The 54,903-nt window shown below is 70.4% G+C and carries 62 protein-coding genes, 1 tRNA gene and 2 pseudogenes (1 of these 65 only partly in view); 30 read left to right on the forward strand and 35 right to left on the reverse strand.

Features of this window, described 5'->3' with window-relative positions; translation table 11 throughout:
* Positions 1-114: 114 nt before the first annotated feature.
* The 5 genes from AB0F91_RS25200 to AB0F91_RS25220 form a co-directional block, all read right to left on the reverse strand.
* Positions 115-1,896, reverse strand: a complete 1,782-nt coding sequence (locus AB0F91_RS25200; RefSeq protein WP_360601082.1) for a GAF domain-containing protein — start codon at positions 1,894-1,896, stop codon at positions 115-117.
* Complete coding sequence (locus AB0F91_RS25205) at positions 1,893-3,215, reverse strand: MFS transporter (protein ID WP_360601084.1); 1,323 nt, start codon at positions 3,213-3,215, stop codon at positions 1,893-1,895. Before AB0F91_RS25205 ends, AB0F91_RS25200 begins: the two co-directional genes overlap by 4 nt.
* Before the next feature lie 32 nt (positions 3,216-3,247).
* Positions 3,248-4,021 (reverse strand): 3-hydroxybutyrate dehydrogenase, encoded by a 774-nt coding sequence (locus tag AB0F91_RS25210; RefSeq protein ID WP_360601086.1) that lies wholly within the window; start codon positions 4,019-4,021, stop codon positions 3,248-3,250.
* Between the two features lie 88 nt (positions 4,022-4,109).
* On the reverse strand, positions 4,110-4,832 hold the full coding sequence (locus AB0F91_RS25215; protein ID WP_360601088.1) for an oxidoreductase: 723 nt from the start codon (positions 4,830-4,832) through the stop codon (positions 4,110-4,112).
* Positions 4,829-5,335 (reverse strand): phosphoribosyltransferase, encoded by a 507-nt coding sequence (locus AB0F91_RS25220; protein WP_360601090.1) that lies wholly within the window; start codon positions 5,333-5,335, stop codon positions 4,829-4,831. The genes AB0F91_RS25215 and AB0F91_RS25220 overlap by 4 nt, the downstream gene beginning before the upstream one ends.
* 114 nt (positions 5,336-5,449) lie before the next feature.
* Here AB0F91_RS25220 and AB0F91_RS25225 point away from each other — a divergent pair, with 114 nt between their 5' ends.
* The 3 genes from AB0F91_RS25225 (at position 5,450) to AB0F91_RS25235 (ending at position 8,760) form a co-directional block, all read left to right on the forward strand.
* On the forward strand, positions 5,450-6,031 hold the full coding sequence (locus AB0F91_RS25225) for a GNAT family protein (protein WP_360601093.1): 582 nt from the start codon (positions 5,450-5,452) through the stop codon (positions 6,029-6,031).
* A 94-nt stretch (positions 6,032-6,125) separates the two neighbouring features.
* Positions 6,126-8,105, forward strand: a complete 1,980-nt coding sequence (gene acs, locus AB0F91_RS25230; RefSeq protein ID WP_360601095.1) for an acetate--CoA ligase — start codon at positions 6,126-6,128, stop codon at positions 8,103-8,105.
* A gap of 151 nt (positions 8,106-8,256) precedes the next feature.
* Positions 8,257-8,760, forward strand: a complete 504-nt coding sequence (locus AB0F91_RS25235; protein WP_360601097.1) for a DUF6319 family protein — start codon at positions 8,257-8,259, stop codon at positions 8,758-8,760.
* 45 nt (positions 8,761-8,805) lie between these two features.
* On the opposite strand, the gene AB0F91_RS25240 is transcribed toward AB0F91_RS25235, so the two are convergent.
* Complete coding sequence (locus AB0F91_RS25240) at positions 8,806-9,102, reverse strand: cupin domain-containing protein (protein WP_360601401.1); 297 nt, start codon at positions 9,100-9,102, stop codon at positions 8,806-8,808.
* 121 nt (positions 9,103-9,223) lie between these two features.
* On the opposite strand from AB0F91_RS25240, the gene AB0F91_RS25245 reads away from it, so the two are divergent.
* On the forward strand, positions 9,224-9,454 hold the full coding sequence (locus AB0F91_RS25245; protein ID WP_360601099.1) for a DUF2848 family protein: 231 nt from the start codon (positions 9,224-9,226) through the stop codon (positions 9,452-9,454).
* A 122-nt stretch (positions 9,455-9,576) separates the two neighbouring features.
* Complete coding sequence (locus AB0F91_RS25250) at positions 9,577-10,302, forward strand: VIT family protein (protein WP_360601101.1); 726 nt, start codon at positions 9,577-9,579, stop codon at positions 10,300-10,302.
* 3 nt (positions 10,303-10,305) lie between these two features.
* On the opposite strand, the gene AB0F91_RS25255 is transcribed toward AB0F91_RS25250, so the two are convergent.
* The gene (locus AB0F91_RS25255) at positions 10,306-11,763 is read right to left on the reverse strand and encodes a peptide MFS transporter (RefSeq protein WP_360601103.1); all 1,458 of its coding nucleotides are present in this window, start codon (positions 11,761-11,763) and stop codon (positions 10,306-10,308) included.
* 210 nt (positions 11,764-11,973) lie between these two features.
* On the opposite strand from AB0F91_RS25255, the gene nhaA reads away from it, so the two are divergent.
* Genes nhaA through AB0F91_RS25270 form a run of 3 tightly spaced genes read left to right on the forward strand, consistent with a single transcriptional unit; the run spans position 11,974 to position 14,691 of the window.
* The gene (gene nhaA, locus AB0F91_RS25260; protein WP_360601105.1) at positions 11,974-13,218 is read left to right on the forward strand and encodes a Na+/H+ antiporter NhaA; all 1,245 of its coding nucleotides are present in this window, start codon (positions 11,974-11,976) and stop codon (positions 13,216-13,218) included.
* 4 nt (positions 13,219-13,222) lie between these two features.
* A complete protein-coding gene (locus AB0F91_RS25265) occupies positions 13,223-13,723 on the forward strand; it encodes a phage holin family protein (RefSeq protein WP_360601106.1) in 501 nt (166 codons plus the stop codon).
* A gap of 47 nt (positions 13,724-13,770) precedes the next feature.
* Positions 13,771-14,691 carry an alpha/beta hydrolase gene (locus tag AB0F91_RS25270; RefSeq protein WP_360601108.1) on the forward strand — a complete coding sequence of 307 codons (921 nt, stop codon included), beginning with the start codon at positions 13,771-13,773 and terminating at the stop codon, positions 14,689-14,691.
* A 1-nt stretch (position 14,692) separates the two neighbouring features.
* On the opposite strand, the gene AB0F91_RS25275 is transcribed toward AB0F91_RS25270, so the two are convergent.
* Genes AB0F91_RS25275 through nth form a run of 4 tightly spaced genes read right to left on the reverse strand, consistent with a single transcriptional unit; the run spans position 14,693 to position 17,862 of the window.
* Entirely contained in the window at positions 14,693-15,877 is a 1,185-nt protein-coding gene (locus AB0F91_RS25275) for a MarP family serine protease (protein WP_360601110.1), read from the reverse strand.
* A gap of 4 nt (positions 15,878-15,881) precedes the next feature.
* The gene (locus AB0F91_RS25280; RefSeq protein WP_360601112.1) at positions 15,882-16,586 is read right to left on the reverse strand and encodes a CoA pyrophosphatase; all 705 of its coding nucleotides are present in this window, start codon (positions 16,584-16,586) and stop codon (positions 15,882-15,884) included.
* Positions 16,583-17,182: a TlpA disulfide reductase family protein gene (locus tag AB0F91_RS25285; RefSeq protein WP_360601114.1), complete on the reverse strand. Its 600-nt coding sequence runs from the start codon at positions 17,180-17,182 to the stop codon at positions 16,583-16,585. Before AB0F91_RS25285 ends, AB0F91_RS25280 begins: the two co-directional genes overlap by 4 nt.
* Positions 17,179-17,862: an endonuclease III gene (nth, locus tag AB0F91_RS25290; RefSeq protein ID WP_360601116.1), complete on the reverse strand. Its 684-nt coding sequence runs from the start codon at positions 17,860-17,862 to the stop codon at positions 17,179-17,181. The genes AB0F91_RS25285 and nth overlap by 4 nt, the downstream gene beginning before the upstream one ends.
* A gap of 226 nt (positions 17,863-18,088) precedes the next feature.
* On the opposite strand from nth, the gene AB0F91_RS25295 reads away from it, so the two are divergent.
* The 4 genes from AB0F91_RS25295 to AB0F91_RS25310 all read left to right on the forward strand — a co-directional run bounded on the left by AB0F91_RS25295 (position 18,089) and on the right by AB0F91_RS25310 (position 22,160).
* A complete protein-coding gene (locus AB0F91_RS25295) occupies positions 18,089-18,340 on the forward strand; it encodes a hypothetical protein (protein WP_204092841.1) in 252 nt (83 codons plus the stop codon).
* 159 nt (positions 18,341-18,499) lie between these two features.
* Positions 18,500-19,174, forward strand: a complete 675-nt coding sequence (locus tag AB0F91_RS25300; protein WP_204092840.1) for a Crp/Fnr family transcriptional regulator — start codon at positions 18,500-18,502, stop codon at positions 19,172-19,174.
* 591 nt (positions 19,175-19,765) lie between these two features.
* Positions 19,766-21,028 (forward strand): MFS transporter, encoded by a 1,263-nt coding sequence (locus tag AB0F91_RS25305; protein WP_360601117.1) that lies wholly within the window; start codon positions 19,766-19,768, stop codon positions 21,026-21,028.
* A gap of 64 nt (positions 21,029-21,092) precedes the next feature.
* Entirely contained in the window at positions 21,093-22,160 is a 1,068-nt protein-coding gene (locus AB0F91_RS25310; RefSeq protein WP_360601119.1) for a DNA polymerase III subunit beta, read from the forward strand.
* A gap of 211 nt (positions 22,161-22,371) precedes the next feature.
* Here the strand turns inward: AB0F91_RS25310 and AB0F91_RS25315 are convergent, their stop codons facing one another.
* Both AB0F91_RS25315 and AB0F91_RS25320 read right to left on the reverse strand, forming a co-directional pair.
* Positions 22,372-22,617 (reverse strand): Lrp/AsnC ligand binding domain-containing protein, encoded by a 246-nt coding sequence (locus tag AB0F91_RS25315; protein ID WP_360601121.1) that lies wholly within the window; start codon positions 22,615-22,617, stop codon positions 22,372-22,374.
* Complete coding sequence (locus AB0F91_RS25320) at positions 22,515-23,342, reverse strand: AsnC family transcriptional regulator (protein ID WP_360601123.1); 828 nt, start codon at positions 23,340-23,342, stop codon at positions 22,515-22,517. Before AB0F91_RS25320 ends, AB0F91_RS25315 begins: the two co-directional genes overlap by 103 nt.
* A 99-nt stretch (positions 23,343-23,441) precedes the next feature.
* Here AB0F91_RS25320 and AB0F91_RS25325 point away from each other — a divergent pair.
* The 4 genes and pseudogenes from AB0F91_RS25325 to AB0F91_RS25340 all read left to right on the forward strand — a co-directional run.
* Positions 23,442-23,756, forward strand: a pseudogene (locus AB0F91_RS25325) (VOC family protein); the annotation flags it as partial.
* Positions 23,757-23,776: 20 nt separating this feature from the next.
* Positions 23,777-24,058, forward strand: a complete 282-nt coding sequence (locus AB0F91_RS25330; RefSeq protein WP_360601413.1) for a hypothetical protein — start codon at positions 23,777-23,779, stop codon at positions 24,056-24,058.
* Between the two features lie 237 nt (positions 24,059-24,295).
* Complete coding sequence (locus AB0F91_RS25335) at positions 24,296-25,249, forward strand: carboxylesterase family protein (protein WP_360601125.1); 954 nt, start codon at positions 24,296-24,298, stop codon at positions 25,247-25,249.
* A 14-nt stretch (positions 25,250-25,263) separates the two neighbouring features.
* Positions 25,264-25,497: a hypothetical protein gene (locus tag AB0F91_RS25340; protein WP_360601127.1), complete on the forward strand. Its 234-nt coding sequence runs from the start codon at positions 25,264-25,266 to the stop codon at positions 25,495-25,497.
* Between the two features lie 60 nt (positions 25,498-25,557).
* On the opposite strand, the gene AB0F91_RS25345 is transcribed toward AB0F91_RS25340, so the two are convergent.
* The 7 genes from AB0F91_RS25345 to AB0F91_RS25375 form a co-directional block, all read right to left on the reverse strand.
* Positions 25,558-25,812, reverse strand: coding sequence for a glutaredoxin domain-containing protein (locus AB0F91_RS25345; RefSeq protein ID WP_220244876.1), 255 nt, complete (start codon positions 25,810-25,812; stop codon positions 25,558-25,560).
* Positions 25,809-26,582 carry an MBL fold metallo-hydrolase gene (locus AB0F91_RS25350; RefSeq protein WP_360601129.1) on the reverse strand — a complete coding sequence of 258 codons (774 nt, stop codon included), beginning with the start codon at positions 26,580-26,582 and terminating at the stop codon, positions 25,809-25,811. The genes AB0F91_RS25345 and AB0F91_RS25350 overlap by 4 nt, the downstream gene beginning before the upstream one ends.
* Before the next feature lie 3 nt (positions 26,583-26,585).
* Complete coding sequence (locus AB0F91_RS25355; RefSeq protein WP_360601131.1) at positions 26,586-27,410, reverse strand: NUDIX hydrolase; 825 nt, start codon at positions 27,408-27,410, stop codon at positions 26,586-26,588.
* Between the two features lie 114 nt (positions 27,411-27,524).
* Positions 27,525-28,664: a hypothetical protein gene (locus tag AB0F91_RS25360; protein ID WP_360601133.1), complete on the reverse strand. Its 1,140-nt coding sequence runs from the start codon at positions 28,662-28,664 to the stop codon at positions 27,525-27,527.
* Positions 28,665-28,701: 37 nt separating this feature from the next.
* On the reverse strand, positions 28,702-29,331 hold the full coding sequence (locus AB0F91_RS25365) for a hypothetical protein (protein WP_220244880.1): 630 nt from the start codon (positions 29,329-29,331) through the stop codon (positions 28,702-28,704).
* Positions 29,331-29,786, reverse strand: coding sequence for a RidA family protein (locus AB0F91_RS25370; RefSeq protein ID WP_360601135.1), 456 nt, complete (start codon positions 29,784-29,786; stop codon positions 29,331-29,333). The genes AB0F91_RS25365 and AB0F91_RS25370 overlap by 1 nt, the downstream gene beginning before the upstream one ends.
* Before the next feature lie 11 nt (positions 29,787-29,797).
* Complete coding sequence (locus AB0F91_RS25375; RefSeq protein ID WP_006238837.1) at positions 29,798-29,959, reverse strand: DUF4177 domain-containing protein; 162 nt, start codon at positions 29,957-29,959, stop codon at positions 29,798-29,800.
* A 162-nt stretch (positions 29,960-30,121) separates the two neighbouring features.
* On the opposite strand from AB0F91_RS25375, the gene AB0F91_RS25380 reads away from it, so the two are divergent.
* From AB0F91_RS25380 to AB0F91_RS25390, 3 genes are read left to right on the forward strand one after another with little or no spacing between them, the layout of a single operon-like run.
* A complete protein-coding gene (locus tag AB0F91_RS25380) occupies positions 30,122-30,370 on the forward strand; it encodes a hypothetical protein (protein WP_360601137.1) in 249 nt (82 codons plus the stop codon).
* Between the two features lie 22 nt (positions 30,371-30,392).
* A complete protein-coding gene (locus AB0F91_RS25385) occupies positions 30,393-31,397 on the forward strand; it encodes an ArsA-related P-loop ATPase (protein WP_360601139.1) in 1,005 nt (334 codons plus the stop codon).
* On the forward strand, positions 31,397-32,521 hold the full coding sequence (locus tag AB0F91_RS25390) for an ArsA family ATPase (protein ID WP_360601141.1): 1,125 nt from the start codon (positions 31,397-31,399) through the stop codon (positions 32,519-32,521). Before AB0F91_RS25385 ends, AB0F91_RS25390 begins: the two co-directional genes overlap by 1 nt.
* A gap of 37 nt (positions 32,522-32,558) precedes the next feature.
* Here AB0F91_RS25390 and AB0F91_RS25395 read toward each other — a convergent pair whose 3' ends face one another.
* On the reverse strand, positions 32,559-32,855 hold the full coding sequence (locus tag AB0F91_RS25395; protein ID WP_360601143.1) for a WhiB family transcriptional regulator: 297 nt from the start codon (positions 32,853-32,855) through the stop codon (positions 32,559-32,561).
* A 342-nt stretch (positions 32,856-33,197) separates the two neighbouring features.
* Between AB0F91_RS25395 and AB0F91_RS25400 the strand changes: the two genes are divergently transcribed.
* Entirely contained in the window at positions 33,198-35,345 is a 2,148-nt protein-coding gene (locus AB0F91_RS25400; RefSeq protein WP_360601145.1) for a transglycosylase domain-containing protein, read from the forward strand.
* 183 nt (positions 35,346-35,528) lie between these two features.
* The gene (locus AB0F91_RS25405) at positions 35,529-35,804 is read left to right on the forward strand and encodes a hypothetical protein (protein WP_360601147.1); all 276 of its coding nucleotides are present in this window, start codon (positions 35,529-35,531) and stop codon (positions 35,802-35,804) included.
* A 120-nt stretch (positions 35,805-35,924) separates the two neighbouring features.
* On the opposite strand, the gene AB0F91_RS25410 is transcribed toward AB0F91_RS25405, so the two are convergent.
* Both AB0F91_RS25410 and AB0F91_RS25415 read right to left on the reverse strand, forming a co-directional pair.
* Positions 35,925-36,098 (reverse strand): hypothetical protein, encoded by a 174-nt coding sequence (locus AB0F91_RS25410; RefSeq protein ID WP_360601149.1) that lies wholly within the window; start codon positions 36,096-36,098, stop codon positions 35,925-35,927.
* Between the two features lie 44 nt (positions 36,099-36,142).
* Complete coding sequence (locus AB0F91_RS25415; RefSeq protein WP_360601151.1) at positions 36,143-36,445, reverse strand: protein kinase; 303 nt, start codon at positions 36,443-36,445, stop codon at positions 36,143-36,145.
* A 154-nt stretch (positions 36,446-36,599) separates the two neighbouring features.
* On the opposite strand from AB0F91_RS25415, the gene AB0F91_RS25420 reads away from it, so the two are divergent.
* From AB0F91_RS25420 to AB0F91_RS25430, 3 genes are all read left to right on the forward strand, one after another.
* Positions 36,600-37,109, forward strand: a complete 510-nt coding sequence (locus tag AB0F91_RS25420) for a hypothetical protein (protein WP_360601153.1) — start codon at positions 36,600-36,602, stop codon at positions 37,107-37,109.
* A complete protein-coding gene (locus AB0F91_RS25425; RefSeq protein WP_360601155.1) occupies positions 37,106-38,074 on the forward strand; it encodes a metallophosphoesterase in 969 nt (322 codons plus the stop codon). The genes AB0F91_RS25420 and AB0F91_RS25425 overlap by 4 nt, the downstream gene beginning before the upstream one ends.
* Positions 38,075-38,103: 29 nt before the next feature.
* Positions 38,104-38,177, forward strand: a tRNA-Pro gene (locus AB0F91_RS25430).
* A 130-nt stretch (positions 38,178-38,307) separates the two neighbouring features.
* Here AB0F91_RS25430 and AB0F91_RS25435 read toward each other — a convergent pair.
* Positions 38,308-38,994, reverse strand: a complete 687-nt coding sequence (locus AB0F91_RS25435; protein WP_360601157.1) for a methyltransferase domain-containing protein — start codon at positions 38,992-38,994, stop codon at positions 38,308-38,310.
* 40 nt (positions 38,995-39,034) lie between these two features.
* Here AB0F91_RS25435 and AB0F91_RS25440 point away from each other — a divergent pair, with 40 nt between their 5' ends.
* Positions 39,035-40,876, forward strand: a complete 1,842-nt coding sequence (locus tag AB0F91_RS25440; protein ID WP_360601159.1) for a prolyl oligopeptidase family serine peptidase — start codon at positions 39,035-39,037, stop codon at positions 40,874-40,876.
* 83 nt (positions 40,877-40,959) lie between these two features.
* Positions 40,960-41,424, forward strand: a complete 465-nt coding sequence (locus AB0F91_RS25445; protein ID WP_360601161.1) for a hypothetical protein — start codon at positions 40,960-40,962, stop codon at positions 41,422-41,424.
* A gap of 15 nt (positions 41,425-41,439) precedes the next feature.
* On the opposite strand, the gene AB0F91_RS25450 is transcribed toward AB0F91_RS25445, so the two are convergent.
* Positions 41,440-42,066, reverse strand: coding sequence for a TIGR03085 family metal-binding protein (locus AB0F91_RS25450; protein WP_360601163.1), 627 nt, complete (start codon positions 42,064-42,066; stop codon positions 41,440-41,442).
* A 72-nt stretch (positions 42,067-42,138) separates the two neighbouring features.
* Between AB0F91_RS25450 and AB0F91_RS25455 the strand changes: the two are divergent.
* Positions 42,139-43,207 (forward strand): annotated as a pseudogene (locus AB0F91_RS25455) (NADH:flavin oxidoreductase/NADH oxidase).
* 47 nt (positions 43,208-43,254) lie between these two features.
* Here the strand turns inward: AB0F91_RS25455 and AB0F91_RS25460 are convergent.
* The 6 genes from AB0F91_RS25460 to AB0F91_RS25485 all read right to left on the reverse strand — a co-directional run bounded on the left by AB0F91_RS25460 (position 43,255) and on the right by AB0F91_RS25485 (position 48,658).
* Entirely contained in the window at positions 43,255-43,782 is a 528-nt protein-coding gene (locus tag AB0F91_RS25460) for a hypothetical protein (RefSeq protein WP_360601165.1), read from the reverse strand.
* 199 nt (positions 43,783-43,981) lie between these two features.
* The gene (locus tag AB0F91_RS25465; RefSeq protein WP_360601167.1) at positions 43,982-45,373 is read right to left on the reverse strand and encodes a glutamate decarboxylase; all 1,392 of its coding nucleotides are present in this window, start codon (positions 45,371-45,373) and stop codon (positions 43,982-43,984) included.
* A gap of 62 nt (positions 45,374-45,435) precedes the next feature.
* Positions 45,436-46,917 (reverse strand): hypothetical protein, encoded by a 1,482-nt coding sequence (locus tag AB0F91_RS25470; protein ID WP_360601169.1) that lies wholly within the window; start codon positions 46,915-46,917, stop codon positions 45,436-45,438.
* A 118-nt stretch (positions 46,918-47,035) separates the two neighbouring features.
* On the reverse strand, positions 47,036-47,512 hold the full coding sequence (locus AB0F91_RS25475) for a DNA starvation/stationary phase protection protein (protein ID WP_360601171.1): 477 nt from the start codon (positions 47,510-47,512) through the stop codon (positions 47,036-47,038).
* Positions 47,513-47,561: 49 nt separating this feature from the next.
* Positions 47,562-47,984: an organic hydroperoxide resistance protein gene (locus tag AB0F91_RS25480; RefSeq protein ID WP_360601172.1), complete on the reverse strand. Its 423-nt coding sequence runs from the start codon at positions 47,982-47,984 to the stop codon at positions 47,562-47,564.
* Positions 47,985-48,115: 131 nt separating this feature from the next.
* Positions 48,116-48,658 carry an NAD(P)H-dependent oxidoreductase gene (locus AB0F91_RS25485; protein ID WP_360601403.1) on the reverse strand — a complete coding sequence of 181 codons (543 nt, stop codon included), beginning with the start codon at positions 48,656-48,658 and terminating at the stop codon, positions 48,116-48,118.
* A 139-nt stretch (positions 48,659-48,797) separates the two neighbouring features.
* Between AB0F91_RS25485 and AB0F91_RS25490 the strand changes: the two genes are divergently transcribed.
* The gene (locus AB0F91_RS25490; RefSeq protein WP_360601174.1) at positions 48,798-49,859 is read left to right on the forward strand and encodes an alpha/beta hydrolase; all 1,062 of its coding nucleotides are present in this window, start codon (positions 48,798-48,800) and stop codon (positions 49,857-49,859) included.
* 121 nt (positions 49,860-49,980) lie between these two features.
* On the opposite strand, the gene AB0F91_RS25495 is transcribed toward AB0F91_RS25490, so the two are convergent.
* On the reverse strand, positions 49,981-50,505 hold the full coding sequence (locus AB0F91_RS25495) for a hypothetical protein (RefSeq protein WP_360601176.1): 525 nt from the start codon (positions 50,503-50,505) through the stop codon (positions 49,981-49,983).
* 490 nt (positions 50,506-50,995) lie between these two features.
* On the reverse strand, positions 50,996-51,589 hold the full coding sequence (locus AB0F91_RS25500) for a TetR family transcriptional regulator (protein WP_360601178.1): 594 nt from the start codon (positions 51,587-51,589) through the stop codon (positions 50,996-50,998).
* A gap of 154 nt (positions 51,590-51,743) precedes the next feature.
* On the opposite strand from AB0F91_RS25500, the gene AB0F91_RS25505 reads away from it, so the two are divergent.
* On the forward strand, positions 51,744-52,901 hold the full coding sequence (locus AB0F91_RS25505) for an MFS transporter (RefSeq protein ID WP_360601405.1): 1,158 nt from the start codon (positions 51,744-51,746) through the stop codon (positions 52,899-52,901).
* 1 nt (position 52,902) lies between these two features.
* Here AB0F91_RS25505 and AB0F91_RS25510 read toward each other — a convergent pair whose 3' ends face one another.
* Together AB0F91_RS25510 and AB0F91_RS25515 are read right to left on the reverse strand one after the other, a co-directional pair.
* Positions 52,903-53,280, reverse strand: coding sequence for a hypothetical protein (locus AB0F91_RS25510; RefSeq protein ID WP_360601180.1), 378 nt, complete (start codon positions 53,278-53,280; stop codon positions 52,903-52,905).
* A 50-nt stretch (positions 53,281-53,330) separates the two neighbouring features.
* The gene (locus AB0F91_RS25515) at positions 53,331-54,521 is read right to left on the reverse strand and encodes an RtcB family protein (RefSeq protein ID WP_360601182.1); all 1,191 of its coding nucleotides are present in this window, start codon (positions 54,519-54,521) and stop codon (positions 53,331-53,333) included.
* A gap of 231 nt (positions 54,522-54,752) precedes the next feature.
* On the opposite strand from AB0F91_RS25515, the gene AB0F91_RS25520 reads away from it, so the two are divergent.
* On the forward strand, positions 54,753-54,903 hold the 5' portion of the coding sequence (locus AB0F91_RS25520) for a M48 family metallopeptidase (RefSeq protein ID WP_360601184.1). 467 nt of this gene lie beyond the right edge of the window; 151 of the gene's 618 nt are visible here — the first part of the coding sequence; the start codon lies at positions 54,753-54,755; its stop codon lies beyond the right edge, outside the window.

The following is a 54,903-nucleotide window of genomic DNA, read 5'->3' on the forward strand; positions in this document are numbered from 1 at the left end:
GGGTTCGCGATCGTCGGGCTGTTCATCTTCACCTGGGTGGTCGCGCTCGCCGTGTGGCGGTTCGGGCGCATCGAGGAGAAGTGGTCGGCGCGGCTGACCACCGCGGACTGACGCTCAGCTCAGCCGGTGGACGCGCAGCGCGAGCTGGATCTCCAACGCGCGTTCCGGCTCACGCCAGTCGTCGCCCAGTAACGCGGAGACGCGGTCCAGGCGCTGCACCACCGTGTTCACGTGGACGTGCAGCTCGTCCTTGGCGCGCGCCAGGTTCCCGCCGGCCGCGAAGTACGCGCGCAGCGTGCCGACGAGGTCGGTGCCGCGGCGGGAGTCGTAGTCCAGGACCGGGCCGAGCGTGGCCGTGACGTAGGCGGGCAGGTCGGCGTGGCGGCCGAGCAGCACGCCGAGGAAGCCCAGCTCGGTCATCGCCGCACCGTCACCTTCGCGGCCCAACGCGAGCAGCGTGCTCACGCAGCGAACGGCCTCGGCGTACGCGTGGGCAAGCGCGGCGGGGCCCTTCGCGGGACCAGCGGCACCGACCGTCACCGGACAGTCCACAACGGACTGAAGCTCGCGAGCCACCTTGGCCGGCGCGACGCCCTCCGGCGCGAGGGCGACCACCTGCTCCGCGTGCACACCCACCAGGTCGCCGTACCGCACGCACGCCGACGCGAGACCACGGCGGGAGATCCCGGGCGCGTGGGCGACGAGCACCACGTGCGGCGCCGACAAATCGACACCCAGCCGCCGCGCGCGGGCCGTCAGCGACGCCGGGTTGCGCGCGGGCGCCGTGAGCAGGTCTGTGAGCAACTCGCCGCGCACCTCGTCCTCGGCCTGCGCGACGGACCGACGCAGCATGAGTAGCAACGCCGTCACCACGGCCGCGCGCTCGAACAACCGCCGGTCCGCTCCCGCCAGCTCCGGCCGGCCCGCCAGCGTCAGGCTGCCCAGCAGCTCCTGACCGGCCCGCACCGCGCACACCCACGTGTCCGGTGTGGACTCCGCGCGCCCGCTGCCGCGAGAGGAAGCCACCGCCGACGCGTCGAACGACAGCACGGAACCGGCCAGCAAGTCACCGGAAGCGTCGTGGACGGCGATTTCGCCACGCAGCACGCCCGCCACCTCCGCAGCGACCTCCGGTAGGTCACCGCCGCGGAGCACGAGGTCCATCAGGCGGTCGTGAGCCTCGTCGGCGCGGCGCATGGTCGCGTTCACGGCGTTGAGCTCGGCGGCCGAGCGGCGAGTCTCGTCGAGCAGGTGCGCGCTGTCCAAGGCGATCGCCGCGTGGTTGGCCAGCGACGACAGCAGCGCGACCTCCGCCGTCGAGAACTCGCGCGGCGCGCGGTCCGACGCGTAGAGCACGCCCAGCACCTTGCCGCCGATGGCCAGTGGCACACCGAGGATCGCCGTGAGGCCCTCCTCCAGCACGCCGGTGTCGATGGGCGAGGTGTGGCGGAAGCGAGCGTCGGCGAAGTAGTCCGCCGTCGCGTACGGCCGAGCGGTCTGGGCCACGAGTCCGCCGAGCCCCTCGCCCATCCCGAGCACGATCTGCTGGAACAACGCGGAAACCGAGCCGTCCGTGACGCGGATGTAGGTCTTGCCCGCGGCCTCGTCGTTCAGGCTCAGGTACGACACGTCGACGCCGAGGAGCGTCCGCGCCCGCCGCACGATCGAGCGCAGCACCGCCTCCGGGTCACGCAGCCGCGCGAGGTCGCTCGCGGTGTCGAACAACGCCGTGAGCTCGGTTTCCCGCCGCTGGTGCTCGGTGAGCGTCTCGCGCACGCGCAGCGCGAGCTCCGTCGCATCAGCGCCGGACTCGCGGGCGGCGTGCGCCAGCTGCTCACTGCTCGCCCCGGCGGCGAGCAGCTCGAGCAACCGGCGGTAGGGATCCACACAGGTCATGCTGTCACTGAAGGCCTCGCGGCGGCAGTCTCGGACTCGTGCAGCGACTCGCCACGCGTTTCCCGCGCGCCGAGCAGGGCCAGCACCGACAGCACGCACATCGCGGCGACGTAGACCGAAACCGGCACCGTCGAGTGGTACGCCTGGAACAGCGCGACGGCGATGATCGGCGCGATCGCGCCCGCCGCGATCGACGACAGCTGCCCGCCCACCGAAAGGCCCGTGTAGCGCACGCGCGTGGGGAACTGCTCGGCGAAGAACGCGGCCTGCGGCCCGTACATCGCGCCGTGCACCACGAGCCCGATCGTCGCCGCGCCGATCACCGCGCCCGTCGAGCGCAGGTCCAGCAGCCAGAAGAAGCCGAACGCCCACGCGGCCATGCCGACCACGCCGACCAAGTACACCGGCTTGCGCCCGACCTTGTCGGAGAGCAAGCCCCACAAGGGAATCGTCACGAAGTGCACGGCCGAGGCGACCAGCACGGCCGTGAGCCCCGTCGCCTTCGGGAGGCCGAGCCCGGTCGTCACGTAGACCAGGATGAACGCCGTGATCACGTAGTACGACACGTTCTCCGCCAGCCGCGCCCCGAAGGTCACGACCAGCCCGCGCAGGTGTCCGCGGAAGACGTCCACGATCGGCGTGGGTTCCTCCTGACCCGCCGCGGCCTTCGCGGCCAGGAACACCGGCGACTCCGCGACCGCCAGCCGCACCCACAGCCCGATCGCCACGAGCACGCCCGACAGCAGGAACGGGATACGCCAGCCCCAGGAGTTGAACGTCGCGTCGGACTGCACCGTCGCGAGAATCGCCAGCACCGCCGTGGCCAGCAGATTCCCGGCCGGCACGCCGGTCTGCGGCCACGAAGCCCAGAATCCGCGCCGCCGGTCGTCACCGTGTTCGGACACGAGCAGCACCGCGCCGCCCCACTCGCCGCCGAGCGCGAAGCCCTGCACGAGCCGCAGCAGCGTCAACAGGATCGGGGCGAGGACCCCGACCGCCCCGTACGTGGGCAGCACGCCCATGAGGAACGTCGAACCACCCATCATCACCAGGCTCACCACGAGCAGGCGCTTGCGCCCGATGCGGTCGCCGAAGTGGCCGAACACCAGCCCGCCGATGGGCCGCGCCAGGAAACCGACCGCGTAGGTCAGCAGCGCGAGCAGCGTGCCGGTGAGCGGGTCGGCGTTCGGGAAGAACAGCTTGTTGAACACGAGCGCGGCGGCCGAGGTGTAGAGGAAGAAGTCGTACCACTCCACGGTGGTGCCGATCAGGCTCGCGCCGACCACGCGCAGCAGACCGGCCCGGGTTGGTGTTGTCACTGCAGACTCCACTTCGTTGTGGGGACGGGGTTTCAGGCGGCCGACCAGCCGCCGTCGAGGGGCAGCGACGCGCCCGTGACGTGCCCGGCGTGCTCGCCGCAGAGCCACACCACGAGGTCGGCGACGTCCGCCGGTTCGATGAGCCGTTTGATGGCCGCGCGCCGCAGCAGCACCTGCTCCACGACCTCGTCGGCGTCGAGGCCGTGTTCGGCGGCCTGCGCGTCGATCTGACCCGTGACGAGCGGCGTGCGCACGTAGCCGGGGTTGACGCAGTTGGACGTCACGCCGTGTTCCGCGCCTTCGAGAGCGGCCACTTTGGACAGTCCCTCGAGCGCGTGCTTCGCCGTGACATACGCGGCTTTGAACGGGCTGGCGCGCAGGCCGTGGACACTGGAGACGTTGACGATCCGGCCCCAGCCACGCGCGTACATCGCCGGCAGCGACCGGCGGATCAGCAGGAACGGCGCCGTCACCATCAGCGCCTGGATCCGCGCGAACTGTTCGGGCGGGAACTCGGGCAGCGCGGCCACGTGCTGGAACCCGGCGTTGTTCACGAGCACGTCGAGCTCGTCGGGCAACGCGTCGATCACCGCGGGTTCGGTCAGGTCACCGACGTGCGCCCACCCGCCGATCTCGGCCGCGGCCGCTTCGGCACCGCGCGCGTCGAGGTCGGCGACGTGCACCTTCGCGCCGGCCGCGGCCAATGCCCGGACACACGCGAGCCCGATTCCGCTCGCGCCACCGGTCACGAGAGCGACGCGGCCATCAAGGTCACCCGGCGAGCTGTGACGTACCCCACTGGTCATGGGCTACGAGGTTAGGACTCACCCACCTCGCCGACCATGTGTCCGCCCACCACAGCCTGGCAAGAGCAAGTGTGGCCGGACCACACCCCTAACCTGCGGCGGACGAAATGCCGCGCGCCTCCCGCGCACCGGCTTCGAACGCCTCACAGCAAAACAGCAGCCACTCCCGCACCCCGTCCGTCGTCCCGGCGGCGAAGCCGGAAGCGAGCTCGACGTACTTCGGCACGCGCCGGAAGAATGCCACCTCCGGCACGGTCAGAGCCTTCGGGTCCAGGCCCGTCGCGATCATCGACAGGCGCGCCGCCGCGCGGGCGACCACGCCGTCGGCCGAGCCGAACGGGCGCAGTGCCAGCAGCTCGCCGTGCACCACGGCCGTGAGCACCGGCCCGGGCACGGACGTCGCCCCCGTGACGAGCTGGGCCAGCAGCTCCAGGCGCTCACCACCGGCACGGGGCCGCCCGAGCGCGTCGGGATCGTCGACGACGTCGGCCGCGGCCAGAACGTGCAGCCGGGCCAGCGCCTGCAGCGGCGCGCGCCGCCAGGTGGGCAGCAGCGGTTCCAGCGACTCGGCCACGCGCAGTGCGCCGGCGAGCAGGGGGTCGGCGACCGCGCCGTCCGCGGGCAGCTCGGGGTTCGCGCCGTCGATGCCGGCGGACGCTCGCGCGGCGCGCACCGACGCTTCGGCGGCCGTCTCCGCGCCGCCGCGCAGGTTGGCGGGCAAGCGGTGCACCGCGAACACCGCGTCCTGCGCCGCCTTGGCCGCGGCGGCGACGCCGTCGAGCTCCAGCAGCGGCTCGAGCGGGTCGCTCATGCGTCGAGCACCTGCCCGGCGCGCTTGACGACCGGAGGCAGGACCGACCACGGGAAGTTGATCCAGCGGTCGGTACGGCGCCACACGTACTCGCTGGTGACCGTGGAATGCGGCTTTTCGTAGATCACGGCGCAGCGCACGTCGGCCACGTGGTCGGCGCAGAAGTCGCGCACGAGCTTGAGCGTGGCACCGGTGTCGGCCACGTCGTCGGCGACGAGCACCCTCTTGTTGCTCAGGTCCACGACGTTCGGCACCGGCGGCAGCATCACCGGCAGGTCGAGGCGCTGGTCGACGCCGGTGTAGAACTCCACGTTCATCACGTGCAGGTTCTTCACGTCCAGCGCGTAACCCAGCGCGCCGGCGACGAAGAGCCCGCCGCGGGCGATGGAGAGGATGAGGTCGGGCTCGAAGCCGTCGGCGGCGACCTGCCCGGCGAGCTCCCTGCTGGCGGTGCCGAACAACTCCCAGGTGAGTTCTTCCCGCGCCGCGCCGTCTTCAGCCATGCTCTTGCCTCTCCTCGATCGTTCCCGCGAGCATAAGCAACCCGGAAGTGGCATGGAGAAACGATCGAGAACTGGCTATCGAACACGGCCACTTCACGCCGTAGCGTGGGTTTCGTGAGCGACTGGAGCGACCACCCGACCCTGTCCGGCACCCACGTGCGCCTCGAGCCACTCGGCCCGGCCCACGCCAAGGGGCTCTTCGAGGCCGGTCAGGATCCGGCGATCTGGGCTTGGTTGAGCGTCCGGCAGTTCGAGAACCCGGCCGACGCCGAGCGGTTCGTCGAGGCCGCCACGGCCGATCCCGACCGCCGCGCGTGGGCGCAGATCGACGTCGCCACGGGCCTCGTCGCCGGCACCACGTCGTACTACCAGGTCGCGGCGAAGCACCGGATCCTCTCGATCGGGCACACGTGGATCAGCCCGCGCTGGCAGCGTACCGGGCTCAACACCGAGGCCAAGTTCCTGTTGCTGCGCAACGCTTTCGAGGAGCTCAGTGCCCAGCGCGTGGCGTGGGAGACCGACAGCCGCAACCTGCGTTCGCAACGCGCCATCGAGCGGCTCGGCGCGCTGCGTGAGGGGGTGCTGCGGGCCCACCGGATCCGTCCGGACGGCACGTCGCGCGACACGGTGGTGTACTCGATGACGGAAGCTGAATGGCCCGGCGCACGCGCCCGGCTGCTGGCCCGCCTCGCCTGAGGGCGCGCCCACACGGCTGCATCCTTGTCCTGGGCGGACTAACGTCGCTAGCGTGCCGTGAGCCGCGGGTTCGCACTACAGGAGGCCTTGCACCATGACCGAGCAGTCCCCAGCGCTGGACAACCTGCTCACCGAGAGCCGCACCTTCCCACCGAGCGACGAGTTCGCCGCTCAGGCCAACGCCAAGGCCGACACGTACGAGAAGGCGGACGCGGACCGGGAGCAGTTCTGGGCCGAGCAGGCCGAGCGCCTGAGCTGGGACACGAAGTGGACCCAGGTACTGGACTGGACCAATGCGCCGTTCGCGAAGTGGTTCGTCGGCGGCAAGCTCAACGTCGCCTACAACTGTGTCGACCGGCACGTCGAGTCCGGCCACGGCGACCAGGTCGCCATCCACTGGGTCGGTGAGCCCGGCGACACCCGTGACATCACCTACGCGCAGCTGAAGGACGAGGTCTCCAGGGCCGCCAACGCGCTGACCTCGCTCGGCGTGACCGCCGGCGACGTAGTGGCGATCCAGCTGCAGATGGTGCCCGAGGCGATCTTCGCGATGCTCGCGTGCGCCCGCATCGGCGCGCTGCACAGCGTGGTCTTCGGCGGCTTCTCCCCGACCGCGCTGCGTGCCCGCGTGGACGACGCGGCCGCGCAGATCGTGATCACCTCCGACGGCCAGTACCGCCGCGGCAAGGCCGCCGCGATGAAGGCCAATGTGGACGAGGCGCTCGAGGGCGCCGAAACCGTGGAGAAGGTCATCGTGGTCCGCCGCGCCGGCAGCGACCTCGCCGGCGAGGTGCCGTGGACCGACGGGCGCGACCTGTGGTGGCACGAGCTCGTCGACGGGCAGTCGGCCGAGCACGCGCCCGAGGCGTTCGACAGCGAGCACCCGCTGTTCATCCTCTACACCTCCGGCACCACCGGGCGGCCGAAGGGCATCCTCCACACCTCCGGCGGCTACCTCACGCAGGCCGCGTACACGCACCACAACGTGTTCGATCACAAGCCGGGCGAGGACGTGTACTGGTGCACGGCCGACATCGGCTGGATCACCGGCCACAGCTACATCGTCTACGGGCCGCTGGCCAACCGCGTCACGCAGGTCGTGTACGAAGGCACGCCGAACACCCCGCACGAGGGCCGGCACTGGGAGATCGTGCAGAAGTACAAGGTCTCCATCTACTACACCGCGCCGACGCTGATCCGCACGTTCATGAAATGGGGCGCGGATATCCCGGCCAAGTACGACCTCACGTCGCTGCGCGTGCTCGGCAGCGTCGGCGAACCGATCAACCCCGAGGCGTGGATGTGGTACCGCGAGACCATCGGCGCCAACAAGACGCCGGTCGTCGACACGTGGTGGCAGACCGAGACCGGCGCGATCATGATCTCGCCGCTGCCGGGCGTCACCTCCGCCAAGCCGGGCTCGGCGCAGCGCGCGCTGCCGGGTGTCTCGGCGAAGGTCGTGGACGACCAGGGCCAGGAGGTGCCCCACGGTGGTGGCGGCTACCTGGTGCTCGACAAGCCGTGGCCGGGCATGCTGCGCGGCGTGTGGGGCGATGAGGAGCGCTTCCGCGAGACGTACTGGTCGCGCTTCGCCGAGCAGGGCTTCTACTTCGCGGGCGACGGCGCGAAGTACGACGCCGACGGTGACATCTGGCTGCTGGGCCGGGTCGACGACGTGATGAACGTGTCGGGCCACCGCATCTCGACCACCGAGGTCGAGTCGGCGCTGGTCTCACACCCGACCGTGGCCGAGGCGGCCGTGGTCGGCGCGGCCGACCCGACGACCGGGCAGGGCATCGTGGCGTTCGTGATCCTGCGGGGCAACGCCGTCGATGGTGGTGACGAGGCCGTGCAGGAGCTGCGCAACCACGTCGCGAAGGAGATCGGCCCGATCGCGAAGCCGCGCCAGATCATGGTCGTGCCGGAGCTGCCGAAGACGCGCTCGGGCAAGATCATGCGCCGCCTGCTGCGCGACGTCGCGGAGAACCGGGCGATCGGCGACGTCACGACGCTCGCGGACTCGTCGGTGATGGACCTGATCTCCTCCGGCCTGCAGTCGGGCAAGGAGGAGTAGTCAGCGCGGGGTAGATTCTGCCCGTGAGGAAGGGGCGCTCCCGGCCGGGAGGGCCCCTTCCTTCATGACTACCCCGAATGGCGGGCATCGAACGCATGTTCTAAGATGTGCCGCTGTACCCAACCCAGACCCGGGCAAGGAGACGACACGAATGACCGTGGAAGCCTTGACGCACGACGAGGACACCGCGGCCGAAGCGGCGACGACCGAGGCAGCTCCTGTCTCGGCGCAGACCGCCGACGCCCCGGAGGTCACCGAGCCCACTGAGACCACTGCCTCACCTGCGTCGTCTTCCGATTCAGACGCGGCCGCCCCGGCCGCCGAAGAGGCGCCGAAGCCGAAGCGCGGCCGCCCGAAGGCCACGCCCGCGTCTACCGCGAAGAAGACTCGCACGGTGGAGCTCACGCTCACCGTCACCGGCACGGCCGACGGCGAGTGGCAGGCCGAGCTCAAGAACGGCAGCAAGTGGGTCGCGAAGGGCCTGGAGATCCCGGCCGCCGCCGTCTCGCGCGCGGCGAAGGAGCTGCACCAGGACCTGTCGGGCCCGATCGACGAGGTCATCAATCAGGCCCGCGAGGCGCAGGCCGCGAAGGTCGCGCAGCTCGAGGCCGAGCTCGAAGCCGCCAAGGCGGCCCTGGCGGAGCTCGACGTCTGAGTGTTTGTTCCGTGAAAAGGCCCGGCTTTCGTTGCCGGGCTTTTTTCATGCCAGGGGTGGGCTTTTCGGTAGCGGTGCTTTGAACTCGAGCCAGCAACTGTCCACAAAGGCCATCACCTGATGCTCGACTCCACGCGGGTGCATCGCGGTGTCGCCGGGGCCGAGCTCTCCCGGCGCACCGCCGACCGCACCGGTCAGCCGACCTTCGAGCACGTAGATGACGCTGTCGTGGTCGTGACTGTGCACGGGCGACCCGACGCCGGCCGGGTAACGGATCTCGTACACGAGCCCGTGCGCGGCGCGTTCTCTCTCACGCAAGACTCCCGGAGATTCCCGGTGCACTTCCTCCTTCGAGACGGCTCCCGGATCACGACGACCGTCCACGCCCTGCTCAACGCGGGCTACGCCGGCCGCGGCCAGGAGGACGTGGCCGCGCACGTGCAGGAGCCGGCGGAGCTCGGCGATGCCCACGCCGGCGGTGGCACCGGCGCTGTACCCGGTGGCGCCGTACCTCGCGCAGCAGGCCGGCAGCGTGCCCGCGCAGCACGGGCGAACGTCTTGCGAGGCGGAGTGGTCGCTGGTGCTGTCGGCCACGCTGCCGATGGACCCCGCCGTGGACCAGTTCGGGAAGAGCCGGCGCGTGAGCCTCACCGACCCGCCACGGGGGATGTGCTCGAGCTGGCCTACACCGTAGAGCAGCTGCCGGCGCCGATCGTCTGACCTTCAAAGGATAGGCACCATTAAATAAGGAAACCCTTCCTTGATGTTGCCGATCCGACAGAGGCGATCAGTCGAATTCCGTGTTTCACTATTCCCGTGACAGAAACGGTGGACGCGACTGATTCCCACTCCCACGAGCCCCACGAGGACGTCGGCGGCAAGCTGAACTGGCTGCGTGCCGGGGTTCTCGGGGCCAACGACGGGATCGTGTCCGTCGCGGGCATCGTGGTGGGCGTCGCGGGGGCGACCACGAACAGCACCGCGATCCTCACCGCCGGAATTGCCGGACTGGTGGCCGGTGCGTTTTCGATGGCCGGCGGAGAATACGTGAGCGTGAGCACGCAGCGCGACACCGAACGCGCGTTGCTGCAGCTCGAGAAGCAAGAGCTGAAAACGATGCCCGAGGCCGAGGAACGCGAGCTCGCCGAGATCTACGAGCGCAAGGGCCTGTCCCAGGAGCTCGCCGCGAAGGTCGCGCGCGAGCTGACCCGCAAGGACGCGTTCCAGGCCCACGCCGAGGCCGAGCTGGGCATCGACCCGGACAACCTCACCAACCCGTGGCAGGCAGCCTGGGCTTCGTTGATCGCGTTCTCCGTCGGCGCGCTGCTGCCGCTGCTGTCCATCGCCTGGACGGCGGTGTCGGTGCGCGTGTGGGCGTGCGCGCTGGCCGTGGTCGTGGGCCTCACACTCACCGGCTTCGTGAGCGCGCGCCTGGGCAACGCGCAGGTGGGGCGCGCGATCGCGCGCAACGTCGGCGTCGGCGCCCTCACCATGCTCGTCACCTACTTCGTGGGAGTGCTGTTCGGCACCACCATCGCCTAGCAGCTAGTGCACGCCCTTCATCAGCCGCCGGATGAACGGGATCAGCGCGAGCAGGACCAGGCCGATCGCGATGGCCACGCCACCGATGATGCTGAAGTACGGCGTCTCGTCGTGCACGTCGTAGGACTCCGCGAGCTTGCCCGACATCGCGGTGCCCAGCGAGACCGACAGGAAGTTCAGCGCCACCATCTGCGTGCGGAACGCCTGGGGCGCGAGCTTCGTCGACAGCGACAGCCCGACCGGCGACAGCATCAGCTCCGCGATCGTGAACACCAGCAGGATGCCGGCCAGCGCGATCAGTGGGCTGCCGTTCACGCCGGTGCTGGTCATCGGCAGGAACAGCAGGAATGCGAGACCCATGAGCACCGTGCCGAGCACGAACTTCATCGGCGTCGACGGCTGCTTCGGCCCGAGCTTCGTCCAGATCGCCGCGACGATCGGCGCGAAGATGATGATGAACACCGGGTTGATCGAGTTGATCCACGACACCGGCATGTCCCAGCCGAACAGGTTCCGGTCGAGGCGCTGGTCGCTGTAGACCGAGACGACCGTGGACTGCTGCTGGTACAGCGAGAAGAACGCGGCGCTCGCGATGTACATCGGGATGAACGAGAACACGCGGCTGCGCTCGTCGGACGTGATCTTCTTGCTGGTCAGGATGACCACGAAGTACACCACCGAGATCGCGACGACCACGTACACGACCACGTCGGCCAGGTTAGACGGCCCGACCACCCCGGACATGATCAGCGCGACCACCGCGACCACGATCACCACGGCGACGCCGGTCGCCAGCCAGCGCTGCGAAGGCAGCAGCGGGTTCGGGATCTCCGACGCCTTCTCGCCCAGGTTCTTGCGGCCGAGCGTGTACTGGATCAAGCCGAGCGCCATGCCGATCGCGGCGAGCCCGAAGCCGAGGTGGAAGCCGACCTCCGACTGCGCGAGCCCGGTGAGCAGCGGGCCGATGAAGCCGCCCAGGTTGATGCCCATGTAGAAGATCGTGAAGCCGGCGTCGCGGCGCTCGTCTCCCTCGGCGTAGAGGGTGCCGACCACGGCGGTCGCGTTGGCCTTGAGGCCACCGGAGCCGATCGCGACGCACGCGAGGCCCACACCGATGCCGGTCAGGCCGGGCAGCAGCGCCAGCGCGATGTGGCCGATCATCACCAGGATCGCGCTGTAGAACAGCGTGCGCTCGGAGCCGAGCAGGCGGTCGGCCACCCACGCACCGATCACGGTGGCGAGGTAGACCGTGCCGCCGTACGCGCCGACGACGCCGAGGGCGTCGCCCTGGTCGATGCCGAGCCCGCCCTGGTCGGCCTTGTAGTACAGGTAGATGGCGAGGATGCCGAGCATCCCGTAGTAGGAGAACCGCTCCCACATCTCCACGCCGAAGAGGTTCGCCAGCCCTCGTGGGTGTCCGAAGAACCTCGTGTCGTGCTGGGCCTCGGTAGAGGTACTCACAACTGTCTCGTCCTTGTCCTAGACAACGTTGTCGTTTCCGATTCGCATGCTAGAAGGCGAACGGGTGAACAGAACACCGGACCGGGTGTGGTGAGCGTCATCGACCGTCCGGACCGGTTCGGACGGGGCCCGCTAGGATGGTGTCAAAGGTGCGCCGGGAAGCCTGGTCGGCAATGTTTGTGACGATTGCCGCACCTGGAGGATCCGTCCATGACCGCTTCTCGCCTGGCCCGCGCCGCCGAGTTCGCCCGCTACCTGCGCACGGAGACGACCGGCGGGATCATCCTGCTCGCCGCCACGGCCGTCGCGCTGATCTGGGCCAACTCACCGGCCGGTGACGTCTACCGAGCTGTGCGCGACTTCCACGTCGGCCCCGAGTTCCTGCACCTGAACCTCTCGATCGGCGACTGGGCAAAGGACGGGCTGCTCGCCTTGTTCTTCTTCGTCGCCGGGCTCGAGCTCAAACGCGAGCTCGTGGTGGGTGAGCTCTCGCGCGTCAAGCAGGCGGTGCTGCCGGTGATCGCGGCCGTCGGCGGAATGGTCGTGCCGGCGCTGATCGCGCTGGCCGTCGCCTGGGGCACGCCGGGGATCGACCGCGCGTGGGCGATCCCGGTGGCCACGGACATCGCGTTCGCGCTCGGCGTGCTCGCGCTGACGGCGTCGAACCTGCCGAGCAGCGCGCGTGTCTTCCTGCTTTCGCTGGCGGTGGTCGACGACCTCGGTGCGATCCTCGTGATCGCGATCGTCTTCACCACCGGGTTCGACCTCGTGGCCGCCGCCGTCGCCGTGGTGGCGCTGGCGGTGTACTGGTTCCTGCAGCACAAACGCGTGCGCACGGCCTGGTTGTACGTACCGCTCGCGGTGGTCACCTGGGTCGCGGTGCACTCGACGGGCATCCACGCGACCATCGCCGGCGTCGCGCTCGGGCTGCTCACGCGCGTGAAGCCCGACGAAGGCGAGGACGAGGCCCCGGCGGTGCGGCTGGAGCACCGGCTGCAGCCGTGGTCGGCGGCGGTCGCGGTGCCGGTGTTCGCGCTGTTCGCCGCGGGGATCTCGGTGAGCGGACAGGCGTTGGGTCAGGTCTTCACCACCGCGTTGCCGCTGGCTGTCCTGTTGGGACTGGTCGTGGGCAAGTTCGTCGGCATCCTCGGCGCGAGCGTGCTGGCGGTGAAGCTGGGCGTCGCGGAAAAACCCACCGGCATGGGCTGGCGTGATCTCTCGGCGCTGGCGGTGCTGGGCGGGGTCGGCTTCACCGTGAGCCTGCTGATCTCGGACCTCGCGCTCGACGGCCCGACGAGCGAGCTCGCCAAAGCGGCGGTGCTGATCGCGTCGGCCATCGCCTCGCTGGCATCCGCCGCGCTGCTGTTGCGCCGCAGCCGGGCGCACGCTCGCGGATCCGATCCCGACACTCCCGACGGTCCGCCGCGCCCGGGGAACGGGTCCGTGGCACGATGACCCGGTGACCAGCCCCAAACACGAACGCACCGGCCCCGACGGCGTGGGGGCCGTGCCCTACCTGCCCCTGTCGAGCGACGAAGAAGCCGCGGCGGCGGAACAGTCCATCGGCAAACTCGTCGGCGACGCCACCCAGCACCTGTCGACGCTGGTCAGGGCCGAGGTCGAGCTGGCGAAGTCGGAGCTCGTCGGCGAGATGAAGAAGGGGCTCAAGGGGGGCGTCTACTTCCTCATCGCCCTCGCGGTGGGGCTCTACAGCTCGTACTTCCTGTTCCTGTTCATCGCGGAGATCCTGTCGGACTGGTGGGGCGTCCGCTGGCCGGCGTTCCTCACCGTCTTCGGCCTGATGCTGCTCACCACCGCCGTCACGGCGTTCCTCGGCTGGCGCAAGGTGAAGAAGCTGAAGGCGCCCGAGCGCACCATCGACAGCGTCAAGGAGACCGCCGCGGCCCTGAAGCCGCGTCGCGCCGCCGAAGAAGACCACCTGCCCGCGACCCGTCCCTGACGCGGCACCGCACCCAGGCTGAGTTACCGGCTGAAGCGGAGCCCGCAGTGCAGCTCACGCCCGACCCGTCGATCGTCCGGATCGACGGTCCGTGGACGCACCGCGACGTCTCAGCCAACGGCATCCGCCTGCACGTCGCCGAGCTCGGCGACGGACCACTGGTACTGCTGCTGCACGGCTTCGGCGAATTCTGGTGGACGTGGCATCACCAGCTGCGCGGCCTCGCGGATGCGGGTTTCCGCGCCGTCGCCGTGGACCTGCGCGGCTACGGCGACTCCGACAAACCCCCGCGCGGCTACGACGCGTGGACGCTGGCGGGCGACGTCGGCGGTCTGATCAAGGCCCTGGGCGCGCGCCGTGCGCACCTCGTCGGCCACGCCTGGGGCGGCATGCTCGCGTGGACCGTCGCCTCGCTGCACCCCCGGCTCGTGTCCTCGGTGACGGCCGTCGGTGGCGCGCACCCGCTCGCACTGAAGTCCGCCGTGCTGCGTTCGCCCGGCCGCCAGGGCCGCGCGGCCGGGCACCTGTTCCGCTTCCAGGTGCCGATGGCGCCGGAGAAGTGGCTGGTCCGCGACGACGCCGCCCATGTGGAGTCGTTGTTCCACAGCTGGTCCGGCCCGGCGTGGCGGTCCTCTTCGGACTTCACGGCCACCGTCGAGCGGTTCCGCCAGGCGATGCTGATCCCGGGCGTCGCGCACTCCGCGCTGGAGTACTACCGCTGGGCCTTCCGCGCGCAGTTCCGCGGCGAGGGCCGGCGCTTCACCGACGCCGTGGGCAAACGCGTCGCCGCGCCCGTGCTGCAGCTGCACGGCGCTGTGGACACGTGCATCGTCCCGGAAACCGCGCGCGCGTCCGTGCACTGGGCCGGGCCGCACGGCGAGCCCCGCGTCTGGCCAGGCGTCGGGCACTTCCCGCACCTGGAGGAGCCGGACCGCGTGACGAAGTCCGTTGTGGACTTCGTGAGCTGACTCAGCTCGCGCAGGCGCCGGTGCTCACGTTCGTCGTCTGCGACGGCGCCGCCGCGACCTCCGCGCGTACCTGTTCCGCGGTCAGGGTGAAACCCGTGTCCGGGTCTTCCACCGCGGCGCCGAAGACGACGCCGATCACGTCGCCGTCGGGGGTGATCATGGGGCCGCCGGAGTTGCCGCTGCGGATGCCGGCGCGGATGGTGAACACGTCGCGCTGCACGGTGTTCGCGTCGTAGATATCGGGGCCGCGCAGGTTGATGCGGCCGCGCACGCGGGCGGCGGTGGAGGTGTACGGGCCGTCGAGCGGGTAGCCGAGCACGATGGCGTTGTCGCCGGCGCGCGCGGTCTCCTGCGCGAACGGCAACACCGGCGCGGACAGGCCCGGCACGGCCAGCACCGCGATGTCGACCTCGGGGTTGAAGTACACGACCCGCGCCCGGTAGTCGCCGCGCGTGGACTCGATGCCGACCTCATCCGTGCCCGCGACCACGTGCGCGTTGGTCATCACGCGCTGCGGCGCGATCACGAACCCGCTGCCCTCCAGCGATTTCGAGCACGACGGCGCGTTGCCGCGGATCTTCACCACGCTCGGGTGCACCCGGCGCGCGACCGCGGTGATGTTCATCGACGTGTCCGGCGGCGCGGCGTCGGCGGCCGGTGCCTTCTCGAACGGTGAGAGCGCCGAGGGGAAGCCCGACGCGTCGAGCAGCTTGCGCAGGTCGCTCGGCAGGCCTTGGGCCTCGGCCGGCATCAGGTCGTTGACCTCGCCCAGCACCACCGACGAGTTGATGGACTTCGCCAGGCCCGGGATGGCCGACACGGTGGTGAGCGGGTTCGCCACGAGCCACGCCACCACGAAAACCGCTGCGGCCTGGACGATCGCGCCCAGCGTCTTGTCCACTCCGGACAGCTTGTCGGGGTTGATCTTCTGGCGCAGCTTGCGCCCGATCCACACCCCGAGCGTTTCGCCGAGCATCACGAGGAACACCACCACGGCGAGCGCGAAGGCCACCTTCGCCACGGGGTTGTCGAACAGCTCGATCACGAACGGCGCCAGCTTCACGCCGAGCACCGCCCCGATGGCAACCCCGATCAGCGCGGGCAGCGCGACGATCACGCCCTGGAACGCCCCCGAAATGGCCGCCAGCACCGCCAGCACCAGCACGAGGACATCGACCCAGTTCACGCCGTCACTCCTCGATCGCCTCTCCCCGCGCCGCATTGCGGGCCCGGTGTTCGGCCAACGCTACGTCAAGGTCGCGCACGTCGCCGGTGTCCCACTCGCGCTCCCAGCCGCCGAGCGAAAGCAGCGCCGACAGCAGCCCGGCGGTGAAGCCCCAGACGAACAGGCCGTCGACGTCGAACGCCGGGCCCTTCCACGGGCGGCCGCGCATCTGCACCTGGAACCGGTTGGCCGGATCGGCGAGATCCGCGAGCGCGACGCGCGCGACAGCGGCCGTCTCGCCGGGGTCCACGGCGTGCACGGGCGAGGGCGTGTGCCAGTAGGCGAGCACGGGCGTCACGGCGAAGCGCGACACCGGCACGGGCAGCTCCGGCAGGATCGCGACGGGCAGGATGCCCGCCGGATCCACGCCCGTCTCCTCCTCGGCCTCGCGCAAGGCCGTGCCGACGGGCCCGCCGTCGCCGTCCTCCGCGCCGCCGCCCGGGAACGCCACCTGGCCCGCGTGCGAGCCCAGCGTGTCGGCGCGGCGCTGCAGCAGCACGTCGGGACCGTCGGCGCGCTCGCCGAAGAGGATCAGGACCGCGGCCGAGCGCGTGAGGGTCTCGTCGACGGTGAAGCGGGTGAACGTGCGGCTGTCGACCTCACCGGACACCTTGACCAGCGGGCGCAGCCACTCCGGCACGGCTTCGGGGTCGACGAGCGGTCCGGTCATGAGAAGTCCTTCACAGCTGCGCGCACCTGGTCGGTGCTGTCGAACGTGCGGGGGCTGGAGATGAAACGGACCTGACCGTCGGGGGTGACGAGGTAGGAGGCGGGCAAGTTCGGCACCTTGAGCGCGGTGCGGATCGGACCGGTGTCCCCAGGGCCGTCGTAGACCGCCGGTAGGTGCACGCCGAGCTGCTGCAGCAGCCCCAGCCCGTCGGCGGCGGGGCTGGCGGTCTGCACGCCGATGATCCGCACGGCACCGGGCTCCGCGGCGTAGCTCTGCAGCACGGGCAGCTCGGTGCGGCACGGCACGCACCACGAGGCCCACACGTTCACCAGCGTCGGGCCGCCGGCGAGGATCTTGCCGACGTCGACGCGCGAGCCGTCGCCGAGGCAGTCGGCCTGGATGCCGGACAGCTGCGCCACGGCGGGCCCGGGCGACGGCGGCGGGCAGGCCTGCAGCGCGGCCTTCGCGCGCACGCCGGCGAGGTCACCGGTCGCCGCGGGCGCGTCCTTCGAGCCGCCACGGGTCGTGAGCACGGCGACCAGCACCGCGACCACCAGGACCGCGACGCCGAGTGCCCACTTGGTGACCGTGGTCACCCGCGCGCCGCCAGCTCGAGGATGTGCTCACGCTCCTCGCCCTTGACGAGCTTCGCGGCGACCTCGAACTCGGTGGGTCCCAATCCGTAGGACGGGCAGTCCTTCTTCAGCGGGCACGCACCGCACGCCGGCTTGCGCGAGTGGCACACCCGGCGGCCGTGGAAGATCACGCGGTGGGACAGCATCGTCCACTCCTTGCGCGGGATCAGCTCCCCCACGGCATGCTCGACCTTCACCGGGTCTTCCTCGGCGGTCCAGCCCCAGCGGCGCACGAGGCGGCCGAAGTGGGTGTCGACCGTGAGTCCCGGCACGCCGAACGCGTTTCCGAGCACGACGTTGGCCGTTTTGCGCCCGACCCCGGGCAGCGTCACGAGGTCGTCGAGCTTCTTGGGCACCTCGCCGTCGAAGCGTTCCACGAGCGCCGCACCCAGGCCCATCACCGAGTTGGCCTTGGCCCTGAAAAAGCCGGTGGGCCTCAGGAACTCCTCGAGTTCGGTGCGATCCGCGCCCGCGTAGGCGGCCGCCGTGGGGTAGCGCTTGAACAACGCGGGCGTGACCAGGTTCACCCGCACATCGGTGGTCTGCGCGGAAAGCACCACCGCGACCAGCAGTTCCAGCGGGTTCGTGAAGTCCAGCTCGGCTTTCGCGTCGGGATACACCTCATCGAGGCAACGCTTCATACGCCGGGCGCGTCTCACCAAGGCGAGCCGGCTTTCATCGGCGCCCTCGCGGGGGGCGTTCGTGACGGCAGGTGGCACCCCGATAGCCTACGGGCGCGTCGGACGAGCCGGGCGGGAGCACCCGCCGGTGGACGGCCGACACGCCAGAGCACCACCTCGGCGCACCGTGTGCCGCGAGGAGCGAGGATCTGGAGTCGATGCTTACTTTCCGTAGTGGATGTGTGTCATGACCGCGTGGTTCGTGATTCTGGTCCCACTGGTGATCATGTTCTTCGCTCTCTTCATGGAGCGGGTGGAGAGCCGCCTTAAGCACGTCGCGGTGCAGGAAAACGAGGTCGAGGAGTTCCTCGAGCAGGCTCAACCCAACGAGGTCAGGGCGCTTTACGGCCACGGAATCGGCCGCGCACTGGAGCTGTTCCGGCTCCGCAGGCTGGGCGGACGGGCAGCCAGGCTTCGCGCGCGGCGCGTGCGGAGTTAGGCTCCCTGTTCGTGCGAGATCGTCTCCGGCTGCCGCGCCCCGCGCGGCGAGCCGACGGGCGATCTCGCCGACACGCCCTAGACTGACGCGAAAGTGATCGGCGACACGGCCTTCGACCTGCGAAGGAAGTGATCGTTTCTCGACGAGGAGGCACCCGAGGTGGACGAAACCCTGGCCCGTGCGGGCATTTTCCAGGGTGTTGAGCCGGCAGCCGCTGAGGCTCTGGCCCAGACCTTGGAATCCGTGGAGTTCCCCCGCGGCCATGTCATCTTCAGCGAGGGTGAGCCGGGCGACAAGCTGTACATCATCCAATCCGGCAAGGTGAAGATCGGGCGCAAGTCGCCGGACGGCCGCGAGAACCTGCTGGGCATCTTCGGCCCGTCGGACATGTTCGGCGAGCTGTCCATCTTCGACCCGGGCCCGCGCACGTCGAGTGCGACCACGGTCACCGAGGTCCGCGCCGTCACCATGGACCGCCCGGCCCTGCGCCAGTGGATCTCGACGCGCCCGGAGATCGCGGAGCAGCTGCTTCGCGTCGTCGCCCGCAGGCTGCGCCGGACCAACAACATGGTCGCCGAGCTGATCTTCACCGACGTGCCCGGCCGCGTGGCCCGCGCGCTCCTGCAGCTCGCACAGCGCTTCGGCAGCCAGGAGGCCGGCCTCCTGCGCGTGACCCACGACCTCACGCAGGAGGAAATCGCCCAGTACGTCGGCGCCTCCCGCGAGACCGTCAACAAGGCCCTCGCCGACTTCGCCCACCGCGGCTGGCTGCGGCTGGAAGGCAAGAGCGTCCTGATCCTGGACCCGGAGCGCCTGGCCCGCCGCGCGCGGTAGTTCTGGCTTTCCGAAGGCCACCCCTCGCCTCACCGGCGGCGGGTGGCCTTCGTCTTATCCGGGCTGGAGCTGGGATCCAGCGTTTGTGGGCGTCCCCCACACGAGCGGCATCCGCCCGCCCGCGCCGTGTCGCAGAGCGTTTTCCCTCCACAACGGCGAAACTGAGTCCGGCTCTGAAGCTGATCCCCAGGGCTCTGAAGCTGACCCCCGGCGGGATCGCGATCCCGCACGCGGCGGCGAAGCCGCCGCAAAAGACAAGGAGCCGGGCGCCACCCCCGACGTGGCGCACCGGCTCCTTGCCTCGCGCGGGCCATCCCCCGACGACCCGCGCTCCCCGCCCTCCGGTTCAGGCCCCGACCCGTATGCCGGAGGGAGCTGGGATGTGCTGTTTCTCAACCATCATGGCCACTACCCACGAATTCAAGGCCATTCACTCTCAAGGACGCGGCTTCGGCCGTTTCGTTGCACTAGTTCACCGAGAATCCATAGAGCGTTACGGGATCGAGACCTCTGCGGCGTAAGCCACGGGGTGACGCACCTGACCGGAAAATAACTGGTACTTCCGTACCACTCGCGGGCATACTGGTACGCGTGTCCCACTCTGCTCGCTCCGAAGGCCGCACCACACTCGCCGACTACCGTGCCGCGCTGAGGGCTCCCGGCTCTCGCCGCCCGGTCGTCGCGTCGGTGCTCGCTCGCTTGCCGATCGCGATGATCGGCATCTCGGCGCTGCTCTACGTGCAGCGCGAGACCGGCTCGTTCGCCGCCGCCGGGCTGGTCTCCGCCAGTTCGCTCGCCGGCGTGTCCGTGGGCGCGGTGGTGCAGGGGCGGCTCATCGACCGCTACGGGCCCACGCGGCCGCTCCTGGTCACGGTGGGACTGTTCGCGCTGTCGATGGTCACGCTGGCCCTGGCGATCGAGGGCCACGCGCCGACGTCAATGCTGGTCGCGCTCGCCGCCGCCACGGGTCTGTCGGAGCCGATGATCGGGTCGGCCTCGCGTGCGTTGTGGACGAAGCTGCTTCCGGAGGGCCCTGCGCGCAACGCGGCCTTCTCGTATGAAGCGATCAGCATGGAGGTGTTCTTCATCCTCGGTCCGGGTATCGCGGGCCTGCTGATCACGGCGCCGTGGGCCGGCACGGGCATGGTCGCGGGTGCCGCGGCGATGGTCACCGGCGCGACGGTGTTCGCGCTGAGCCCCGCCGTGCGCGCCTGGGGTCCTGCGCCGCGCGCGAAGACGCGGCTGCTGGGTGCGCTGGCGAGCCCGGGAATGCGGACGCTCGCCGTGGCTGCACTGGGCTTCGGTGTGGTGATCGGGTTCGTCGAGGTGGCCGTGCCGGCCGCCGCGACGGAGTCCGGGCACGCGGCGCTGAGCGGACTGCTGCTTTCGGCGTGGTCGTTGACGTCGGTGGCGTTCGGCGTGGCGTACAGCCTGCACCCGTGGCCGCGCCGGCTGGGTTTGCGCCTGCCCGCGTTGCTGGGCGGGTTCGGCGCGCTGGTGGCGCTGCTGGCGCTGCCGTCGTCGCTGTGGGCGCTGGCGCTGCTGATGCTGCTGGCGGGCGCGCTGATCACGCCGCAGTCGACCACGCACTCGACGGCGATCGAGACCGTCGCGCCGCGCGGTACGGCCGCGGAGGCCTTCGGCTGGGTCCTCACGGCGGTGACGCTGGGGCTGGCCGCCGGCCAGTCGGTGAGCGGTTACCTGGTCGAGCACTCGGGCCCGAGCGCGTCGTTCCTGGCCGCCGGCGTGGCCGGGGTGGCGCTGGCGATCGTGGTGTGGCTGATGCGCGGCACGGTGCGCGTGCCGGCCGCGGAGCCGGCGGGCTCGGGTGAGCTCGTGGGCGTCGGCCACTGACGTTTCCGCAGGCCGGCAGGCCTACGGCCGGTTTTTGTCGGTGGCCGGCGCTAGCTTCGCGGGCATGGACCTGACGTCACCGGCACGGCCCCTGTCCACGGCTGTGAACGCCGCCGCGCGCCTGCTGCCGAGGCAGGCCGCGCTGCGGCTGTGCGCCGATGCGGACGGGCTCGAGGTCGCAGGCAGCGATCGCGACCTGTCCGTACGCTTGGCGTGCCCGGCGACGTCCCACACCGACGGGGAGGTGCTCGTGCCGGCGGCGCCGCTGGCCGAGACGCTGAAGATGCTGGACCTCGACCAGGTGCGCCTGGTCGTCGAAGGCAGCCGGCTGGCGGTGCGCGTGGAAGGGGCGCGTTTCGCCCTGCCGCTGCTCGACCGGGGTGCGCGCGTGGAGCCCGCACGGCCCCCACGGTTGTCCGAAGTGGACGGGGAGCTGCTGGCGGCCGCGGTCCGCACGGTCGCGGGCACGGCCGCCAAGGATGATCCGCTGCCGGTCTTCACCGGCGTGCGCGTGCAGGGCTCCGGTGGCACGCTCGTGCTCACCGCCTCGGACCGCTACCGCATGGCCGTGGCGCGAGTGCCGTTGCGAGCGGCGTGGGGGCCGCTCGACGTGCTCGTGCCGGCGCGCCTGCTGACCGAGGCCACGCGCCACGCCACCGGCACGCTCACCCTCCACGCCGACACCGGCCACTTCGGCCTGGCCTGGACCGGCGGCACCGTCACCACCGCCGTGCTCGACGCGGGGTTCCTGTCGGCCGACGCGATTCCGAGTGGCGACGTCGACACGAAGGTCGAGTTGCCCGCGGACACCCTCGCCGCGGCCATCCGCCGCGTCGGCGTATACGCCGAAGACCGTCGCGTCCTGACCCTCGAGGTGGGCGACGCCCACGTCCGCCTCGCCAGCACGCGTGCCGACACGGGCGAAGCCGAGGAGACCCTGAAGGCAAACGTTTGCGGCGGCCGCACCTCGCCGTCGTTCCAGGCGCGCTACCTCCTGGACGCCCTCGCGCCCTTCGCGGATTCCACCGTGCGGCTGTCGATCCAGCCGGGGCTGCGCGCCTGCGTCCTGACGGCGGCGGAGACCCGGGAGGTGAGCCTCACGTACTACCTCATGCCGATGCTGCCTCGCTGAGGCAGAGGGGGACGCGCCGGCCGCGGGCTTTCCGCGACCGCACCGACGGCTCGCCGCGGAAGGACCACCCCCGAGCGGACAGCCTCGTCCGCGGCGAACCGGCCCCGCGTCGGATCGATGTCCGTACCGCGGGCCGGATTGCCGGGGTGGCAGTCGACCCGCTGCACAGGTGTCCTCGCCCTGACAACAGCAGCGCGGCCGGCGGGCGAGATCAGGGCGCGACCCAGCTGCCCGAGCGTTTGATGGTCCGGATCATCGGCGCCGTCTCGACCTGGTGGATGCCGGGGAGAGCGCCGAGGCGGATGGCGAGGAAGTCGTAGAGGGCGTCGTCGTCGCGGCAGCCGATGCTGAGTGTCAGGTTGGTCGGACCGGTCGTGGCGGCGACGAGCGCGACCTCCGGATAGGTCGCGACCTCGCGGCCACGGCGTCGAGGCGGGACGGGGTGACGCCGAGCCACAGCAAGGCCGATAGGGACGCGCCGAGGAGAGCGGCGTCGACCTCGACGTCGAAGTAGAGGGCACCCGTGGCCCGCAGGTGCTCGAGGCGACGGCGGACCGTCGTTTCGGAGCGTCCCGACGCGGCGGCCAGAGTGGCCAGCGAGGCACGGCCGTCGTGGGCCAGGGCGGCGAAAAGGGCGTCGTCACCCGGTTCCAGACGCGGTGCCACTGCGCTGCCCTCCCACACGGGGGTCAGCGCGGCGACCTGAGCGGCGTTCAGGGCACTGGCACGCCCAGGCCAGCCCGCCGGACCACCGGCGAAGCGGCGCAGCATTCGGTGCGCCGTCACGGACACCACGCGCGGCGTACCCGGCAGCTGCCCGAGCAGCAGGCCCTCGTCTGCCTCCTGGCGGGGCGCCGAGGTGTAGCAGGCGATCTCCGTGCCGCCGGACCTCAGGCTGACCCACGACGTGTCGTCGCGCCGCGCCAGGGCCGTGGCGATGGCGCCCGCCGCGTCGGGCATGCAGCGCACCCGCAGCAGCCACAGCACCCGCCCGAGTTTCGTCACCTCCGGCACGCCCACGACCCGCACCTCCCCCGTCGAACGCAGCCGGCGGTAGCGCCGCGCCACGGTCTGGTCGGACACGCCCAGCACCTCGGCCAAGCGGCTGAACGGCACGCGCCCGTCGAGCTGGAACGCGTGCGTCAGCCGGCGGTCGAGGTCGTCGAGCTGAGGTGAATCCACCGGACAGCCTGTTCCCTGTCGGATTTCGAGCACCTGGAGCGAATGAGCAGCCAGAACCGCCGGTGTGGACGACAGTCGGGAACACGGAAGGAGCCGTGCATGAACCTCGACCACACCGTCTTCCTGGCCCAGCACTACGAACGAGTCTGGCAGCGCTACGAGCAGCTCGGCTTCACCCTCAGCCCACCGTCGCGCCCCTTCGCCGCGGGCATCAGTGGCAGCGAGCCGACGCTCAGCTGCACGGCCAACCGCTGTGCTTACTTCGGCGGCTCGTTCGTCGAGCTGATCGGCATCGTCGACGCGACGGCGGGCGACCCGTGGCAGGTGCTGCCGATCGTCGCGCGCGGCGACGGCCTGCACGGTGTGTCTTTCGGCGTGCCCGACACCGATGCGGCCGAGCGACGGCTGCGCGAGGCGGCCTGTCGAAGTCCGGCGTGCTTGCCCTGCAACGAGACGTCGACACCCCCGAGGGCACCCGCACCGCGCGGTTCCGCAGCGTCCACCTGCTCCGCGACCGCACGCCGGAAGCCATCCTGCACACGGCCGAGCACCTCACGCCGGAGTACGTGTTCCAGCCGCAGTTCCTCAGCCACGCCAACACCGCCAAGGGTCTCGACAGTGTCCAGCTCGTCGTCGCCGACGCCGACCTGCCCGCCTACACCCGCCGCTACGAAAAAATCCTCGACCGGAAGCCCACGAACAACTCGTTCCGTTGAGCCCCGGCCGCCTCGACCTCGTCGCCGCGACGAGGCTCGACGACGTCCTCCCCGGCGAGCAGCACCCCGCCTGCCGTACTTCGCGGCGCAAACCGTCGCCGTCGAAAACCTCGCTCCCGCACGGAAACTGGCCGCAGACGCCGACCTCCCCACCATCGACCTGCGCGGCGGTGGCTTCTTCGTCCCCGCCGCCCACGCCGGCGGTGCGGCCCCCGGTTTCCTGGAAAGGTGACTGTGATGATCATCGAGACGACCAGCGGCAAGGTCCGTGGCGCCGGCGGCGCGTTCCGCGGCATCCCCTACGCCCACCAGGAACGCTTCCAGCCGCCGACGAAAGCCCCCACGTGGGCAGGGGTGCGCGACGCGCTGGAGCCCGGCCCCGCGCCGATCCAGCTGCCGTCGCGGCTCGAACCCGTGATCGGGTCGGTGGCGCTGGCGCAGTCGGAGGATTGCCTGTCGCTCAACGTCTTCACGACCTCGACCACCGGCTCGCGCCCGGTCCTGGTGTGGCTCCACGGCGGCGCGTTCCTCACCGGCTCCGGCGGCCAGGGCTGGTACGACGGCACGCGCCTCGCCAACGAGGCCGACGTCGTCGTGGTCACCCTCAACTACCGCCTCGGCGTCCTCGGCTTCCTGCCCCTTGACGGTGTCGCGCCGCCGAACCTCGGCATCGCCGACCAGCTCGCCGCGCTGGAGTGGGTGCGCGACAACGTCGCGGCCTTCCGCGGCGACCCCGGGCGCGTCACGCTCGCCGGCCAGTCGGCGGGCGCCCAGTCGACGCTCGCCCTGTGGTCCGCACCTCGCGCGCAGGGCCTGGTGCACCAGATCGGACTGCAGAGCGCGCCCGTCGGCTTGCCGCCGCAGACGCCGGACGAAGCGGCGGGCTGGGCGGACAAGTACCTCCGCGCCCTCGGTGCGAGCGCCGCGGAAGAGCTCACCACGATGTCCGCCGCCCAGTTGCTCGACGGCCTCAAGACACTCGCCGCCAGGTCAGGGCGGGGATCGCGCCGCCGCTCCAGCTCGTCGGCGACCAGGACCTCGTCGCCGACGACCTCATCACCGCAGCGAAACCGGCCCGCGCTCTCGTCAGCTGGACCCGTGACGAAGTCCGCGCCTACGGTCCCGAGGCGCCCCAAGAACAAATCGACCAGCAGACGGCAGCCCTCTTCAGCGGCGACCTGCCCCGGCTGACCGAACAGCTCGGCGTGGAGGCCACCCTGATGCGCTTCGACTGGGCCGCGCCCGGCAACCCGTACGGCGCCTGCCACTGCATCGACGTCCCGTTCCTCTTCGGCACGCACGGCGCGGCCCCGGGAGCCGCCTGTCTCGCGGGTGCGCCCGAAGGTCTGCCCGAGATCACCGATCTCCGCCGGGTGCGGGCCCAGTTCCTCCACGGTGAACGCCCGGTCGTCGACACCCCGCTGCTCACCGCGTTCTGAGCAGTTCCGAGCACAGAACGGGCCGCTCACCAGGCCGGTGAGCGGCCTTTTCCCAAGCCGTCAGGCCGCCGAAGCAGCCTTCACCGCCGCCTCGACCTCGGCGAACGACGGGTTCACCATCGCGGTCGACCCGACGATCACCGTCGGCACGGTCTCGTTGCCGTTCGCCACCTCGCGCACGCGCTCGGCCGCACCCGGCTCCTCCCAGATGTTGATCTCCTTGACGTTCAGGCCACTCGCCATCAGCGGCCGCCGCAGGGCCGCGCAGAAGCCGCAGCCCGGCCGCCAGTAGAACTCGACCTCGACGTCACTCATCGCCCGTCCTCCGAAGCACGTAGGTAGTCCAGCTGCGCCCGCACGCTCAGTTCGGCAGGCGCCCACAGCGCCCGGTCGACGTCCGCGTAGACCACCTCGACCACCTGTCGCGGCGACGCGTCTGCCCCGAGCACCTGCAAAGCGGAACGCACCTGGTCCAGCCGCTGTTCCCGATGGGCCAGGTATTCGCGCGCGGTCGCGGGCAGATCGGCCAGTTCCGGGCCGTGGCCGGGCAGGCCGGGCGTGCCGTCGGCCAGCTCGATGAGCTTGCGCAGCGACCGCAGGTAGTCGCCGAGGTCCTTGAGCACGGTCGTGCCCCGCCCGAGGATCGTGTCGCCGGTGAGGATCTGCCCGGCGACATGCAGGGACACGGAGTCGTCGGTGTGCCCCGGCGTGTGCAGCACGCGGAACTCGAGCCCGCCCGCGGTGAACACCTCACCGTCGGCCAACGCCGAGGCGCCGACGCACAGCGAAGCGTCGAACGCCCGGATCGGCGCGCCCACGCGCTCGGCGAACCACGGCGCGCCCTCCGCGTGGTCGGCGTGGTGGTGGGTCAGCACCACGAGCTCGACGGCACCGACGGCCGCGAGCTTCTCCAGGTGCTCCAGGTCGCGGTAACCGGGGTCGACGACCACGCCGGCCGACGCGTCCGCACCACGCAGGATCCAGCTGTTCGTGCCCTCGAGCGTCATCGTCGACGGGTTGTTCTCCAGCAGCACCTGCGCAGTCTCGGAGACGCGGCGAAGCACGCCGTACGCGGGAGCAGTCACCGGTCAGACCTCCGTCGGGTCGAGGACGACGCGGAAACGGTCGCCTTCCTTGATGAGCGTCGGCATGGTCCGCACGATCTCGCGCTGAGCGGCCAGCAAGGCTTCGGCCGTGGTGAACTCGTCGATCTCGGTGAGCGTGAGCCACGTCGGGGGCATCAGCATGCGGCGGCCTTCGCGGGCGTCGCCGATCGCGGCCGATGGGCGCTGCCAGCTCGTGGCGAGCGCCTCGGACGTCGCGCCGTCCGCGCGCTGGCCTTCGGGCAGCTTCGCGGAGAAGAAGCGGGTGTCGTAGCGGCGCGGTTCCTGCGGCGGCGTGACCCAGTGGGCGAACGGCCGCAGCAGGTCCGCCCGCAGCGTCAGCCCGGCGTCGGCGAGGAACGCGGCGAGCGAGATCTCCCGGCTCTCCAAGGCTTTCCGGGCTTCGGCGTACGGCGCGACGTCGGCGACCACCGCGTCTTCCGTGCCCGCCAGCAGCACGCCGGACTCCTCGAACGTCTCGCGGACGGCCGCGCACACGAGCGCGCGGGCGAGGCTCTCGTCGCACGTGAACTGCCCGGCCCACCAGCTCGGCGGCGGCCCGGCCCACCCGACGGACGCGTCGGCGTCGCGCGGATCCACTCCGCCGCCGGGGAACACGGTCATGCCGCCGGCGAAGGGCATGCCCTTGACGCGGTGCTGCAGGAAGACTTCGAGACCGTCCGCGCCGTCTCGGGTGAGAATCACCGTGGCGGCGTCCTTGGGCGTCACGGGCGGGCCGTCGGCGTTCGCCCTCGTGCTGACTCCGGCCCCCACGGGGATGTCGAAAAGGAACTCACGCGGCCGATCCACCGAGGCAACATACCTCGCGCCCGTGACCTCCCGCCCACAAGTTGTGACATGTCACTGACGCACCGCAGCCCCGGACCCACGCGGGCCCGGGGCTGCGATCAAAACGTCAGAATCTCAGGAGGACGACCAGCGGTCGCCACCCGAGCGGGACGCGCCGTTGAGCCGCAGCCGCGCCGCCTCGGCGCGTTCGCGCTCGGCCAGCTCCTCGTGCAGTTCCCGCAGCAGCGCGCGGTCGCGCTCCGACAGGCTCGGGTCGTCCAGGTCCAGCGCCGGCAGCTCCACGACCTCGTGCATGCTCGGCTTGCCCGCGGCGATCTCGCGGCCCTTCTCCGGGTCCTCCGCGAGCGCCTGGCGCAACTGGGCGACCTCGGCCGGCGTCAGGTCGGCGGTGCGCTCGGCGCGCGTCTCCGACCGCGACTTGCGCGAGTTGTCCGGCTGCGGGGCCGGCGCGTTCTGCACGATCGGCACCACGGGCGCGACGGCCTCGGGCGCCTGCCGGATGCTGTGCCTGCTCGGGGCCTCCATCACCACCGGCTCCACCACAGGCGTCGGCACCGGGGTGGATGCCGGAGCCGGCGGCGGGGTCACGACCGGCTCGGGACGGTAGTCCGAGGTCGACGTGTGCGTGCTGCCGGTGACCCACACCGGAGTGGCGACGGACGCGGCCGACTGGTGGTACGCGGACCGTGCGACACCCGGGCCGCTGACCTCGACGACGGAGCGGATGCCGGCGCGGCGCAGGGCCGTGTCGACGCGGAACGCGACCGCGGGCGGATTGCCCTCCGGGCCCAACTCCACCAGCACCACGCGCTGTGGCAGCGCACCCGGCACGGAACCCGCCGGGGTGTTGCGCCACACCGCGTGCACCGAGCGGACGTCCGGCAGCACCTGCAGGGTGCGGTCGAGCGCCTCGGCCAGCCCGAACTCCGGCTGGTTGTCGCCGGTGAAGCGGTGGCTGTGGACCTGCTCGGCCTCGTCGACCAGCAGGTCGTTGGCGAGCGTCGCGTCCGACCGGCTCATCTCGAGCACCAGCGCCAGCTCGCGCTGCTCGGCGGAGCTGACGGAGATGCGGCCCGCGATGAGCGTGCCGGTCGTCAGCTCCACGGCTTCGTCGATGTGCGCGCGGGCGATCAGCTCACGCGCTTCGGTGAGCGCGCTGTCGTCGATGCGGCCCGCCAGGGCCAGCAACAAGTTGTGCAGGCGCAGGGGCACCGAGAACCCGTCCATGGGCGGGCCTTCGTGAACCTCCACCATTGCTCTGCTCCTCCCAGCTCGCCTGGCGGCTCGAGCGTTAAGCGGCGACGAGTCGATTACCGGAACCCGCGGCGCCGACGCAGACCAGCTCGGAATTGGCGAGCGCGGCCCGGTGGTACCCGGGAAGGTCGAAGCGCGGTGGGATGACCTCGACGCTCGGTTCCTCGTCTCCCAGCACCCGCAGCACGCGCTGCAGTTCGCCGGTGAGCCTCGGCAGCCCGGACGTCGCCGTCACCAGCAGGACTCGCTTGGCCCCACCCTCACCGACCACACCGAGGTGTCGCCAGCTTTGCCGCACTTCCCCCACATCCGCGCGTCCTCGCAACGTTGCGTGGAGCAAGACGGACACAGAGTCGACTGAGTTCACCCATTCGGGCGCACTCGGTGTGAATGTGTACCTGGTCTCGGTGACGTCGTCTACCCCCAGGGTGGAACTCACCTGGTGCCAGTCGGCGCCATGCGGGATGAGACCCGCGACGAGCAGGCGGTACTCGGTTTGGTCCAGATCGATCCTGTGCTTGAGCAAAGACCTGGGCAGCGTGCGCGCGAGCGTGCCCATCGCGCCCTCGCCCAGCCAGTCGCGGAACCGCCACAGGAGCTGGTCGGGCGTGCGGCCCGCGAGCCGGATCAGCAACTCGTGCAGGGACTGTTCGATGTCGGGATCCATCACTTCACCTCCACGATCAGTTCGACCTCCACGGGCGCCCCGATGGGCAGCTCCGCGACACCGACGGCCGAGCGGGCGTGCTTGCCCGCGTCGCCGAAGATCTCGCCGAGCAGCTCCGAAGCACCGTTGACCACCGCGGGCTGGCCGGTGAAGCCCTCCGCGGACGCGACGAAGCCGACCACCTTGACGATCCGCGTCACCGAGTCGATGCCCACGAGTGCGTGCACCGCGGCCAGCGCGTTGAGCACGGACGTGCGGGCGTGGCCCTTGGCCTCTTCGGGGCTGACCTCCGCGCCGACCTTGCCGGTCGCGGCGAGCGTGCCGTCGACGAAGGGCAGCTGGCCGGAGGTGTAGACGTGCGAGCCGCTCTGCACGGCCGGCACGTAGGCGGCCAGCGGCGCGGCGACGCCGGGCAGTTGGATACCGAGCTCGGCGAGCCGGGAAGTCCAGGTCACGAGGGGTCCCCTCAGTTCTTCGGGCGCTTGAGGTACGCGACGTGCTGCTCGCCGCTCGGGTTCGGGAGCACGGTGACCAGCTCCCAGCCGTCCTCGCCCCACTGGTCGAGGATCTGCTTCGTCGCGTGGATCAGCAGGGGGACGGTCGCGTACTCCCATTTGGTGGCGCTCATGACCGGGGAGCGTAGCCAAGCGGGCAAGGGCGGTCATGGCCACCGCCGTCCAACGGCCGGGCCGCTCAGGGGAACACAGGTGCACCCGTCCAGGTGAACGACTCACCGGCCGTCGGGGAATGTGGTCCACTTCACACCTTCAGCACTCGCTAGCGTGGTGTCGTGGAGACGTGGCGAATCGTCGCGACCGCCTTGCTGGCCGCGGCCGGGCTGCCGCTCGTGCTCGTGGTGATGGCCAAGGTGCGCGACCACGTGAACAGCTCGGCCCGGGTGGCGATCGGCGGCGCGATCACGTTCACGACGCTGGTCGTGGTGGCCGTGCTCACGCTCACCGTGCTGCCCGGCCCGCTCACCTGGATCCTCGTCGCGGTGGTCGCGGCTGCGGTCGGCGTCATGGTGCTCGCGAGCTGAGCGCCGGTTTAGTGTTGACGGTGTGACCACACCCTCCGCCGGCTGGCCCGACGAGCTCACCCGGGCCCGGCTGCACTTCGTCACCGGCAAGGGCGGCACCGGCAAGACCACCCTCGCCGCCGCGCTGGGCCTGGCCCTCGCCCGCGAGGGCCGCCGGGTGCTGCTGATCGAGGTCGAGGGCCGCCAGGGCATCGCCCAGCTCTTCGACACGGAGCCGCTGCCGTACGCGGAGCAGCGCATCGCGTCCGTTCCCGGCGGGGGCGAGCTTCGCGCGCTGCACATCGACGTCGAGGCCGCACTGCTCGAGTACTTCGAGATGTTCTACAACCTGGGCTTCGCCGGCCGGACCCTGCGGCGGATGGGCGCGATCGAGTTCGCGACCACGCTCGCGCCGGGTCTGCGTGACGTCCTGCTCACCGGGAAGATCAAGGAGTGCGTGGGCCGCACGGAGTCCGATGGCCGCCACACCTACGACGCCGTGGTGGTCGACTCGCCGCCCACGGGCCGCGTCGTCAAGTTCCTCGACGTCACCAAGGCCCTGACCGACCTCGCCAAGACCGGCCCGATCCGAGGACAGGCCGATGGCGTCGTGCGACTGCTGCACTCGGGCGAGACCGCCATCCACCTCACCACGCTGCTGGAAGAGATGCCGGTGCGGGAGACCGTGGAGGCGGTGGCGGAGCTCGACGGCGCGGACCTGCGCCCGGGCGCCGTCCTGGTCAACCGCGTGCGCCCGCCACGCCTGCCCGCGCGTTCCGTCACCGCGGCCGCCGACGGTCGCGTCGACGCCGGCCGCGTGCGCTCGGGCCTCGCGTCGGCCGGGCTGAAGCTGCCGGACGACACGCTCGAGGCGCTGGTGGAGGAGACCGTCGAACACGCCGTGCGCGTGGCCGCCGAGCAGCGGGCCCGCGAGCAGCTCGCCGAGGCCGACCTGCCGACGCTGGAGCTGCCGGAGGTCACCGATGGCGTCGACGTCGCGGCGCTCTACGACCTCGCGGAAGCGTTGCTGGAACAGGGGGTGCGCTGATGACGCTGATCGACGTCGACGCCCTGCTCGACGACCCGGAGAGCCGCGTGATCGTGTGCTGCGGCTCCGGCGGCGTCGGCAAGACGACCACCGCGGCGGCACTCGCATTGCGCGCGGCCGAGCGCGGCCGGCAGACGGTGGTCCTGACCATCGACCCGGCCCGCCGGCTGGCGCAGGCGCTGGGCCTGCGCGAGCTGGGCAACCACCCGCGTCAGGTGCAGGTGGCTGGGTTCGAGCCCAAGGGCGAGCTGTGGGCGATGATGCTCGACATGCGCCGCACCTTCGACGACATGGTGCGCGTGCACGCGGGCCCCGAGCGCGCCGAGCAGCTGCTGCAGAACCCCTTCTACCAGACCATTTCCACGTCGTTCTCCGGCACACAGGAGTACATGGCGATGGAGAAGCTGGGCCAGCTCGCCGCCACGGACGAGTGGGACCTGATCGTGGTCGACACGCCGCCGAGCCGCTCGGCGCTCGATTTCCTGGACGCGCCGACGCGCCTGTCCAGCGCGCTCGACGGGCGCATGATCCGGCTGCTGACCGGTCCCGCGAAGGCGGGCGGCTGGGGGCTGCGCAAGGTGGTCAGCGCGGGGTTCTCGATGTTCGCGAAGGCCGTGTCCACGATCATCGGTGGGCAGCTGCTGGCCGACGCGTCGGCGTTCATGCAGGCCTTCGACAGCATGTTCGGCGGGTTCCGCGAGCGGGCGCGCAAGACGGCGGAGCTGCTGCGTTCCAGTGGCACGTCGTTCCTCGTGATCGCCTCGCCGGAGCCCGACGCGCTGCGCGAGGCGTCGTACTTCGTCGAGCGGCTCGCGGGTGAGTCGATGCCGCTCGCGGGTCTCGTCGCGAACCGGACGCACCCGGTGCTCGCGTCGCTCTCGGCCTCGGAGGCGATCGCGGCCGCGGAGTCGCTGCAGAAGGGCGACACGAGTGCGCCGCTGGCCGAGGCCGTGCTGCGGCTGCACGCCGACCGCGTGGCGCTGGCCGAGCGGGAGAACCGGCTGCTGGCGCGGTTCACGAAAGCACATCCGGAAGTGCCGCTGGTGCGAGTGCCGGCGTTGGCCGGTGACGTGCACGACCTCGAAGGTCTGCGCGACATCGGCACCAAGCTCGTGAGTGGCTAGGCCTGGTCTCGACCCAGCCCAGCCACTCACGAAGGTGTCAGCCGACTTGCGCGCCTTCCAGCGCGTCGCGCTTCGCCGCCTCGAGCAGCTCGGTCCAGCTGGTGACGTCGGAACGCCGGCGCAGCAACGCACGGCGCTCGCGTTCGGTCATGCCACCCCAGACACCGAAGTTGATCCGGCCGTCGAGCGCCTCGGCGAGGCATTCCGTGCGAACCGGGCACCCCATGCACACGGCTTTCGCCCGGTTCTGCTCGGCGCCGCGCACGAAGAGCCCGTCGGGATCCGCATCCCGGCACGACGCGCTCATGCGCCAGCTCGACTGGTTGGTCTCCATACCCCCAGCTCCCTACCCTGGTGTTCGACACCAGCGAAGGTGAAGCTCCCGCTCCCACCCCCGCGAGCGTGTCTCCCTCTGCTCCCACGTCGGTGACGGCACCTCCCCGGTGCCGCTGCCGCTGTTCGGTCCAGAGGAGCTCCCACTCGCACTGGGACCGTCGGTCGGCAAATCTTTCGTGAGACGTTGACGGACTGTAGGGGCCCTCGGTTCCCTCCGCCAAGACCTAGCATGCATTCCGTTACCGGAAGTCACCTCATGGGGTCCGTTTTGTCACTACTGTCGCCCCCTGGCGGGTGTGAGGTAACGGGAGCACAACCGGCCTTCAGTACCCTGGCCTTCGTGCGCAAAACGGACGGTCTCTTCAAGCTCATCGGCCTCTGTCTGCTCGCGGGGGTGCTCGTCGCCGGAATCCTGTTCCCCGTGGTGGGCGCGGCCGGTGTCGCGTCGAACCAGGCGAGCGAGACGGTGGAGAAGACATCGTCCGACCTCGCCGACATCCCACCACCCCTGGTGACGACCATCACCGACTCGGGCGGCAAGCCCATCGCGACGCTGTACGACCAGTACCGCATCCCCGTCGCGGCCGACGAGATCAACGAGGCCATGAAGTGGGCTCTGGTGTCGGTGGAGGACAAGCGCTTCTACGAGCACCACGGCGTCGACTGGCAGGGCACGCTGCGCGCGGCCGTGTCCAACAGCACCGGCGGTGACACGCAGGGCGCTTCGACGCTCACGCAGCAGTACGTGAAGAACTACTTGATCAACGTGGTGTACCGAGGCGACAAGGTCGGCCAGGAGAAGGCGCAGGAGCAGACACTCGCGCGCAAGCTCAAGGAAGCGCGGATCGCCATCCAGCTCGAGACGAAGCTGTCGAAGCAGCAGATCCTCGCCGGGTATCTCAACATCGTCGAGTTCTCGCGCCAGATCTTCGGCATCGGCGCCGCCGCGCACGCGTACTTCAACACCACGCCCGAGAAGCTGACGGTGCCCCAGGCGGCGCTGCTGGCGGGCCTGGTGAACAACCCGATCAACGACGACCCGTGGAAGCACCCGGACAAGGCCACCGCGCGCCGCAACCTCGTGCTCGACCGCATGGTGGACAACCGCAAACTGGCGAAGGCCGACGCCGACCGCTTCAAGGCCTCGCCGCTCGGCGTGGTCCCCGACGCCCCCGCGAAGCCCGCGTCCAACTGCACCGGCGCCGGCCCGGAGAACGGCTTCTTCTGCCAGTACGTCGAGGACTACCTGCTGAAGGCCGGCTTCTCCAAGGACGACCTGTACACCGGCGGCTACACGATCAAGACCACGCTGGACGAAAAGGCCAACCACGAGGCAAAGGTCTCGGCGGAGACGCAGGTCAAGAAAACGCAGAAAAACGTGGCGAACACGTTGTCGTTGGTGCGGCCGGGAAAGACGCGCCATGAAGTGGTGGCGCTGGCGGCGAACCGGGATTACGGGATCGACGCGGATCAGGGCCAGACCACGTTTGCTTTGCCGTCCGGCGTGTACAACACGGGCGGGGCGGGGTCAAGCTACAAGATCTTCACGACGGCTGCTGTGCTGGACCGCGGGATTGCCGGGATCTACAGCACCATCCCCGTGGGAGACAGCTATACGTCCCACGTGTTCTCCGGTGGTGGTGACCAATGCCCGCCTACCGGGCCGCCGTTGCGTTCCCGCTGGTACTGCGTCGGAAACGCCGGGCACTACGGCGCGTCGAACACGCTTCAGGGTGCCCTGGCGACCTCTCCCAACACCGCGTTCGTTGCCCTCGAGGACAAGCTCGGCAGCACCGCACCGGGTATCGACATGGCGGTGCGGCTCGGTATGAAGAACACGATGGCGAGCAACACCGGCGGCGGCCCCGTTGATCCGAAGGACCCGGGCAAGGCCCAAAGCCAGGCCAAGGCATACGGACCGACCGACCGCACTCCCGGCTTCGGCGCGTTCACGCTCGGCTTCAGCCCGACCAGCGGCCTGGAAATGGCCAACGTCGCCGCGACCCTCCTGAGCGGCGGCGTCTGGTGCCCGCCCACGCCCCTGGCCGGCATCAGCGACCGCAACGGGAAAGCCGTGCCGTACAAGGAAGAGGCTTGCAACCAGGCCGTCCCCGAGGGCCTCGCGAACACCATGGTCGTCGGCATGAGCAAGGACGACCAACCGGGCGGTACCTCAGCCGCGGCGGCCGCGGCCGTGGGCTGGAACCGCCCCATCCTCGGCAAGACTGGCACCACCCAGAACAACGGTTCTGCAACCTTCGTCGCCGGCACCCCGCAAATGGCCGGTGCGGCGATGGTCTTCCGGCCCGAGGGCGGCACGGGCGGCCTCTGCTTCCGCTCAGTCGGCACCGTCACCACCTGCGGCACCGGCAATATGTTCGGCGGCAAAACCCCCGCCCAGACCTGGTTCGGCGCGATGAAGAACATCATGGCCGACCAGCCGATCGCGCAGCTGCCACCGGAGGACCCGAAGTACACCGGCCGCTGACTCTTGGCGCCGGCCGGGAGCTTGGTCTCCCGGCCGGCGCTTTCTTTGTGAGCGCTGACGCAATTCTTAGCCTGAATGGCCGCTGTTCAGACCCGCGATTCGGCGGAAAGATGATCACATGGGGCGTGGACCGCACCATCACTCCAACCGCGCAGTGCTTCGAACAGCTGACCGGAGAATGATGTGCCGATCGCCTTCGCGTTACTGCTCATCCTGTTCGGCACGACGTTGTTTCTGTCGGTGCTTCCTTGGCGCCGACCCGTGGACATCTGGGTGCTGATGGCGATACCGCTCGGTTCTCTGGGCTTGGTTGCCTTCTTCCGCCTGGACGACTGGGCGGCCGGAGACTGGCCGCCCCTGCTCTGGCTCTCCACGCTCGGGCCGGGCTCACTGATCGCGATCGTGCGCCTTTTCCTGATCGCACTCGGGCGTTCTCCGGGGCACGTCCGCTCGAAATGAAATCAGTGAGCATCGTGGCCGGGCTGGCTGAACGAGGACCCCGCGGTCCACGACCCGGATCCGCGCCGGGCCGAGGCCGCGGCGAACCGTCGAGCGGCTTGTCGCCAAAGCGCTCCGGCGTCATGTAATCCAGCGTGCCGATGACGTTTCCCGTGCCGTGATCGACGTCACGGTGCCCGACCTCAACCGCGCGATGCCGAAGTCCACCAAATAGACGAAATCACCATCGGTGACGAGGATGTTCGACGGCTTCACGTCGCGGCGGACGAGGCCGTCGGCGTGGGCGGCGTCCAACGCGCTCGCGACCTGGGTGACCAGGCCGGCGGCCCGCGCGGCCGTCAGCGGTCCCGCCGCGATGAGGTCTCCAGGTCCTGCCCCTCGACCAGGCGCATGTCGAGGTAGAGCCGGTCGTCGATCTCGCCGTAGGCGTGGATGGGAATGACGTGCGGCTCGCGCAGCCGCGCCACCACCTGTGACTCGCGGCGGAAGCGCGCGCGGAACGCCTCGTCGGCCACGTAAGCGTCGGAAAGCCGCTTCAGCGCGACAACGCGGTCGTGCGCGGTGTCGTAGGCGCGGTGCACTTCGCCCATCCCGCCTCGGCCCAGCAACGCCTCGATCCGGTACGGCCCGAACTGTTCCATCGTTCTCCCCAAGCCCCCGGCTTGTCACCCGTACTCGGGCCGACGCAGATGCCCACCAGCGAGTTCGCCCGAACCGGCCGGTGTCACCCGACTGTTGAGCACGCAATCGGATACCGACCGCACGCTCAGTGATCAGCGTGTCCGGAAAGACGTGGTGCACCTCGGACCCGCGCTCGAACAGCCGCCACTGCTCAACCGGCCCCGCGCACGCCGGGAACACCTCCAGCACCGCGGATCCGGAGATCACCAGCTTCACAGCACCCGCACGGCCGAGCTCGGCGGACTCCACCCGGTACTCGCCGGCTTCGAGGCGCGCGGTCAGCCGCCGCGCCTTGCGGTCGTACATCGTGCGGCGTTCGGCGTACGCGGCCTCGTCGCCGCGCGCGGCGGGGTACGCCAGGTCTTCACTGCCGATCAGCACGGTGTCGCCGCCGACGAAGCGGAACGGGCACCGCGCGTGCAGCCGCGTCTCGACGTCGCCGAGCACGAACCCGACCTCAACCATGTTCACGGTGCGCCCGACGTGACGCGGGCGGCGACCAGCCGCGCCAGGCCCACGCGCACCTCCGCTTCGGTCGACATCGGACTCAACCTAGCCGCGCCCGAGAGCCTCGCGCTGCCCGCAGGCCCCGCAACATGCCAACCACGTATCCTCGCCTTGTGAGCACGCTCAGTAACACCAGCACTGCCAAGAAGCTCGCCGTGGGGACCCTCGCGCTCGGGGCCGCGACGCTCGGTTACGCCGTAGGCGTCGAACGGCGGCGGTTCACCCTCCGCAGGGCCGAGCTGCCCGTGCTGGCCCCGGGCTCGAAGCCGTTCACGATCCTGCACGTCTCCGACCTGCACATGCTCCCCGGACACCGCGCGAAGCAACGCTGGGTGGCCGCGCTGGACCGGCTCGAACCCGACCTCGTGGTGAACACCGGCGACAACCTCTCGCACCAAACGGCCGTGCCGTCGGTGCTGCGCGCACTCGGCCCGCTGCTCGACCGGCCGGGCGTGTTCGTCTTCGGCAGCAACGATTACTACGCGCCCAAGCCGAAGAACCCCGCCCGCTACCTCATGCCGAAGGGCAAGAAGAAGCGCATCCACGGCACGAAGCTCCCGTGGCGCGACCTGCGCGCGGCGTTCCTCGAGCACGGCTGGACCGACCTCACCCACTCGCGCCACACGCTCGACGTCGCGGGCCAAATTGTGTTCGCCGCCGGTCTCGACGACCCGCACCTGCACCGCGACCGTTATCGCGAGATCGCCGGCCCGGCCGACGAGGGCGCCGTCGTGCGGCTCGGTGTCACACACTCGCCCGAGCCGCGCGTGCTGGACCCGTTCGCCACGGACGGTTACGACCTTGTCCTCGCCGGCCACACTCACGGCGGCCAGCTGCGCGTGCCCGGCTACGGCGCCCTCGTGACCAACTGCGAGCTCGACCGCACCCGCGCCCGCGGCGCCTCGCGCTGGGGCGCGCACATGTGGCTGCACGTCTCGGCCGGGCTGGGCACGTCGCCGTACGCGCCGGCGCGGTTCGCGTGCCCGCCGGAGGCCAGCCTGTTGACGCTGGTTCCGCGCGGTTCCGGGGCCGCCGAAGGCCGTAAGGCAACCCCGAGGAAACCCGCCAAGACCGTCGGCTAAACTTCTCCACGACCCGTTAAGCAGTACCTCGGGGTGTGGCGCAGCTTGGTAGCGTGCCTCGTTCGGGTCGAGGAGGTCGTGGGTTCGAATCCCGCCACCCCGACAAGATAGTCCGGAGGCCCTGTGTTCGCGGAAAACGCGAACACAGGGCCTCTCTTGTGTGTTCTCTGGGGGTCGAACCCCCAGCCCCCCGCCAGGGAGGCTCCGCCCCCTGGACCCCCGAAGGCGGTGGGTCACCTCGTGGCCGTGAGTTCCGTCCAGCACTGGAGGAAGTCGCCCGGGCCTGCGGTGCGCGTCCAGGAGTAAGCCGAACGCGCAGCGGACGTCAGCTGGTCGCGGTCCGGATGGTCCAGATCCGCGAGAGCCTTGGCCAGTGCCTGCTCGACGAACGTCGCCAGATCGCGGTATACCAGGTCGGTGCGGTGCCGGGTGCGCGCGACGACCTCCGTGAAGCCCGTGTCCGAGACCTGCGTGGCGATGGTCCGGCCCGCGAAGGGGTTGGCGCCCGAGCGGCGCAGCAGGAGGTAGTAACCACGGAGCGCGGCATCGACGTTGGCCGACTTCGGGCGCAGCCGGGCGCGACTCCAGTCCGATGTGGACAGCGCGAGCCGACCGCCGGGCCGGAGCACGCGGTGCAGCTCCGCGAGCACCCCGGCCGGGTCCGGCAGGCGCTCCAGCAGGGCGTGGGAGAAGGCGACGTCGGCGGACGACGTGGGGAACGGCAGGTCGAGCGGGTCGGTCACGATGTAGTCCACTGTGGACGGGCTGCTCCGGAAACCCAGCGTGATCGTGCCGTGCCCGCAGCCCAGGTCGACCACCCGCATGCCCGGCGTGAAGAGCGCCTGCGCGAACGCCGCCCGCTCCACCGCCGTGCGTGCCGCTCTCTTCGACGCCGCGTCCCGCGTGTATCCCTCCAGCACCCGGCACACAGTACGGCCACCCGGGTGGCAGGATCGAGGGGTGAGCACGCAGTCAGGCAACAAATATCCGCCCGCGGTGGTCCCCGACCGCCTGTTCGCCGACGCCGACGCCGAGTCCCGCTGGCGAGCCCGCTTCCACGCGGCCCGCATCTCCGTGCCCGAATGGGCCCGCGACGCCCCCGACGCCAACGTGTACGTCTCCAACGCCAGCGGCGTCTGGGAAGTCTACGCATGGGATCGCGCCACCGACAGTCACCGCCGCGTCACCGACCGGCCCAATGGCACTCTGCACGCCACCCCGGCCCCAGACGGCTCGGCCGTCTGGTGGTTCGACGACACCGACGGCGACGAATTCGGCTCCTGGATGAGCCAGCCGTTCGACGGTGACAGCTCGGCCGCCACCAAACCGCTGCCCGAGGTCCACGACGGCTACCCGGCCGGCCTCGAACTCGGCTCGCGCGTGATCGCGGTCGGCGTCTCGACCGACGACGGCAGTGAGCTGTTCGCGAAGATCGGCGACAAGACCGAGCGCTTCTACAGCCACCCGGACGACGCCGGCATCGCGTCGCTCTCGCGTGACGAGAGCTTGGTGGCGATCTCGCATTCCGAACACGGTGACTCCCGCCACCCCGCGCTGCGCGTGCTGGCGACCGACGGCTTCACGACCGTCGCGGAGAAGTACGACGGCGAGGGCAAGGGCCTTTCGGCGCTGGAGTTCTCGCCGCTGCCCGGCGACCAGCGGCTGCTCGTGCTGCACGAGCGGCGCGGCCGGGAGGAGCTGCTGATCTGGGACGTCCGCGCGGACACCGAGACGGAGCTCGAGATCGACCTGCCCGGCGAGGTCGTGGCGGACTGGTACCCCGACGCCCGCGCGCTGCTGGTGGTGCACTTCCACCAGGGCCGCAGCTCGCTGTACCGGTACGACCTCGACGACGGCTCTCTGTCCTCTGTGGATACCCCGGCCGGCCGGATCGGCGGCGCGGGTGTGCGGCCCGACGGCAGCATCGAGTACTCGTGGTCCAGCGCCGCAGAGCCGACGGCGGTGCGCAGCCGCGCGGCCGACGGCACCGATGCCGTGTTGCTGGCGCCGCCCGGTGACCAGGCGCCGGGCTCGTCACCGGTCACCGACGCGTTCGTGGAGGGTGTCGGCGGGCAGATCCACGCGCTGGTTTCGCGTCCCGCGAATGCTGGGCCTGGGCCGCTGCCCACCGTGTTCTCCCTGCACGGCGGCCCGCACGCCGCCGACGAGGACCGCTTCTCCGCCTACCGCGCCACGTGGCTCGACGCCGGATTCGCCGTGGTCGAGGTCAACTACCGCGGCTCCACCGGATACGGCTCCGCGTGGCGCGACGCCATCGAGGGCCGGCCGGGCCTGACGGAACTCGAAGACGTCGCGGCGGTGCACGACTGGGCTGTCGAAAGTGGACTGTCCGACAAGGACAAGTGTGTCGTCAACGGAGCTTCCTGGGGCGGCTACTTGTCCCTGCTCGCGCTCGGCACCCAGCCCACGCGCTGGGCGGCGGGCGTCGCGGGCGTGCCGGTGGCCGACTACGTCGCCGCGTACGAGGACGAGATGGAGCAGCTGCGCTCTTTCGATCGCGCTCTGTTCGGCGGCGCACCCGCGGATGTGCCCGCGGTGTACAAGGAATGTTCGCCGATTACCTACGTGGACGCCGTCGCCGCCCCGGTACTCATCCTGGCGGGCGACAACGACCCGCGCTGTCCCATCCGGCAGATCGAGAACTACCTCGACCGCCTGGGCGCCCGCGACGCGCCCCACGAGTTCTACCGCTACGACGCCGGCCACGGCTCCCTGGTGATCGCCGAGACGATCAAGCAGACGTCGATCGAGGTGGATTTCACTTTGCGCGCTTTGCGGTGATTTCCCTGGCCGGGTCCCTTTGTGGGGCCCGGCCAGAGAAATTCGCTCGGATTTTGAGTTTTCCGGGGTCGATGCTTCGGGCTGTGGACCTGGTATTCGAGCACGACCCCCGCGGCGAGACCGTCACGCGCATCACCCGCGAAGAAGGGGTGGTGCGCGGGTTGCCGTCGTACTCGCGCGAATTTCGCGTTTTGCATGATCTCGCACACGCTGCGGTGGAACGCTCGCTGGGACTGTCCGGCGGCATCGCGGCGGGAGGCGTGTTCGACAACATGACCGTGCTGCGGCAAAAACCACGCCATGACGCTCGGGCGCGCAGTCGGCGAGTGCCGAAGGCGGCTTCGGGGTCCATCGCGGCGGCGGAAGGCCTGGTCGGCGTGCTGCATCACGCGGTGGAACATCACCGGCGCCCGCCCATTGCCGCTGCACGGAAAGCGTGGTTGGAGTTTCAGTCCGCCGCGGCTTCGGACAGGGTAGGTGTTTGTTGCGGTCAGCCGTGGTCGCGCGAGTTGTCCACAATTGTTCCTACCTGTGGACAACCTGCCTGAGCGGCCGAACCCCGCTCACATCCCGCGGCTCGACGCCTGAAGCCGGTCCACTGCGGAAGGGTCGCCGTCGAAGGTGAGGTGGACAGCGTCGCGGCCGAAGACGAACAGCAGGAGGTCCACGGGGTCGCCCGTGACGGTCACGACGGGGGCGCCGGATTTGACCTGAGCGGAGCGGCCGTCCGTGTGGCGCAGGACGACGCCGACCGGGGCCTTGCGCAGGTTGAGCTTCGCGGACTGGCGCGCGAGGCGCCAGGCGGCCTCGTCGCGCGCCGGGTCGGCCGGGCGGGGTTCCCAGCCGGGCTGGGCGCGGCGGACGTCCTCGTGGTGCACGAGGAACTCGGCGCCGTTGGTGAGCTCGTTGAGGGGGCCGATGGCCATGGGCCAGTACCAGGCCGGGCCGCGGCGGACCTGGTCGACGAGGGCGGGCCACGGCTTGGCCGCGTAGCCGTCCTGCACGCGCTTCGTGTAGCCGGCGAGCGCGGGCACCATGATGCCCGGCGACGCGTCGAGGCGGTGTTCGCGCACGATGAGGTGGGCCGCGAGATCACGCGTCGCCCAGCCTTCGCACAGGGTCGGGGCGTCGGGGCCGACCTCTTCGAAGAGTGCGCTCAACGCCTGGCGTTCGTCTGCGGCAAGACCCATGCCACCGACATTACTCGCGAGTACACCCCGGCGTCGGGACGAGACGACCACCACTGGGTGTTTCATCGAATCGTGAGCCGACTCTTCGAACCCCTCTCCCTGCGGGGCCTGACGCTGCCGAACCGCGCGTGGGTCTCAGCCCATGTGCCAGTACTCCGCCACCGACGGCGTGCCGAATGATTGGCACCTCGTCCACCTGGGCCAGTTCGCCGTCGGCGGCGCCGGGCTCATCCTCACGGAAGCCAGCGCCGTCACCCCGGAAGGCCGGATCAGCCCGCAGGACACGGGCATCTGGAACGACGAGCAGGTCACCGCCTGGCGCCGGATCACCGACTTCGTGCACGCGCGCGGCACGGCGATCGGCATGCAGCTCGCGCACGCCGGGCGCAAGGCGTCCACGCGACGGCCGTGGGAGGGCACCGGCAGCGTGCCCGCGTCCGAGGGCGGCTGGCAGAGCGTCGGCGCCGACGACCAGCCCTTCGGCGACTACGCCCCCGCCCGTCCGCTGACCACCGACGAGGTCGCGCGCATCCCGGCCGATTTCGCCGCCGGCGCCCGCCGCGCGCTCGAAACCGGGTTCGACCTGGTGGAGCTGCACCTCGCACACGGCTACCTCGGTCACCAGTTCCTTTCGCCGCTGTCCAACTCCCGCACCGACCGCTACGGCGGCGACTTCGAGGGCCGCACCCGTCTCGCGCTCGAGATCACCGAGGCCGTGCGCGCGGAGATCGGCACCGACGTGCCCCTGCTCACCCGCATCTCCGCCAGCGACTGGGCCGACGGCGGCTGGTCCCCCGACGACTCCGTGCACCTCGTGAAGCTCCTCGCCGACCGCGGCACCGACCTCGTCGACGTCTCCTCCAGCGGCAACGTGCCCCACCCGCGCATCCCCGTCGGCCCGGGGTACCAGGTGCCGTTCGCCGAACGCATCCGCCGCGAGACCGCTGTGCCCACCGGCACCGTCGGCATGATCACCGAGCCGGAACAGGCGGAACAAATCGTCGCCACCGGCTCGGCCGACGCGGTGTTCCTCGCGCGCGCCCTCCTGCGCGACCCGCACTGGCCGCAGCGCGCGGCGCACGCACTGGGCGCCGAGGTGAAGTGGGCGGATCAGTACCTGCGGGCGAAGCCGCGCCGCTGACCACACCGGACGCAGGCCGCACTCGTGATTGAGTGCGGCCCGCCGCCTCACGGAGCCGACAAGCTTGCGCGCCCGAGTTGAAGCCTGGCCGCCTGCGCCGAGTGGAGGTCGCCTGGGCCTGGGAGATCGAGAACCCGGATGAGGGCGGAGATGACCGGGAAGGCGTGGCGGGACAGATTCCGGTAGGCCCAGTCGGCAGCCAGCGCGAGAAAGCCGGCAAGGTCGCGCTCCACGCCGGCCAGAAGGTACCGGAGCTCGACGGCCGGCACCTCGATCACCGGGCTGTCGATCCGCTCCACGTCGAGGGTGAGCTGGACGAGGTCGCCGTCGCGCTCAGCCCACGGACCGTGCCCGAGGCAGACTGAGCCGCCGAACACGAAGACCTGGTTCCACTCGCGCCATTCCTCCAGACCACTGCAGCAACCCGGCCAGGACACCACGCCGGTGGCGGTGTCGGTCACCTTCAGCCCACCGGCCGCGAAGAGGCTGTCGAACGTGAGCAGGCCGTGCAGGAAGGACCCCAGCGCGTCGGCGGGGGCGCGGCGGCCGGCCGTCTTCCCCGGGGTCGACGTCATTGCAGCCGGCCACGCACATCAGCGCTGTCCCGACTTCGAGGGGCGTGAGCTCGCCGCTGAGCGCGAGGTAACCGTCCGTTCGGGCCGTGGAGACAGGCCAGAGGGCGAAACCGGCACGCGCGTGCACCTCGACAACGGGCTGCATCGTGATCACCCACGAAGTGTCGCAGCGGATGCCTCGGCCTGCCGCTGATTTTCGTCAGTGGTGAAACGCCGTCGAGGTGGCCGCGTCGTGCTGGGGGGCACTTTGGCGTTCCAGCTCCGGCAGGGTGCGGCGGAGGTCGGCGAGCAGGAGTTCGGCCAGATCGTGGGTGAAGCCGTTGCGGACGACGACGCGCAGCACCGCCAGGTCGGTGCGGTTGACCGGGAAGGTGTAGGCGGGGACGAGCCAGCCGCGTTCGCGGAGCCTGCGGGAGACGTCGAAGACGTCGTAACCGGTGATTTCGGGCTTCGTCGTGAAGGCGAAGACCGGGAGCTGGTCGCCGCGGGTCAGGAGCTGGAACGGGCCCAGATCGGCGATCGCGTCGGACAGGTGGAGGGCTACGTCGCGTGAGGCCTGCTGCACGGCGCGGAAGCCTTCGCGGCCGAGGCGGACGAAGGTGTAGTACTGCGCCGCCACCTCGGCGCCGGGGCGGGAGAAGTTCAACGCGAACGTGGGCATGTCGCCGCCCAGGTAGTTGACGTTGAAGACCAGCTCCTCCGGCAGCGCCTCGCGGTTGCGCCACACGACCCAGCCGACGCCGGGGTACACGAGGCCGTACTTGTGGCCCGAGGTGTTGATCGACGCGACCCGCGGCAGGCGGAAGTCCCATTCCGGGTCCTCGTCGAGGAACGGCGCGATCATCGCGCCCGACGCACCGTCGACGTGGACGGGGATGTCCCAGCCGCTGCGGGCCTGCAGGTCGTCGAGCGCGGCCGCGATCTCCGCGACGGGCTCGTAGCTGCCGTCGAAAGTGGAGCCGAGGATCGCGACGACGCCGATGGTGTTCTCGTCGCAGCGCTTCACCGCCTCCTCGGCGGACAGGTGCAGCCGGTCGCCGTCCATGGGCACCAGGCGCGGCTCGACTTCCCAGAACTCGCAGAACTTGTCCCAGCACACCTGCACGTTCACGCCCATCACCAGGTTGGGTTTCCCGGTGCGGCCGAGCTTCGTCCAGCGCCGCTTCATCGCCATCCCGGCGAGCATGCACGCCTCGGACGAGCCCGTGGTCGAGCAGCCCATGATGTCCGAGGGGTCGGGCGCGTGCCACAGATCGGCCAGGATGTTCACGCACCGGCGCTCGAGCTCGGCCGTCTGCGGGTACTCGTCCTTGTCGATCATGTTCTTGTCGACGCACTCGGCCATCAGGTCACGCGCCTGCGGCTCCATCCACGTGGTGACGAACGTGGCCAGGTTGAGCCGCGCGTTGCCGTCGAGCATCAGCTCGTCGCGCACGAGCTGCAACGCGGTGTCCGGCGGCAGGGACGTGTCGCGAAGCTTCTTGTGCGGCATCACGAAGTCGGCCGCCAGCGCGGGATTCGCCCCCGCGTACATGGGGTTCGTGCCCGATTGCCGGATCGACCCGTTCTGTTCCCCGCTGTGCAGCACCATGCTTGCGACGGTACTGCCGCACCCCGCCCGTGACAGCTCCCGACACCCGGCCGGGCGGCTCGTCAGCCCAGCGGCTCCACCTCCAGCACCTGCGCTTCGGGACCGCACCGGAAGACCAGGCCGGCTTCGGTCCGGTCCAAGGTTGAATGTTCAACCCCGTCGAGCCGGGCCCTCCACGCGCCCGGGACACGGCCGATCGTCACGGTGCCCTCACCCGGCACGTCCGGCGTGCGCCGCAGCCGGGCGCGCAGCACGCCGTCGACGACCTCCGCCTGGCTGACCTCGACGTCGCGATCGACGACCGTCAGCGCCGGCTCCTCGAAATGGCCAGCCGGCCACGGGTTGGTGTACAGGCCCCAGAGCCCGTCCGGGGTGTTGAGGCGGGCGTATCCGAGCAGGACGTTGCCGCTCATCGGCTCGATCTCGGTGCGGTTGCCGTCAGCGTCGGCCGGGGTGTCGTTGCGCGGGTAGTACAGGCCGCCTTCGCGCCAGGTCGGGTTCATGAAGCGGTCGGCGTGGGCGAGCAGGCTGTCGAGCGTGGTGGCGTCACCCATCTCCGACGCCCACGCCGCCACCCAGCCGAAGTCGCACGTGTCCGTGATGACGGGCTGCCCCATCACTTCCCGCGCCGGCGCCGAACGGACGGACAGCGTGCCGTCCGGCCCGTCGACGAGGAACCGTTTGACCTGCTCCGGGTAACCGTCGTGGACGAAGTCGCGGTTCCACATGTTCATCAGCGCGCCGCACCACGCGTCCACCCACGGCGACGGCGCCTCGTTCGGCCGCACGCGCTTCGAGTCGGCGGTGACCATCAGGTTGTAGTGGCCCGATTCGTCGAGCCGGCCGAAGTCGGCCCACGCGCGCTCGTAGCCGGCGACGACCTCCTCGGCACGGCTGCCGCCCGTGATCAGGTCATGGAGGCGGAAGCCGAGGATGGCGGGCTGGTTGCAGATCTGGAACACGCAGTTGGGCTCGCACGCCACGCCCAGGTAGCCGTTTTCCACCATCTGCCAGTAGATGTGGTCGTTGAGCGACTCACGGTCGTACGGGAACCGCTTCTCCTCGCCGCCCCAGAAGTACGACCAGTGCTCGAACGTCAGCGACCCCGGCGCCGCGAACTCTTCGGCGGCGAAGAGGTAGTCGTGCAGCAGTGCCATCGACTGCACGTACGCGCTGTACATGATGTTGTCCCGCACCACCGGATCCCACTCCTCCTTGAGTTCCCCGAGGTGCGCGTTGACCACCGCCCCGCCGCGGCTCACGTCGCGCCAGTACAGCCACACCTCGGGCAGCAGGATCTTCTCGACGAGCCGCCGCAACGTCGGCCGGAACAACCCGGGCGCGGCAGGCAGCCGGTGCCGGTGCGTCAGGGCCAGCGCGTACGCCATGTAGGCGAGCTGGAACCGGTAGCCGCCGAAGTCGTCCTGGCCGGTTCCCTTGCCCTGCATGAAGGACCAGTCGTTGCGGAACTGGCGGGAGAGGTTGTCGAAGTGCCTGAGATGACCGAGCTGCTGCCGATCCAGCGGCGGGTGGAGAGCGGGCATGCCCTCAAGTGAACACGGAAGCGGGCGGAAAGGCCCGTGCCAGGTGGCGCGAACGGTCCTCTCGCGGCGAAGAACGGCCGCCCACCCCGAAGGGTGAGCGGCCCGTGAGCGAGAACCGTCAGGCCTGCTGCGCCTGCCACATCCAGTGCGCCTCTTCCAAGGCGCGCGTGATTTCGATCAGCAGGTCCTGCGTGACCAGGTCGCTCTTGTCGGTTTCGTCGATGCGCTTGCGGAGGCGCGCGATGAGCGTCGCCAGGATGTCGACGATGGCGTCCACCGTGGTTTCCACCGACTGCCAGTTGTCGGGGTATTCCGGGGCACCCGAGCTCTCTACGACGGTCTTCGCCTTGCCGTTGGGCGAGATGCCGATGGCGTTGGCCCGCTCGGCGACCTCGTCGACGTACTGGCGGGCCGTGGCCACGAGCTCGTCGAGCTGCAGGTGGGCGCTGCGGAAGTTCTTGCCCACGACGTTCCAGTGGGCCTGCTTCGCGATCAGCGAAAGGTCCACGAGGTCGACGAGCGTCGCCTGCAGGGCGTTGCCCGTGATCTCCTTGTCGGCGTCACTGAGCGGGCTCTTGATGGGAGAGTTGACCATCGGGGTGTCCTTTCTGTGTCGTGGTGGTGGAAGAAGGCCGGGAACGGGCTCAGACCGTGGTGGTGAGCGCGACTTCGATGTTGCCCCGGGTCGCGTTCGAGTACGGGCAGACCTGGTGCGCCTGGGCCACGAGGTCGTCGGCCTGGGCCTTGTCCATGCCGGGCAGCGCGACGTTCAGGGCCACGCCCAGCTTGAAGCCCACTTCCTGCTTGTACAGGCTGACCTCGGCGGTCACCGTCGACTCCGGCAGCTGCACCTTCCCCGCGCGGGCCACGGCCTGCAGCGCGCTGTGGAAGCAGGCGGAGTAGCCGGCGGCGAACAGCTGCTCGGGGTTGGTCTTGTCACCGCCCGGGCCGCCCATTTCCTTCGGCACTGCGAGCGACTCGTCGATGACCCCGTCGGACGAGGTCACCTCGCCGTTGCGGCCCTCGCCTCGCGCGGTCGCGGCCGCGGTGTAGATCGCGTCAGCCATTCCTTCGCCTACCTCCTCGTCGGGACGCCTGGCTCAGCGTCTCATTGATAACAACGTTCCGCATCAGCGGAACCTTGCCACCACATGGCAGGCATCACGCCGGGAATACCCGGCATCCGGCGGTTGAAACCTCAGCGCGACAGGGTGAACTCGGCCACTTGGCGGCCGATCAGGCGCAGCGTGCGCACGCTCTTGTCGTCGGAGGCGCCACCGGACTCGTCGAACTTGGTCTCGGCGGAGTTGATCGAACCACCCAGCGGGGTCGGCCAGCCGCGCAGCGCGTGCGTGATCGTGCGCAGCTGGTCGAGCGTGGTGACGGCGGCCTGCCACCCGAAGGCGACGGCGGCGAGGCCGACCGGGCGGCCGTCGAGGTAGGGGCGGGTGTCTTCGCGCAGGTCCTCGACGTAGTCCAAGGCGTTCTTGACCAGCCCGGACAGGGCGCCGTGGTAACCAGGGGAAACCACGATCAGGCCGTCGGCGCGGCGGATGCTCTCGATCAGCCGCGTCGCGCGGTCGTCGCGCTCGCCCGCGGCCGCGTCGTAGAACGGCAGCACGAGCTCCGGCCCAGGAATCAGCGCGGTGTCCACCCCCAGCTCGGCCGCCGAGTCGAGGGCGATCCGCAGAGCGCGCTCGGACTGCGAGCCGTCGCGCAACGAGCCGCCGATCCCGAGCACCGTCTTGGCTGAAGTCACGTCCCCGAGGCTAACCCCTCGACTAAAGTGGAGGACCAGGATTTGGGACGGAGTTCTCGATCACAGCTGGACCCCCTACTTACTGACAAGTAACGTCGGGGCCCACAGCCGAGGAGGAACGATGGCGATCCCGCTCCAGGTCCGCGCCCAGGCCGCCGCCGCGCAGCTGGTCTTCTGGCTGCCCCGGCCCGTCCGGCGGCTCATCGCCGGCCCGCCGCTGCGGCGCGACGGGCAGGAGCTCGCCCTCGACGCGCAGCTCCTGCTGCGGTTGCAGCAGCTCACCGGCACCGCGCTCGTCGGCGAGACGGTCGAGGGCTCGCGTCTCGGGCTCGAGCTCGGCCGCCACCTGGTGAGCGGCAAGACGATCGAGCCCGTGGCCGTGCGCGACGTGGTGATCCCATCCGCCGACGCGTCGCTCGACGCCACCCTCTACACGCCCGCGGGGCTGCCGGAACCGTCCGGGCTGCTCGTGTTCTTCCACGGCGGCGGCTGGGTGGTCGGCTCCCGCGCCACGCACGACAACGCCGCGCGCTACCTCGCGAAGCACGCCGGCGTGCGTGTGCTGTCGGTGGAGTACCGCATGGCGCCTGAACACCCGTTCCCGACTCCGTTCGAAGACGCGCTGGCGGCGTTCGACTACGCCCACGCGAATGCCATCGAGCTCGGCGCGGACGCCGACCGAATCGCCGTGGGCGGCGACAGCGCGGGCGGAAACCTCTCCGCAGCCCTGACTCTGGCGGCGGTGCGGCGCGGCGGACCGGCGCCGGCGTTCCAGCTGCTGATCTACCCCGCGGTGGACTTCACGACACGGCGCCGCTCGCGCGAGATCTTCGGCGAGAAGCTGTTCCTCACCGACGAGTCGATGACCTGGTTCGAGGGCCACTACGTCCCGGCCGGCACCGACAAGGCTGATCCGCGTCTGTCACCCCTCGTCGCGACCGACCACAGTGGACTTCCGCCGGCGTTCATCATGACCGCGGGCTTCGACCCGCTGCGCGACGAGGGCGAGGCGTACGCGGAGAAGCTGCGTGAGGCCGGGGTCTCGGTCGCGGTGAGCCGTCAGCCGGACCTGATCCACGGGTTCCTGAACTTCACCGGCGTCGGCTCCCGGTTCCGCGAGGCGACGGCCGAGCTGGCCGGCGCGTTGCGGCTGGGGTTGGCACGGCAGCAGAAGGAGAAATAGCCCCGGGCGACGGGGATCGACGCCAGCGTCGACCGTCGAAGGAAACAGCCCCGGAAACCACCGGAGCCTGGTGCGGCGAACCGCACCAGGCTCCGAAAACCCCGGGCTCCGGGGGTGGTTGCTACGCGCCCGGGACGGGCAACGGCGGCACCGGCAGCGGAGGCACCGGCACTGAGCCGAGCAGTCCGCCCAGGATGCCGGTGACGGCACCCAGCAGGGCCTTGAGCAGGTCGCTCACGATCTTCAGCGGACCGGGCAGGTCCGGGATCGGCGGGAGCGGCAGCGGCGGGAGCTGACGCGGCGACGCCGACGGGTCGGCCAGCAGGCGGCTGGACTCATCCGCACGGCCCTTGGCCGCCGACGAAAGCTGCTGCGTCTCCGACTGGATCGTGTAGCGCTTGCCCGCGGCGAGGTCGCCGAGGACAGGGCTGAGCTTGTCCAAGTCGGCACGCGTGAGACCGACGTTGCCGGCGTACGCGGCCTTCGTCAGGTCGTCCCGCATCTGGAGCACCTGCGCGCCGACCGCCTCGGTGGACGACGAGCCCTTGCCACCCGCAGGGCTCGCCGAGGCCATCCCCGAGGTGCCGACGGCCAGCAGACTGCCGGCGGCTACCAAGGCGATGATCCGCCCAATCTTGCCTTTCATTCCTTACCTCCTGGCCTCTGGAGACCTGACGGGTAAATCGATACCCGCCGTGTCGACCCAGCACCAGCCGATCACCGGATAGGACATTTTCTAACCCTTACGTGCCGGATCCGTCTTTCGGGAACATGCCCGCAATTGATTAACGTGGACGGCTTGCCCATCCCCCTGAAGATCATCATGACCGATCATGAAACGGACTCGGAGTAGCCGTCCGCCACGAATGCCCCTGTTGCTCACCCAAACAGGTGTATTGCGTGATCGTTTACCCTCATCACTCCGTCGGACCGCGTGTCGCCACTGCTCCGGTCGGGGTGTCCCCCACGCATGCACCGCCACAGGCGGAGTAGCCGGGTCACGGCCGGATCTCCGCCACGCAGACCAGCGGAAACAGCGCACGAAAACGCACCGAACCGCGCACCCCGAGGTCAGCACACGGATGCGCAAAAACATTCGCGAATTGTTTCGCGTCAGGATTGCGAGTTGCCGCGATTCAGAGCGGCAGGCCTTCTTCGAGGTGCGTGAACGCGCGTTCCAACAGGGCCACGAAATCGGCACTCTGATCCGCCGCGGCCGCCAGCGCCGTGGAGAGGATGACGCCGACGACCGCCCCCGCCCAGTTGCGGACCTCGAAGTCGCCGCCGGCGCGACCGGTCCGTTCGGCCGCCAGCTCGACGAGCATCGTGATGCCCGAGACGTAGTTGTCCATCATCTTCGCGCGCAGCTGCGGCACGGAGAACACGAGCAGCTGCCGGCGCCGCTCCTCGGCCCATACCTCGGGCGGCAGGTTGTCGTACACCTCGCGAAGCGTCGCGCGGACGACCCCGAGCAGCGTCAGCTCCTCGGGCTGCCGGCGGGCGGCCTCGACGAGCAGCGGGTCGATGCGGTCGTAGAGGACCGTCGCCTCCTTCGTCGCGAAGTAGCGGAAGAACGTGCTCGGCGAGATGTCCGCGGCCGCCGCGATCTGCTCGACGGTGGTCGTCGCGTAGCCCTGCTCCTGGAACAACCGCAGCGCGTGCCGCTGGATCGCTTCGCGCGTGCGGGCCTTCTTGCGTTCGCGCAGACCTGTCGGTTCAGCCGGGGTCATGCGGCGATTGTCGCTGTCGCTCTCGTTTGAGAGCAACTGTCACGAAGATCGCCTCAAAAGAAGTTGCACGCGCGTACCAGGATTTGCTCTCATGAGGTACGTGCCCTTCGAGCCGTACCGCCAGGTGCTGACGCTGTCCCGCGTCCGTCCGTCGATGGTGCTGATGTTCTTCGCCCGTCTGCCGATGACGATGACCGGCGTCACGCTCACCCTCTACGTGGTCACCAACCTGGGCCACGGCTACGGCGCGGCCGGCGTCGTCGGCGCCGCCACCACGCTCGGCATGGCGCTGGGCGCGCCATTGCTCGGGCGCACGATCGACCGCTACGGCCTGCGTCCGGTGGTCGGCGTCTGCGGCGTCGCGTCCACGGCCTTCTGGGTCGCGGCGCCCCACCTCTCCTACGCGGTGCTGGTGGCGTGCGCGCTGCCCGCCGGGTTCCTGTCCGTGCCGGCGGGCTCGCTGGCACGCCAGATCCTCGCGGCGCTCGTGCCCGCCGAGCACCGGCGCGCGGCTTATTCGCTCGACACGATCCTGGTCGAAGCGTCGTTCATGATCGGCCCGGCGGCCGGCATCGCGGCGATCACGTCGCTGTCGGCCACGTTCACGCTCAGCGGCATCGGCGTGCTCTTCGGCGGCACGGCGTTGCTCATCTTCCTGCTCAACCCGCCCATCCGGAACGAGGACGAGCTCGCCCCCGTCGGCTCCGTCCGGCCGCCGCTGCGGTCGTGGCTCACCGGCCGGCTGCTCGCGACGCTGCTGGTGGCCGCAGGCGCACTGTTCTGCCTGGTCGGCACAGAGGTCGCGACGCTGGCGGCCCTGCGCTCCCACGGCGACGTCGGCTGGACCGGCCTGGTCATCGCGGTGATGTGCGCGGCCTCGATGCTCGGCGGGATCGTGCACGGCGCCGTGAAGAAGTCGTTGCCGCAGGGGGTGCTGATGCTGCTGCTCGCGGCGCTGGTGCTGCCGGTGGGGCTGGCGGACCAGCCGTGGTGGCTGCTGATGCTCGTGCTGATCCCGACGAACGTGCTCTGCGCGCCGACGCTGGCCGCGACGACCGAGACGGTGAGCGCCCTCGCGCCTCCGGCCGTGCGCGGCGAGGCGATGGGACTGCAGGACGCGTCGACACGGCTCGGGCTGGCCGCCGGCAGCCCTGTGGTGGGCTTCGCGATCGACCACTCGAGCCCGGCGTGGGGCTTCGTCGCCGCGGGCGCCGGTGGTCTGGTCCTGGCCGCGGCGGGCCTGTTGTGGACGCACCGGCGCCGGGCAGCCACGGCGCCGGCGATGGCGGCGGCCGTTCAGGCGCGCCGCTGAGTCAGCTGCAGGCTTTGCGCAGCGCGTCGAGCTTCGCGACGTTCCGCTTGGCCCAAGCGGCGACCACGCCGGCGTCCTGGATGTGCTCCTTCTGCACCTCGACGTAGGAGTCGGCCATGCCGAGCAGCGCGTTCTTCACGTCCTGCTCCTGCACGTCTGCGGCCAGCGCGCGCAGGCGTTGTTCCTTGTCCTGCGCGCGGGCCTTCAGCTTGTCGGGGTCGACCAGCGGGTTGAGGTCCGCCAGCCCCAGCGCCTGTGTGCACGCGCTGACCTTGTCGGCCGTCGAGTTGGCCGTGTCCACCGCGGAGTTGACCTGGTCACACCCGGCCAGCAACGCTCCGGCGGCCGCCAACGCGACCACCGCTCCCCACCTCGTCATGGCTCAAGGGTAGCGGGCTCGCGGGGCCCGAACCGGCCCCGCGAGCACCTTCACCCCTTCACGCAGACGACCTGCTTGAGGTGCGCCACGACCTCCACGAGGTCGGTCTGCGCCTCGATCACCGCGTCGATGTCCTTGTAGGCCGCCGGGATCTCGTCGACCACGCCGGTGTCCTTGCGGCACTCGACGCCGTCGGTCTGGGCCGCCAGGTCGGCCGCGGTGAAGGTCTTGCGCGCCTTCGTCCGCGACATTCGCCGCCCCGCACCATGCGAAGCCGACTCGAACGACGCCGTGTTCCCGAGCCCGCGCACGATGTAGGAGCCGGTGCCCATGCTGCCCGGGATGATCCCGAGGTCACCCGCGCCGGCCCGGATCGCGCCCTTGCGGGTCACGAGCAGGTCGACGCCGTCGTAGGTCTCCTCGGCGACGTAGTTGTGGTGGCAGCTGATCGCGTCGTCGAACGTCGTCCCCTGGATGACCTCAGCGACGGCGAGCTTGACCAGCGCCACCATCGTGGCCCGGTTGCGCGCCGCGTAGTCCTGCGCCCAGAACAGGTCACGACGGTAGGCCGCCATCTCGGGCGTGCCCGCGACGAACACGGCGAGGTCGCGGTCGGGCAGGTCCGCGTTGTGCGGCAGCTTGCGCGCGACGGCCATGTGCCGCTCCGCGAGCTCCTTGCCGATGTTGCGCGAACCCGAGTGCAGCATCAGCCACACGCGGCCCTCGTCGGCGCCACCCTGTTCCAGGCAGACCTCGATGAAGTGGTTCCCACCGCCGAGGCTCCCGATCTGGCGCGCCGCGCGGTCGTGCAGGCCCTGCACGCCCTCGTGGAGGTCGCCGAACGACTTCCAGAACGCGTCCCAGCCGCCCACGCCGTGGACCTTCGCGGGGTTCACGGGCGTCTTGTGCAGCCCGAACCCCACCGGCACGGCCGACTCGATCCGCCGCCGCAGCCGACCGAGGTCATCGGGCAGGTCCGCCGCGGTCAGCGACGTGCGTACCGCGCTCATCCCGCACCCGATGTCGACGCCCACCGCCGCCGGGGACACCGCGTCACGCATGGCGATCACGCTGCCCACGGTGGCGCCCTTGCCGTAGTGGACGTCGGGCATCACCGCGACGCCGTGCACCCAAGGCAAATTGGCGACGTTGTGCAGCTGGCGCATGGCTTGTTCCTCGACCGACGTGGGGTCGGCCCACATCCGGATCGGGACGCGAGCACCGTCTACCGCCGTGTACATGACTTTCCTTTCCTGGCTGGGATTCTTCGAAGAGCATCCCCTGGGAGGACGAGATGGCGCCAGGGGTTTTCGCCGCGGCGGATTCACGGGCGAACCGAAATCGAGGCTCCCGGCGATTTCGGGCACGATGACCGGCCCGGCGCCCGAAGCGCCCCGCGGAAGGAACCGTCGGTCCATGAAGAACTCTTTTCGCGCGCTGGCCGCCATCGTCCTGTTGGCCGGGTTTCGGTATTGGTACTGACGCTCGTCGCCGGGATCGTCGTGGTGGAGGTGTTCGCGTTCCGCAACCGGCTTTCCCACGGGCTGGAGTTCGCAGTCTTCGCCGCGCCCGCGACCTATGTGCTGCTGCGGGCGCTGTGCACGTTCGACCACGCAGGCGACG

Origin of the sequence: Amycolatopsis sp. NPDC023774 (assembly GCF_040639695.1) — a bacterium.
GTDB lineage: Bacteria > Actinomycetota > Actinomycetes > Mycobacteriales > Pseudonocardiaceae > Amycolatopsis.

Coding starts and splice junctions, on each gene's coding strand:
- AB0F91_RS25480 (WP_360601172.1), bottom strand. CDS start 47,984: ATGGCTGACGCGATCTACACCGCGGCCGCGACCGCGCGAGGCGAGGGC.
- AB0F91_RS25310 (WP_360601119.1), top strand. CDS start 21,093: ATGGACCTGACGTCACCGGCACGGCCCCTGTCCACGGCTGTGAACGCC.
- AB0F91_RS25200 (WP_360601082.1), bottom strand. CDS start 1,896: ATGACCTGTGTGGATCCCTACCGCCGGTTGCTCGAGCTGCTCGCCGCC.
- AB0F91_RS25245 (WP_360601099.1), top strand. CDS start 9,224: ATGCCCACGCCGGCGGTGGCACCGGCGCTGTACCCGGTGGCGCCGTAC.
- AB0F91_RS25475 (WP_360601171.1), bottom strand. CDS start 47,512: ATGGTCAACTCTCCCATCAAGAGCCCGCTCAGTGACGCCGACAAGGAG.
- AB0F91_RS25390 (WP_360601141.1), top strand. CDS start 31,397: ATGACGCTGATCGACGTCGACGCCCTGCTCGACGACCCGGAGAGCCGC.
- AB0F91_RS25495 (WP_360601176.1), bottom strand. CDS start 50,505: ATGAAAGGCAAGATTGGGCGGATCATCGCCTTGGTAGCCGCCGGCAGT.
- AB0F91_RS25220 (WP_360601090.1), bottom strand. CDS start 5,335: ATGGCTGAAGACGGCGCGGCGCGGGAAGAACTCACCTGGGAGTTGTTC.
- AB0F91_RS25335 (WP_360601125.1), top strand. CDS start 24,296: ATGATCATCGAGACGACCAGCGGCAAGGTCCGTGGCGCCGGCGGCGCG.
- AB0F91_RS25450 (WP_360601163.1), bottom strand. CDS start 42,066: ATGGGTCTTGCCGCAGACGAACGCCAGGCGTTGAGCGCACTCTTCGAA.
- nth (WP_360601116.1), bottom strand. CDS start 17,862: ATGAAGCGTTGCCTCGATGAGGTGTATCCCGACGCGAAAGCCGAGCTG.
- AB0F91_RS25505 (WP_360601405.1), top strand. CDS start 51,744: ATGGTGCTGATGTTCTTCGCCCGTCTGCCGATGACGATGACCGGCGTC.
- AB0F91_RS25375 (WP_006238837.1), bottom strand. CDS start 29,959: ATGAGCGCCACCAAATGGGAGTACGCGACCGTCCCCCTGCTGATCCAC.
- AB0F91_RS25515 (WP_360601182.1), bottom strand. CDS start 54,521: ATGTACACGGCGGTAGACGGTGCTCGCGTCCCGATCCGGATGTGGGCC.
- AB0F91_RS25360 (WP_360601133.1), bottom strand. CDS start 28,664: ATGGTGGAGGTTCACGAAGGCCCGCCCATGGACGGGTTCTCGGTGCCC.
- AB0F91_RS25500 (WP_360601178.1), bottom strand. CDS start 51,589: ATGACCCCGGCTGAACCGACAGGTCTGCGCGAACGCAAGAAGGCCCGC.
- AB0F91_RS25215 (WP_360601088.1), bottom strand. CDS start 4,832: ATGAGCGACCCGCTCGAGCCGCTGCTGGAGCTCGACGGCGTCGCCGCC.
- AB0F91_RS25490 (WP_360601174.1), top strand. CDS start 48,798: ATGGCGATCCCGCTCCAGGTCCGCGCCCAGGCCGCCGCCGCGCAGCTG.
- AB0F91_RS25415 (WP_360601151.1), bottom strand. CDS start 36,445: ATGGAACAGTTCGGGCCGTACCGGATCGAGGCGTTGCTGGGCCGAGGC.
- acs (WP_360601095.1), top strand. CDS start 6,126: ATGACCGAGCAGTCCCCAGCGCTGGACAACCTGCTCACCGAGAGCCGC.
- AB0F91_RS25460 (WP_360601165.1), bottom strand. CDS start 43,782: ATGACGTCGACCCCGGGGAAGACGGCCGGCCGCCGCGCCCCCGCCGAC.
- AB0F91_RS25510 (WP_360601180.1), bottom strand. CDS start 53,280: ATGACGAGGTGGGGAGCGGTGGTCGCGTTGGCGGCCGCCGGAGCGTTG.
- AB0F91_RS25465 (WP_360601167.1), bottom strand. CDS start 45,373: ATGGTGCTGCACAGCGGGGAACAGAACGGGTCGATCCGGCAATCGGGC.
- nhaA (WP_360601105.1), top strand. CDS start 11,974: ATGACCGCTTCTCGCCTGGCCCGCGCCGCCGAGTTCGCCCGCTACCTG.
- AB0F91_RS25470 (WP_360601169.1), bottom strand. CDS start 46,917: ATGCCCGCTCTCCACCCGCCGCTGGATCGGCAGCAGCTCGGTCATCTC.
- AB0F91_RS25395 (WP_360601143.1), bottom strand. CDS start 32,855: ATGGAGACCAACCAGTCGAGCTGGCGCATGAGCGCGTCGTGCCGGGAT.
- AB0F91_RS25365 (WP_220244880.1), bottom strand. CDS start 29,331: ATGGATCCCGACATCGAACAGTCCCTGCACGAGTTGCTGATCCGGCTC.
- AB0F91_RS25295 (WP_204092841.1), top strand. CDS start 18,089: ATGACCGCGTGGTTCGTGATTCTGGTCCCACTGGTGATCATGTTCTTC.
- AB0F91_RS25345 (WP_220244876.1), bottom strand. CDS start 25,812: ATGAGTGACGTCGAGGTCGAGTTCTACTGGCGGCCGGGCTGCGGCTTC.
- AB0F91_RS25210 (WP_360601086.1), bottom strand. CDS start 4,021: ATGACCAGTGGGGTACGTCACAGCTCGCCGGGTGACCTTGATGGCCGC.
- AB0F91_RS25235 (WP_360601097.1), top strand. CDS start 8,257: ATGACCGTGGAAGCCTTGACGCACGACGAGGACACCGCGGCCGAAGCG.
- AB0F91_RS25280 (WP_360601112.1), bottom strand. CDS start 16,586: ATGACCGGACCGCTCGTCGACCCCGAAGCCGTGCCGGAGTGGCTGCGC.